Source organism: Sporosarcina sp. NCCP-2716 (assembly GCF_023707985.1).
Classification (GTDB): Bacteria; Bacillota; Bacilli; order Bacillales_A; family Planococcaceae; genus Sporosarcina.
Genome location: NZ_BRCF01000002.1, coordinates 1 through 56,210 on the forward strand (window position 1 = coordinate 1; position 56,210 = coordinate 56,210).

At 55.2% G+C, this 56,210-nt stretch carries 60 protein-coding genes and 6 tRNA genes (1 of these 66 running past the window's edge); 11 read left to right on the forward strand and 55 right to left on the reverse strand.

All coding sequences use genetic code 11. From position 1 onward, the window contains the following. Positions 1-152 precede the first annotated feature (152 nt). The 21 genes from NFU03_RS03715 to acpS form a co-directional block, all read right to left on the reverse strand. A tRNA-Gly gene (locus NFU03_RS03715) sits at positions 153-226 on the reverse strand. Between the two features lie 6 nt (positions 227-232). After that, positions 233-309 (reverse strand) — tRNA-Arg (locus NFU03_RS03720). Between the two features lie 18 nt (positions 310-327). Next, positions 328-414, reverse strand: a tRNA-Leu gene (locus NFU03_RS03725). An 80-nt stretch (positions 415-494) separates the two neighbouring features. Then, positions 495-570: transfer RNA gene (locus NFU03_RS03730), tRNA-Lys, on the reverse strand. A gap of 66 nt (positions 571-636) precedes the next feature. Beyond that, positions 637-711, reverse strand: a tRNA-Gln gene (locus NFU03_RS03735). 27 nt (positions 712-738) lie between these two features. After that, positions 739-813: transfer RNA gene (locus tag NFU03_RS03740), tRNA-Glu, on the reverse strand. Positions 814-974: 161 nt separating this feature from the next. Further along, positions 975-1,442 (reverse strand): SprT family protein, encoded by a 468-nt coding sequence (locus NFU03_RS03745; protein ID WP_251636232.1) that lies wholly within the window; start codon positions 1,440-1,442, stop codon positions 975-977. Then, positions 1,439-3,604, reverse strand: coding sequence for a Tex family protein (locus tag NFU03_RS03750; protein ID WP_251636234.1), 2,166 nt, complete (start codon positions 3,602-3,604; stop codon positions 1,439-1,441). Before NFU03_RS03750 ends, NFU03_RS03745 begins: the two co-directional genes overlap by 4 nt. Before the next feature lie 61 nt (positions 3,605-3,665). Then, positions 3,666-4,262 carry a PP2C family serine/threonine-protein phosphatase gene (locus NFU03_RS03755; protein ID WP_251636236.1) on the reverse strand — a complete coding sequence of 199 codons (597 nt, stop codon included), beginning with the start codon at positions 4,260-4,262 and terminating at the stop codon, positions 3,666-3,668. Next, positions 4,263-5,048 (reverse strand): RNA polymerase sigma factor SigB, encoded by a 786-nt coding sequence (gene sigB, locus NFU03_RS03760; protein WP_251636238.1) that lies wholly within the window; start codon positions 5,046-5,048, stop codon positions 4,263-4,265. It abuts the gene before it with no gap. After that, positions 5,023-5,499, reverse strand: coding sequence for an anti-sigma B factor RsbW (rsbW, locus tag NFU03_RS03765; protein WP_251636239.1), 477 nt, complete (start codon positions 5,497-5,499; stop codon positions 5,023-5,025). The genes sigB and rsbW overlap by 26 nt, the downstream gene beginning before the upstream one ends. Next, positions 5,486-5,824: an STAS domain-containing protein gene (locus NFU03_RS03770; protein ID WP_251636241.1), complete on the reverse strand. Its 339-nt coding sequence runs from the start codon at positions 5,822-5,824 to the stop codon at positions 5,486-5,488. Before NFU03_RS03770 ends, rsbW begins: the two co-directional genes overlap by 14 nt. An 83-nt stretch (positions 5,825-5,907) precedes the next feature. Then, positions 5,908-6,909 carry a PP2C family protein-serine/threonine phosphatase gene (locus NFU03_RS03775; RefSeq protein ID WP_251636243.1) on the reverse strand — a complete coding sequence of 334 codons (1,002 nt, stop codon included), beginning with the start codon at positions 6,907-6,909 and terminating at the stop codon, positions 5,908-5,910. A gap of 12 nt (positions 6,910-6,921) precedes the next feature. Further along, positions 6,922-7,323 (reverse strand): anti-sigma regulatory factor, encoded by a 402-nt coding sequence (locus NFU03_RS03780; RefSeq protein WP_251636245.1) that lies wholly within the window; start codon positions 7,321-7,323, stop codon positions 6,922-6,924. A gap of 2 nt (positions 7,324-7,325) precedes the next feature. After that, the gene (locus NFU03_RS03785; RefSeq protein ID WP_025783173.1) at positions 7,326-7,688 is read right to left on the reverse strand and encodes an STAS domain-containing protein; all 363 of its coding nucleotides are present in this window, start codon (positions 7,686-7,688) and stop codon (positions 7,326-7,328) included. A gap of 1 nt (position 7,689) precedes the next feature. After that, positions 7,690-8,517, reverse strand: coding sequence for an RsbT co-antagonist protein RsbRA (locus tag NFU03_RS03790; protein ID WP_251636247.1), 828 nt, complete (start codon positions 8,515-8,517; stop codon positions 7,690-7,692). A gap of 142 nt (positions 8,518-8,659) precedes the next feature. After that, positions 8,660-9,010: a type II toxin-antitoxin system PemK/MazF family toxin gene (locus tag NFU03_RS03795; RefSeq protein ID WP_251636250.1), complete on the reverse strand. Its 351-nt coding sequence runs from the start codon at positions 9,008-9,010 to the stop codon at positions 8,660-8,662. A 4-nt stretch (positions 9,011-9,014) separates the two neighbouring features. Continuing rightward, positions 9,015-9,293 carry a transcriptional regulator gene (locus tag NFU03_RS03800; RefSeq protein WP_251636253.1) on the reverse strand — a complete coding sequence of 93 codons (279 nt, stop codon included), beginning with the start codon at positions 9,291-9,293 and terminating at the stop codon, positions 9,015-9,017. Positions 9,294-9,450: 157 nt separating this feature from the next. Continuing rightward, positions 9,451-10,575 carry an alanine racemase gene (gene alr / locus NFU03_RS03805; RefSeq protein WP_251636255.1) on the reverse strand — a complete coding sequence of 375 codons (1,125 nt, stop codon included), beginning with the start codon at positions 10,573-10,575 and terminating at the stop codon, positions 9,451-9,453. Between the two features lie 91 nt (positions 10,576-10,666). Next, entirely contained in the window at positions 10,667-11,680 is a 1,014-nt protein-coding gene (locus NFU03_RS03810; RefSeq protein ID WP_251636257.1) for a LolA family protein, read from the reverse strand. Between the two features lie 69 nt (positions 11,681-11,749). Next, complete coding sequence (acpS, locus tag NFU03_RS03815) at positions 11,750-12,118, reverse strand: holo-ACP synthase (protein ID WP_251636259.1); 369 nt, start codon at positions 12,116-12,118, stop codon at positions 11,750-11,752. Positions 12,119-12,183: 65 nt separating this feature from the next. Between acpS and NFU03_RS03820 the strand changes: the two genes are divergently transcribed. Further along, positions 12,184-12,813 (forward strand): rhomboid family intramembrane serine protease, encoded by a 630-nt coding sequence (locus tag NFU03_RS03820; protein ID WP_251636260.1) that lies wholly within the window; start codon positions 12,184-12,186, stop codon positions 12,811-12,813. A 287-nt stretch (positions 12,814-13,100) separates the two neighbouring features. Here NFU03_RS03820 and NFU03_RS03825 read toward each other — a convergent pair whose 3' ends face one another. The 6 genes from NFU03_RS03825 to NFU03_RS03850 all read right to left on the reverse strand — a co-directional run bounded on the left by NFU03_RS03825 (position 13,101) and on the right by NFU03_RS03850 (position 20,207). After that, positions 13,101-14,591 (reverse strand): PH domain-containing protein, encoded by a 1,491-nt coding sequence (locus NFU03_RS03825; protein ID WP_251636262.1) that lies wholly within the window; start codon positions 14,589-14,591, stop codon positions 13,101-13,103. Continuing rightward, positions 14,584-15,063 carry a PH domain-containing protein gene (locus NFU03_RS03830; protein WP_251636264.1) on the reverse strand — a complete coding sequence of 160 codons (480 nt, stop codon included), beginning with the start codon at positions 15,061-15,063 and terminating at the stop codon, positions 14,584-14,586. Before NFU03_RS03830 ends, NFU03_RS03825 begins: the two co-directional genes overlap by 8 nt. A 117-nt stretch (positions 15,064-15,180) precedes the next feature. Beyond that, the gene (gene cshA, locus NFU03_RS03835; RefSeq protein WP_285835407.1) at positions 15,181-16,698 is read right to left on the reverse strand and encodes a degradosome RNA helicase CshA; all 1,518 of its coding nucleotides are present in this window, start codon (positions 16,696-16,698) and stop codon (positions 15,181-15,183) included. 354 nt (positions 16,699-17,052) lie between these two features. Then, positions 17,053-17,745 (reverse strand): alpha/beta hydrolase, encoded by a 693-nt coding sequence (locus tag NFU03_RS03840; RefSeq protein ID WP_251636266.1) that lies wholly within the window; start codon positions 17,743-17,745, stop codon positions 17,053-17,055. A gap of 2 nt (positions 17,746-17,747) precedes the next feature. After that, entirely contained in the window at positions 17,748-19,127 is a 1,380-nt protein-coding gene (locus tag NFU03_RS03845; protein ID WP_251636268.1) for a UDP-N-acetylmuramoyl-tripeptide--D-alanyl-D-alanine ligase, read from the reverse strand. Positions 19,128-19,139: 12 nt separating this feature from the next. Further along, positions 19,140-20,207 (reverse strand): D-alanine--D-alanine ligase, encoded by a 1,068-nt coding sequence (locus NFU03_RS03850; protein WP_251636270.1) that lies wholly within the window; start codon positions 20,205-20,207, stop codon positions 19,140-19,142. Between the two features lie 215 nt (positions 20,208-20,422). On the opposite strand from NFU03_RS03850, the gene NFU03_RS03855 reads away from it, so the two are divergent. Together NFU03_RS03855 and NFU03_RS03860 are read left to right on the forward strand one after the other, a co-directional pair. Then, positions 20,423-21,604, forward strand: a complete 1,182-nt coding sequence (locus NFU03_RS03855; protein WP_251636272.1) for an FtsW/RodA/SpoVE family cell cycle protein — start codon at positions 20,423-20,425, stop codon at positions 21,602-21,604. 123 nt (positions 21,605-21,727) lie between these two features. Further along, positions 21,728-22,909, forward strand: a complete 1,182-nt coding sequence (locus tag NFU03_RS03860; RefSeq protein WP_251636274.1) for an FtsW/RodA/SpoVE family cell cycle protein — start codon at positions 21,728-21,730, stop codon at positions 22,907-22,909. 45 nt (positions 22,910-22,954) lie between these two features. Here NFU03_RS03860 and NFU03_RS03865 read toward each other — a convergent pair whose 3' ends face one another. Continuing rightward, positions 22,955-23,095, reverse strand: coding sequence for an Lmo0850 family protein (locus NFU03_RS03865; RefSeq protein ID WP_172643597.1), 141 nt, complete (start codon positions 23,093-23,095; stop codon positions 22,955-22,957). Positions 23,096-23,363: 268 nt separating this feature from the next. Here NFU03_RS03865 and cls point away from each other — a divergent pair, with 268 nt between their 5' ends. Then, complete coding sequence (gene cls / locus NFU03_RS03870; RefSeq protein WP_251636276.1) at positions 23,364-24,815, forward strand: cardiolipin synthase; 1,452 nt, start codon at positions 23,364-23,366, stop codon at positions 24,813-24,815. Positions 24,816-24,879: 64 nt separating this feature from the next. Here the strand turns inward: cls and NFU03_RS03875 are convergent, their stop codons facing one another. Next, positions 24,880-25,752 carry a M15 family metallopeptidase gene (locus NFU03_RS03875; RefSeq protein WP_251636278.1) on the reverse strand — a complete coding sequence of 291 codons (873 nt, stop codon included), beginning with the start codon at positions 25,750-25,752 and terminating at the stop codon, positions 24,880-24,882. Positions 25,753-25,936: 184 nt separating this feature from the next. Between NFU03_RS03875 and NFU03_RS03880 the strand changes: the two genes are divergently transcribed. After that, the gene (locus NFU03_RS03880; protein WP_251636280.1) at positions 25,937-27,091 is read left to right on the forward strand and encodes an MFS transporter; all 1,155 of its coding nucleotides are present in this window, start codon (positions 25,937-25,939) and stop codon (positions 27,089-27,091) included. Between the two features lie 51 nt (positions 27,092-27,142). On the opposite strand, the gene NFU03_RS03885 is transcribed toward NFU03_RS03880, so the two are convergent. The 3 genes from NFU03_RS03885 to NFU03_RS03895 form a co-directional block, all read right to left on the reverse strand. Next, positions 27,143-27,388, reverse strand: a complete 246-nt coding sequence (locus NFU03_RS03885) for a hypothetical protein (RefSeq protein WP_251636282.1) — start codon at positions 27,386-27,388, stop codon at positions 27,143-27,145. A 90-nt stretch (positions 27,389-27,478) separates the two neighbouring features. Then, the gene (yidC, locus tag NFU03_RS03890) at positions 27,479-28,333 is read right to left on the reverse strand and encodes a membrane protein insertase YidC (protein WP_251636284.1); all 855 of its coding nucleotides are present in this window, start codon (positions 28,331-28,333) and stop codon (positions 27,479-27,481) included. 241 nt (positions 28,334-28,574) lie between these two features. Further along, entirely contained in the window at positions 28,575-28,949 is a 375-nt protein-coding gene (locus NFU03_RS03895) for a hypothetical protein (RefSeq protein WP_251636285.1), read from the reverse strand. A 180-nt stretch (positions 28,950-29,129) separates the two neighbouring features. Here NFU03_RS03895 and NFU03_RS03900 point away from each other — a divergent pair, with 180 nt between their 5' ends. Next, positions 29,130-29,630 (forward strand): GNAT family N-acetyltransferase, encoded by a 501-nt coding sequence (locus tag NFU03_RS03900; RefSeq protein WP_251636286.1) that lies wholly within the window; start codon positions 29,130-29,132, stop codon positions 29,628-29,630. Between the two features lie 49 nt (positions 29,631-29,679). On the opposite strand, the gene NFU03_RS03905 is transcribed toward NFU03_RS03900, so the two are convergent. The 5 genes from NFU03_RS03905 to mntR form a co-directional block, all read right to left on the reverse strand. Beyond that, a complete protein-coding gene (locus tag NFU03_RS03905) occupies positions 29,680-30,165 on the reverse strand; it encodes a DUF4064 domain-containing protein (protein ID WP_251636287.1) in 486 nt (161 codons plus the stop codon). 129 nt (positions 30,166-30,294) lie between these two features. After that, entirely contained in the window at positions 30,295-30,576 is a 282-nt protein-coding gene (locus NFU03_RS03910) for a GNAT family N-acetyltransferase (RefSeq protein WP_251636288.1), read from the reverse strand. A gap of 66 nt (positions 30,577-30,642) precedes the next feature. Continuing rightward, a complete protein-coding gene (locus NFU03_RS03915) occupies positions 30,643-31,527 on the reverse strand; it encodes a DUF1002 domain-containing protein (RefSeq protein ID WP_251636289.1) in 885 nt (294 codons plus the stop codon). Between the two features lie 57 nt (positions 31,528-31,584). Continuing rightward, positions 31,585-32,445: a CvfB family protein gene (locus NFU03_RS03920; RefSeq protein ID WP_251636291.1), complete on the reverse strand. Its 861-nt coding sequence runs from the start codon at positions 32,443-32,445 to the stop codon at positions 31,585-31,587. 37 nt (positions 32,446-32,482) lie between these two features. After that, on the reverse strand, positions 32,483-32,890 hold the full coding sequence (gene mntR, locus NFU03_RS03925; RefSeq protein ID WP_251636293.1) for a transcriptional regulator MntR: 408 nt from the start codon (positions 32,888-32,890) through the stop codon (positions 32,483-32,485). 135 nt (positions 32,891-33,025) lie between these two features. Between mntR and NFU03_RS03930 the strand changes: the two genes are divergently transcribed. Then, positions 33,026-33,181: a lmo0937 family membrane protein gene (locus tag NFU03_RS03930; protein WP_251636295.1), complete on the forward strand. Its 156-nt coding sequence runs from the start codon at positions 33,026-33,028 to the stop codon at positions 33,179-33,181. Positions 33,182-33,225: 44 nt separating this feature from the next. Here the strand turns inward: NFU03_RS03930 and NFU03_RS03935 are convergent, their stop codons facing one another. From NFU03_RS03935 to NFU03_RS03975, 9 genes are all read right to left on the reverse strand, one after another. After that, positions 33,226-34,335, reverse strand: coding sequence for a GNAT family N-acetyltransferase (locus tag NFU03_RS03935; RefSeq protein ID WP_251636297.1), 1,110 nt, complete (start codon positions 34,333-34,335; stop codon positions 33,226-33,228). A gap of 466 nt (positions 34,336-34,801) precedes the next feature. Next, on the reverse strand, positions 34,802-37,189 hold the full coding sequence (locus tag NFU03_RS03940; protein WP_251636299.1) for a penicillin acylase family protein: 2,388 nt from the start codon (positions 37,187-37,189) through the stop codon (positions 34,802-34,804). A 356-nt stretch (positions 37,190-37,545) separates the two neighbouring features. After that, positions 37,546-37,926 (reverse strand): Na+/H+ antiporter subunit G, encoded by a 381-nt coding sequence (locus NFU03_RS03945; protein WP_251636301.1) that lies wholly within the window; start codon positions 37,924-37,926, stop codon positions 37,546-37,548. Beyond that, complete coding sequence (locus tag NFU03_RS03950) at positions 37,904-38,188, reverse strand: Na(+)/H(+) antiporter subunit F1 (RefSeq protein WP_251636303.1); 285 nt, start codon at positions 38,186-38,188, stop codon at positions 37,904-37,906. The genes NFU03_RS03945 and NFU03_RS03950 overlap by 23 nt, the downstream gene beginning before the upstream one ends. Further along, complete coding sequence (locus tag NFU03_RS03955; protein ID WP_251636305.1) at positions 38,188-38,670, reverse strand: Na+/H+ antiporter subunit E; 483 nt, start codon at positions 38,668-38,670, stop codon at positions 38,188-38,190. The genes NFU03_RS03950 and NFU03_RS03955 overlap by 1 nt, the downstream gene beginning before the upstream one ends. A 24-nt stretch (positions 38,671-38,694) precedes the next feature. Then, entirely contained in the window at positions 38,695-40,191 is a 1,497-nt protein-coding gene (locus NFU03_RS03960) for a Na+/H+ antiporter subunit D (protein ID WP_251636307.1), read from the reverse strand. Continuing rightward, on the reverse strand, positions 40,184-40,522 hold the full coding sequence (locus NFU03_RS03965) for a Na(+)/H(+) antiporter subunit C (RefSeq protein WP_251636309.1): 339 nt from the start codon (positions 40,520-40,522) through the stop codon (positions 40,184-40,186). Before NFU03_RS03965 ends, NFU03_RS03960 begins: the two co-directional genes overlap by 8 nt. Continuing rightward, positions 40,523-40,948: a Na(+)/H(+) antiporter subunit B gene (locus tag NFU03_RS03970; protein WP_251636311.1), complete on the reverse strand. Its 426-nt coding sequence runs from the start codon at positions 40,946-40,948 to the stop codon at positions 40,523-40,525. Then, positions 40,938-43,337 (reverse strand): Na+/H+ antiporter subunit A, encoded by a 2,400-nt coding sequence (locus NFU03_RS03975; RefSeq protein WP_251636313.1) that lies wholly within the window; start codon positions 43,335-43,337, stop codon positions 40,938-40,940. Before NFU03_RS03975 ends, NFU03_RS03970 begins: the two co-directional genes overlap by 11 nt. Positions 43,338-43,701: 364 nt before the next feature. On the opposite strand from NFU03_RS03975, the gene NFU03_RS03980 reads away from it, so the two are divergent. Beyond that, positions 43,702-44,376, forward strand: a complete 675-nt coding sequence (locus NFU03_RS03980; RefSeq protein WP_251636315.1) for a universal stress protein — start codon at positions 43,702-43,704, stop codon at positions 44,374-44,376. A 75-nt stretch (positions 44,377-44,451) separates the two neighbouring features. On the opposite strand, the gene murB is transcribed toward NFU03_RS03980, so the two are convergent. Then, positions 44,452-45,369, reverse strand: a complete 918-nt coding sequence (murB, locus tag NFU03_RS03985) for a UDP-N-acetylmuramate dehydrogenase (protein ID WP_251636317.1) — start codon at positions 45,367-45,369, stop codon at positions 44,452-44,454. 287 nt (positions 45,370-45,656) lie between these two features. Here murB and NFU03_RS03990 point away from each other — a divergent pair, with 287 nt between their 5' ends. Further along, complete coding sequence (locus NFU03_RS03990; protein WP_285835414.1) at positions 45,657-46,949, forward strand: FAD-dependent oxidoreductase; 1,293 nt, start codon at positions 45,657-45,659, stop codon at positions 46,947-46,949. 74 nt (positions 46,950-47,023) lie between these two features. Here the strand turns inward: NFU03_RS03990 and NFU03_RS03995 are convergent, their stop codons facing one another. Then, positions 47,024-47,950, reverse strand: a complete 927-nt coding sequence (locus NFU03_RS03995) for a manganese-dependent inorganic pyrophosphatase (protein WP_251636318.1) — start codon at positions 47,948-47,950, stop codon at positions 47,024-47,026. Positions 47,951-48,002: 52 nt separating this feature from the next. Next, on the reverse strand, positions 48,003-48,449 hold the full coding sequence (locus NFU03_RS04000; protein ID WP_251636320.1) for an RrF2 family transcriptional regulator: 447 nt from the start codon (positions 48,447-48,449) through the stop codon (positions 48,003-48,005). Between the two features lie 159 nt (positions 48,450-48,608). Between NFU03_RS04000 and hmpA the strand changes: the two genes are divergently transcribed. Continuing rightward, positions 48,609-49,796, forward strand: a complete 1,188-nt coding sequence (hmpA, locus tag NFU03_RS04005) for an NO-inducible flavohemoprotein (RefSeq protein ID WP_251636323.1) — start codon at positions 48,609-48,611, stop codon at positions 49,794-49,796. A 51-nt stretch (positions 49,797-49,847) separates the two neighbouring features. Here hmpA and NFU03_RS04010 read toward each other — a convergent pair whose 3' ends face one another. The 6 genes from NFU03_RS04010 to NFU03_RS04035 form a co-directional block, all read right to left on the reverse strand. Then, complete coding sequence (locus tag NFU03_RS04010) at positions 49,848-50,894, reverse strand: YkvI family membrane protein (RefSeq protein WP_251636870.1); 1,047 nt, start codon at positions 50,892-50,894, stop codon at positions 49,848-49,850. A 289-nt stretch (positions 50,895-51,183) separates the two neighbouring features. Continuing rightward, positions 51,184-51,699 (reverse strand): type 1 glutamine amidotransferase domain-containing protein, encoded by a 516-nt coding sequence (locus NFU03_RS04015; RefSeq protein WP_251636325.1) that lies wholly within the window; start codon positions 51,697-51,699, stop codon positions 51,184-51,186. 76 nt (positions 51,700-51,775) lie between these two features. Further along, positions 51,776-52,369 carry a DNA-3-methyladenine glycosylase gene (locus NFU03_RS04020; protein ID WP_251636327.1) on the reverse strand — a complete coding sequence of 198 codons (594 nt, stop codon included), beginning with the start codon at positions 52,367-52,369 and terminating at the stop codon, positions 51,776-51,778. A gap of 185 nt (positions 52,370-52,554) precedes the next feature. Next, the gene (locus NFU03_RS04025) at positions 52,555-54,303 is read right to left on the reverse strand and encodes an ABC transporter ATP-binding protein (protein WP_251636329.1); all 1,749 of its coding nucleotides are present in this window, start codon (positions 54,301-54,303) and stop codon (positions 52,555-52,557) included. Continuing rightward, on the reverse strand, positions 54,303-55,004 hold the full coding sequence (locus NFU03_RS04030; RefSeq protein WP_251636331.1) for a uracil-DNA glycosylase: 702 nt from the start codon (positions 55,002-55,004) through the stop codon (positions 54,303-54,305). The genes NFU03_RS04025 and NFU03_RS04030 overlap by 1 nt, the downstream gene beginning before the upstream one ends. An 86-nt stretch (positions 55,005-55,090) precedes the next feature. Then, positions 55,091-55,966, reverse strand: coding sequence for a MerR family transcriptional regulator (locus tag NFU03_RS04035; RefSeq protein ID WP_251636333.1), 876 nt, complete (start codon positions 55,964-55,966; stop codon positions 55,091-55,093). A 222-nt stretch (positions 55,967-56,188) separates the two neighbouring features. Here NFU03_RS04035 and NFU03_RS04040 point away from each other — a divergent pair, with 222 nt between their 5' ends. Next, on the forward strand, positions 56,189-56,210 hold the beginning of the coding sequence (locus NFU03_RS04040; protein ID WP_251636335.1) for a phytoene desaturase family protein. It continues 1,499 nt past the right edge of the window; 22 of the gene's 1,521 nt are visible here — the first part of the coding sequence; it begins with the start codon at positions 56,189-56,191; the stop codon falls past the right edge of the window.

The following is a 56,210-nucleotide window of genomic DNA, read 5'->3' on the forward strand; positions in this document are numbered from 1 at the left end:
TCGATTGCTCAATTCTTGCTGGCATCATTTAAGATGTCTATCAGATCTGTTGATCTGGTTTGTGTCTGTTCCGCCGACGGGGTCGGCGGAACAGACGATAATTCGTTGACATTTTGCTGTTCAGTTTTCAAGGTTCATGTTGTATAAAATAATGGAGCGGGTGAAGGGAATCGAACCCTCATCATCAGCTTGGAAGGCTGAGGTTTTACCACTAAACTACACCCGCATTATATGGCGCGCCCGGCAGAAGTCGAATCCACAACCTTCTGATCCGTAGTCAGACGCTCTATCCAATTGAGCTACGGGCGCTCTTTGAGAGTAAAAATTTGGTGCGGTAGAGAGGACTCGAACCTCCACGGGGTTAACCCCCACTAGGCCCTCAACCTAGCGCGTCTGCCATTCCGCCACTACCGCATTATTATCGTTTTTGCGACATCCTCTATTATACACGATCCGCAAATGATGTCAACACTTTTTTAAAAAAAGTAATTGAATGGTGAGCCATGCAGGATTCGAACCTGCGACCCTCTGATTAAAAGTCAGATGCTCTACCAACTGAGCTAATGGCTCGTACATTCCGCCAGAAACACTTTCGTGTGTTTCCTGCGAAGTTTTCCAAACGGAGTTTGAAAAACTTGGCTGGGGTAGCTGGATTCGAACCAACGAGTGACGGAGTCAAAGTCCGTTGCCTTACCGCTTGGCTATACCCCAATGTTTCTAATGATAAAGGAGAAAACATGGTGACCCCTACGGGATTCGAACCCGTGTTACCGCCGTGAAAGGGCGGTGTCTTAACCGCTTGACCAAGGGGCCATTTGAAAGTGGTGCTTGCTGCTGTTCGCCGTTGTTCCCAATCGACTTTTTCTATTATAGACAGTCTTTCCTGTTTCGTCAACCACTTTTCTCGAATTAATTTCAAAAGCGCTCGAACCCTAGTTGTACCAAGGGTTCGAGCGCTTTCGAAACACTCACGGCTATTGTACTTCCTGCAGCTTCCCACGGCATTTACCGCAGCGGTAGCGGCTCGTGTCGACTCTTCGTCTGCGCTCATACTGCCGCCCGCAATCGGCACATCGGTAATGGCGGACGGTTCTCTGCTGTTCCGCCTGCAGCGGCTTGCAGAAGCGCGGTGAACCGGTTTTTCTGAGAAGCTCCCTGAAGTCGGAATCGCCATGCTTATAACCTCTGCCTTCCAAATGGAGATGGTAATGGCAGAGCTCGTGCTTCAGCACGCCGATCAGCTCCTCTTCCCCGTACATCATTTCAACGGCCGGGTTCACTTGGATCGAATGATCACGGAGCATGTATCTGCCTCCTGTCGTCCGGAGACGCGGGTTGTAGACCGCCTCGTGGATGAAAGGTCTTCCGAACCAGCGCAGGGACAGCTGCTCTGTCAGTTCCTGCAATTCAGGAGGCGTTCGTCTCGCTTCCCTTTCCATCATTTCACCTTGGGCGGCAGCATCGTCAGGGAAATCCGGCTTTTCGCTTTGTCTACCGCTTCCACCCATACCGTCACGATGTCTCCTGAAGCCACAACGTCGAGCGGATGTTTGACATACCCCTTTTTCAGTTTGGATATATGGACGAGGCCGTCTTCGTGCACACCGATGTCGACAAATGCACCGAAGTCGACGACGTTCCGGACGGTTCCCTGCATTTCCATCCCTTCATGGAGATCTTTCATATCGAGGACATCCGCTTTCAATAACGGCTGCGGATACTCGTCCCGGGGATCGCGGTTCGGCCGCTTCAATGTTTCGATGACATCGTTCACCGTTGCGTGTCCGGCATCCAATTTCGCCGCAAGCGTTCGGCTGTCGAAAGATGCAAGGGCAGCTACCGCTTCCTGTGACCCGATCTGCTGTTTCGTCAGCCCGGCCTCTTTCAGCACTGCCTCGGCAAGCGCGTAACTTTCCGGATGGATACCGGTTGCGTCGAAAGGTTCTTTCGCGTTCGGCACCCGGAGGAAGCCGATTGCCTGTTCATAAGTCTTCGCTCCGAGTCTCGGAATCTTCTTCAGCTGCGTGCGCTTTTCGAAACTGCCTTGTTCCTCGCGCTGCCTGACGATGTTTTCCGCGACTGTCTTGGACAGGCCCGCCACGTACTGCAGGAGTGAGGCGGACGCCGTATTGACGTTGACCCCGACGCGGTTCACGGCCGTCTCGACGACGAATGACAGGGACTCCGCCAGTTGCTTCTTCGGAACGTCATGCTGGTACTGGCCGACACCGATCGATTCCGGATCGATCTTGACCAGTTCCGACAGCGGATCCTGGAGCCGGCGCGCAATCGACACGGCGCTCCGCTGTTCCACTTGCAGATCTGGAAACTCGGCCCGGGCGAGCGCAGAGGCCGAGTAGACACTGGCGCCGGCTTCGTTGACAATGACATACGAGACATCGGCGTCGAGTTCACGGATGATGTCTGCGATGAATTTCTCAGTCTCTCTTGAAGCGGTGCCGTTACCGATGGCGATCAGCCGGATGCCATACTTCTTCAGAAGCTGGACAACCGTTTTTTGGGATGCTTCCTTCTGAGGCTTCGGCGGATGGGGATAGATCACCGATATTTCCAGCATTTTACCGGTCTCATCGATGACCGCCAGTTTGCAGCCCGTCCGGAACGCCGGGTCGACGCCAAGCACCATCCGGCCTTTCAGCGGCGGCTGCAGCAGCAGGCTCTTCAGGTTTTCCGAGAACACGTGGATAGCCTGCGTTTCGGCTTTCTCCGATAACGCAGTGCGCACTTCCCGTTCGACGGACGGCGCAATCAGGCGCTTGAACGAGTCTTCCACCGCTTCCTGTACGTGCACAGCCGATGGAGAGGATGCCCGTTTGACGACGTGCCGCTGCATCCCTCCGGTGATCTGTTCAGCGGGAAAGCCCACCGATACCCGCAGGACGTCTTCCTTCTCTCCCCGGTTCAGTGCCAGGATACGGTGTGGCACCACTTTGGACAGCGGTTCCTCGTAGTCGTAATACATCTCATAGATTGCTTTTTCGTCTTCTGCAGCTTTCCGCCTTGCCGATGAGATAGTGCCCTTCGCCCATGTCTGCTTCCGGATCGTCTCGCGCATCGCGGCGTCGTCCGCAAGCCGTTCTGCGATAATATCCCTGGCTCCCGCCAATGCCTCTTCCGTTGTGCCGATCCCTTTTTCACCGTCGATGAAACGGGCGGCGAGCTTGTCCGGTGCTTCGTTCGTGAACGCGAGCAGCTTGTCCGCCAGGCCTTCCAACCCTTTTTCAATCGCGATCATTGCCCGGGTGCGCCGTTTCTGTTTGTAAGGACGGTAAAGGTCCTCGATCCGCTGGAGGACGTCTGCAGAGTGGATCTGCTGTTCAAGCTCAGGTGTCAGCTTCCCCTGTTCGCCGATCAGACGTACGACTTCGTCTTTTCGCTGTTCCAGGCTCTTGCTGTACTGGTACGCGTCTTCGATGTCTTTGATCTGCACTTCATCCAGCGACCCGGTCGCCTCTTTCCGGTACCGCGCGATGAACGGGACCGTGTTCCCCTCGTCCAGCAGGGCCACCACTTGCTTCGTCTGCTTCACGGTAAGACCTGCCCGCTTCGCCGTCAGTTCCATCAGTCTCTCTGTCATTTCCATTCCCCCATTCGTTACTAACAAGTTTACCATGAAAGTGAACACAAAAAATCCCGCTTCTCACTTACAGAAGCAGGGTTCCTGTGATGAATGTTGCGTCATCGCCCGGTTTGACGGTTTCCCGCACCATTTCGGATAAGGCGAGCGGGTCGTCGCTCCGGGAAAGCAGCGCTTTCGGGCTTCTAAGCTCCACGCCGTCTGAATGCATGAAGAAAATATCTCCTTGCTGGTACGTGTATTCCTGGGTCTTCATCTTTTGGGGACGTCCGGAAAGGTACCCCATCACCGGAAGCGGATAGAGCATTCTTCCGTCGTGCTGGCGGATGTACAAACGCACATTGCCGACACAGCTGTGCTGGATCGTCTGTTTAGCATAATCCACTTTCACGATTGCAACTGCCGCACCGCGTTTCTGCACCATGTGCTCGTTGATGCGGCTGAGGAGTTCTTCGATCGTCTCTCCGTGGTGCTCCTGCAGAATCCGCGGCATCACTTCCGCAGACTGGCGGGCCAGTACTCCGCTCCCGAGTCCGTCTGCAATTGCACAGATGAAGTAATCCTCTTCTGAGTGAAGAAAGTACACATCCCCTGAATCACGATTTCCACCTTTGGCCTGTTGAAAGATATACGCCTCGATATGATCGTTAATGAACGTTTCCATTCAGGAGGCTCCGCCTGCTGCCAGTATCGCTTCCTGAAGCTTTTTAATCGCTTTTCGCTGCAGTCTCGATACGTGCATTTGTGAGATGCCTAGAAGTTCTCCGGTCTCTTTTTGGCTCAGCTGTTCTATATATGTATATTGGATAATCTGTCTTTCCCTATCCGACAATACATCTAATGCGTTCGCGACGAGCAGCCGCTGATCCGTCTTTTCGTATCCTTCATCTTGGGTCCCGATGATGTCGAAGAGCGTGACAGTGCCGCCTTCCGAGTCCGCCTCCAGCGTATGATCCATGGAAAGCGCCTGGTAGCTGCGTCCCATTTCCATAGCTTCCAGCACGGATTCTTCGTCGACTTCCAGGTAGTCTGCAATTTCGCTTACGAGCGGCGAGCGCTGCAGTTCGGTGGTGAGCGTCTCGACCGTCGCTTTGATGCGCGGTCCGAGTTCCTTGATGCGCCGCGGCACGTGGACCGCCCACGTCTTGTCGCGAAGGAACCGTTTGATTTCGCCGATGATAGTCGGCACGGCGAATGCCTCGAAACTGCGTCCGAAGTCAGGATCGTACCGCCGGATTGCCCCGAGAAGACCGAGCATGCCGACTTGGGCTATATCCTCGTGGTACGACTTCCCTTTCGAATACTTCCGGGCGATCGACTGGACGAGGCGCTCGTAATGGAGGACGAGATGCGTCTGGGCCTCATCGTCTTCGTTTTCCTGATAACGGCGGATCCATTCCAGCACTTGTTCCTGTACTAACGGATCACGAGTAGGCTGTTTGTTTGACATCCGCTTCGCCCCGCTCTCTGCCCAGGTATTTAGTCATGAAAACAGTGACGCCTTTTTCGTGATGCACTTTCACATCGTCCATCAATGTTTCCATTAAATAGAGTCCAAGTCCTCCTTCTCGCAAAAGTTGCACATCGGACTCGGTTTCGGTGTAAGGGCCGACCTGTTTCTTCGTTTCTTCGAAGTTGAAGCTCTGTCCATGGTCTGCCACCATGATTTCCAGCTTGTCCTCATACAGTGCGCAGCCGACGACGATCTCGCCTTCTTCATCCTCGTCATATGCATGGCGGACCGCGTTCGTGATCGCTTCACTGGACGCGATCTTCAAGTCTTCGATTTCGTCATATGTAAAACCGAGCCGGCTCGCCAGTCCCGAAATTGTCAGCCGCGCCACCCCGACGTATTGGGCCTTGGCAGGAACCTTAATTTCAATATAGTCAAACGGTGCCATTTACGTCCCTACTTTCCATTTCAATCTCTACGATGTCATCGAGCCCCGTGATTTCAAAAAGACGTTTCAGGCGCTTGTTCAGTCCGACAATCTTAACGGAACCATCCACTGCCTTCACTCTTTTGTAGAAAGCGACGAAGACGCCGAGCCCTGTACTGTCCATGTAATCCACTTCCGAGAAATCGAGGACTGCCTGGCATTGCGGCTGGTCAGCCACCTGATCGAGACGTTCTTTCAGTGTCGGCGCGGTGAACGCGTCTATCTCCCCGACAATCCTGAATACGTGTACGCAATCCTTTTCCTGCACATCGACTTGTAAATTCATTTATCTGCACCCCATACTTTCTGTTCTAATTGAATTAGACCTCTAAAATGGTGTGTACCCGCTTTGCGCCCCGACTAAACCTCTTACTCCTTTTTAAACAGGACAAGCGTGAAGTCGTCGTGCAGCATGTAATTCTGCATCTTAAACAGTTCCGTATACAAATAATCGACGATCTGCTGCGCAGGCTGTTCTTTGACCTGCCGCAGCATGTCAAGGATGACTTCCTCGTCGATGAAGCCGTCTGAATTGCGGCCTTCCGTCACGCCGTCCGTCAGCATGACGATGAAGTCGCCTTTTTCCAGCACCACTGATTTCTCCTCGAACCCGACTTCTTTCCGGATGCCGAGCAGCAGACCTTTTGCATCAAGTTCGACAAACCGGTCTTCGGCAGCGCGGTACAGCAGCGCAGGCTCGTGCCCGGCCGAACCGAACGTGAATGTACACGTCGATCCGTCGTATTTTCCGTAATACATCGAGATGAACATCGAATCGTCCATGCTCTTCTCGACGATCTGGTTGATCACCCCGAGGACGTGCTGCGGTTCTGTCGCCTGTGAGCGCAGACTGTCCATGCCGAACTTGATCATCGACATGCACAGCGCAGCCGGCAGCCCTTTGCCCATGACATCTGCCACAGCCACGCAGGCTTCCCTGTTGCCCTGCTCGATGAAATACACATAGTCGCCGCTCATCTTTTTCGCAGGCTTGCTGACGACACCGATATCCAGGCCTTCCACCTGCGGAATGGATGTCTCAAGAAGCATGTCCTGCACTTTGACTGCCACGTCCATCTCGATCTGGAGCGCCTCCTGTTTGCGGATGAGGCTCTGGTGTTCCATGAGGGCTAGTCCGTAGTGGATCATCACTTCGATCAGGAAATCATAGGACGGACCGATGCGCGCAGAAAGATCCGGAAAGATCTCCTCCACCGATGTCTTGTGATAGCTGATCACTTCTTCCGGGGAAATCTTCTTTTCGATGAATTTCCGGCTCACTTGCTGGGCGGCATACAAGTTGGTTTCGTCTTCGTTTTCAACGTACTTCTTCAGCAGCTCTTCATACTGTTTCCCAACGTCTTGCGCCATTTGTCAATCTCCTTATCGCAGCCACTTGGTGGCGGTGATCGTCGTCCCTTTCCCGACTTCAGACTCCACTTTGAAGTCGTCCATCAAGCGCTTGACTCCCGGCATCCCCGCACCGAGTCCACCGGATGTCGAGAAGCCGTCTTCCATGACTTTCCGCAAATCCGGGATCCCCGGACCTTCATCGGATGCGATGATTGTGATGCCATTCATGCCGTTCGTGGAAAGCCGTTCTATTTCAATCTTCCCTTTGCCGGCATACAAATAGATATTACGCGCCAGCTCACTGATCGCTGTCGTGATGCGCGCCTGGTCCACTGTTCCGAACCCGGTGGTTTTCGCTTCATTTCGGCCAAGCTGTCGTGCAGCAACAATATCCCATTCCGTGAAAATCTCTACAGAAGACCGATTGTCCATATTCAGGCCTCCAATTCTCTGCGCAGCTTCGTCAATCCGTTTTCAAGATCCAGGGCAGTCATTACATTCTCCAGGCGGATTCCCAGCTCGATCAGTGTTATCGCTACAGCTGGCTGAATTCCCGTGATGACGACTTTGGCGCCCATTAGACTTGACATACTGATGACGTCGCCGAGTACTTTTGCGATGAATGAATCGATGAAGTCGATCGAGGTCAGGTCGATGACAACACCCCGTGCAGTTGTTTCGTGCATTTTGTTCAGAAGATCCTCCTGGAATTGGATGGCTGTCTGATCATCCAGCTCCCATTGAATCGATACGATCAGCACTTCGTCTAGTTTCAATATCGGTATCCGGACATTCATATTACTCTACCTCCACTATTTCTCGGTTTGTCAGGCTCAATGCTTTGGCCATGCCTCTGCGCAGTGTGCTCGTTGTCGTGAAATCGCTTAAGTTGATGCCAAGTGCGACGATCGTTTGTGCAATTTCCGGACGGATGCCGACGAGCATACATTTCGCTCCGACAAGGCGGACCGCATCGGCAGCCTGGATGATGTGATGGGCTACCATCGTGTCGACGACAGGGACGCCGGTAATATCGAGCAGTACCACTTCGGCGCGCTGTTCGACGACGCCTTCCAGCAGGTTTTCCATGATCAGTCTTGCCCGTTCGGTGTCGATCGTTCCGACGAGGGGCATGATGGACACTTTTTCCACGACAGGGATCAGTGATGCAGACAATTCCTGCAATGCCACTTTCTGAAGGGTATCGGTCTGCTCCCATTTGATGGCGTACGCTTCGATGATGCTCTCACGCAGCGGGTTGATCCAGCTAGTGAAGACGCCCATGAAGATCCGCAAGTTCTGCTCCGTGATCACTTCTTTGTCTTCCAGCAGTTCGAATACGACGGAGGCGAAGTTATCGATCGCTTTGTTGACGAATTTGATGGACCATCCGAAACGGACCACTTTCTCCGTGAAATCGTCCAGGCGTTCGTTGTTGAGCGCGCTCTGGTCTTCGTTTATGTTGGAAGTCATCAGCGTCGTGAATTCGCGGCTTGTCTTTTCAACGAGGTGATGGGGCATGAAATGGAAGAAGCGCTCTCCCTTTTCCTCTTTCATAATGTCGACCCATTTCTCGATGATGGTGTCCATGTGCTCGTTCACAACGGACCTCATTTTGCTGTTCATATACTGTCGTTTCCCCCTTATCGGTAAAATGCGTTCGTCCTTTGTCCTCTAGTATAACGGATAATCGTTCAGCCGGCATCTTTTCCGTACAAAAAAATCCATTCCGCCTCGCAGGCAGAATGAATTTCTTTGTTATGTATACCTAAATGTTCGTTAAACCGAAACTCACTTCGAGCGCCGCGTTCACTTTTTCCATGACGTGCTGGTCTAAGTGTGTGATTTTGTCAGTCAGCCTCGATTTGTCGAGCGTGCGGACCTGCTCGAGCAGGATAACGGAATCCCGCTCGAATCCGTGCCGTTCCGCATCGATCTCCACATGAGTCGGCAACTTGGCTTTTTGAATTTGTGCTGTAATTGCCGCGACAATCACAGTAGGGCTGAACCGGTTCCCGATGTCATTCTGGATGACGAGGACCGGCCGGGTGCCGCCCTGTTCAGATCCGACAACAGGCGACAAATCCGCAAAAAAGACATCTCCGCGTTTAATTGCCAACTTTTCATCCTCCGCTTACGATTCGTTCCACCGTATGCTGAGCCTCGAATTCCGCATGCAGGCATTCCGCTGCGATCCCAAGGTTGATTTGCGACATTTCCACGTATCCGCGCATCATCTCTTCCCTGATTGTATTCAGCTCGCAATCAGTTTTTACGCGTTTAGCCGAGTAATATACGAAATCTCCCTGCTGCTCCTGATGGACGATCGTCTGTTCATTTTGTTTCAGCATGTTGTTGGGGATTTCAATAAGCAGTTCTCTGTTGTTACGGTTAGCATCCAACTCAAGCACCTCCGACAAAAACCCGTTCCTCATTTCTATACAGATTCATCTTACCATTGGAGTTCGACAATGAAAAGACAAAAAAGGAAATATAGCGACAAGGTACGAGATTTGGTGCGATAGTTTGTCGAAAGTGCAGGAGTGATAGAGTGCCAGCTTATTCCCCGACGTACTGTCTTTGCACACGTCCGGCGATCGTCACGGCGATTTCATAAGGAATCGTACCGAGACGTTCCGCCCATTCTTCCATCGTGATTTCTACGCTGCCCTGCGAGCCGATCAGGACGACCGGTTCTCCGTACGGCAGCTGCCCCGGCAGACGGATCATGCATTGGTCCATGCAGATCGTGCCGACGATCGGAGCACGCTGCCCGCGGATGAGCACTTGCTGCCCCCTCAGGCTGCGTTTCAGACCGTCCGCGTAACCGATCGGCAGTGTGGCGATCCACTCGCCTTCCGGAGCTTCGTACGTACTTCCGTAACTGATTGTCTCGTGCCGCCCTGCCTGCTTCACATAGGCCGTCTCGGTTTCGAGCTGCATGGCGCGCCGCAGCGGGAATGGAAGGCGTGATGCGATTGCACTGCTTGGCGGGATGCCGTACATGCTGATGCCGAAACGGACGGCATCCAGCGCGTATTCAGGGAAACGGAGGGCTGCCGCACTGTTCGCGGCGTGGACACAAGGCGGCCGGTCCGGGAACCGTGCGAGGATTTTCAGGAAACGGTTGTATTGCTGTTCCGTCTTGGTCGGGTCCTCTTCATCCGCACAGGCGAAATGAGTGAATGCCCCGTCCACTTGAATGGCCGGACAACTGCCGAGGAGCGAAGCAAGTTCCGCCGCCTCGTCCTCGGTCCGGATTCCTATTCTGCCCATCCCTGTGTCGATTTTTACATGGACATGCAATTTCCCTGCTGAATCTTTCAAGGATTCCACTGTTTGTTCCGCCCAGTCCAGGCCAGGGACCGTCAGTGTGATCTGCCGGCGGATCGCTTCTTCCGCAAATGCGATCGGTGACGGCCCCATGACGAGGATCGGTGACGCGATCCCTGCTTCCCGCAATTCCAGCGCTTCGTCAGGTGTGGCGGTGGATACCATGGACGCTCCCGCCCGCAGCGCAGCCTTTGCAGTTTCAGCCGCGCCGTGTCCGTATCCATCCGCTTTGACCACTGCGATGACAGCTGTCCCGGCAGGCAGATGCTTATTCAAGTTATTAACATTCGTTTCAATGGCCGACACGTCGATGACTGCGCGTGTCGGCCGGTATCCTGCTGATTGTGCCATGTCGGTCATCCTTTCAGAATCGGTATGATTATTATCAACCTGAAAGGGTCATGGCGTCAATTCATAGAGAATCATGCTTCCGGTCTCCCGGTCACTTGACGATATTCGGCTGCATGGAGCCTGCCACTTGGATGAGTTCTCCCTTGCTGAGTGATTCGGATGCCGCATAGAATGCGATTCCGTCCTGCTCCCAGCGGATCGTCTGGCCGGAGAGGGCTGCGACAGTGAAGCCGAGATCGACAGGATCTCCTTCAACGGAAACTTGGATCTGGTTATCGACTGGCAGTGCCGGTTCCTGCACGACGATGAACTCTTTGTCTCCGCCGCCATAGGATAGGAAGAGACGTGTGCCGGATTCCGTTTCCACCGCTTCTTCACTGAGGAGGGTGACGCCTTCGAACTGGGCGGTCGGGTAATACGTTTCAAGTTCGGCTTTCTTGTCTTTGTCTTTGGAATCGCCGTCTTTTTTCTCATGGTCCGCGTTTTCCATCTCGACTGCGTAGTCCTTCGCGTCACGTTTCACACCGAGTGTGATCTTCTTGAATGTCACCCGGATCTTCTCTTCTTTGTTTTCATCCAGAAGGGTGACGTGTGTCGGCAGCAGTGTCTTTTTGTCAATATGGATCTGCTGTGTCGGCAGGACGGCTTTCTGGTTGTTGCGTGTAGCTGTTTCGAACACATACGTTTTGTCTTTCTCGGTCATCGTCGATTTCTTATCAGCCTTGATATCGTCCGACAGGGTGCTGATCAAGTACGCCTGGCTGTTCTGGGCCGGCCAGTCGCTCTGGAATTTGTACGTTTTGCCGAGGGACGGCGTGACAACGAAGACCCCTTCTTCGTTCCGGACGATCAGCTGTGACTCCTCTTTGCCCTGCTGGGAGACATCCACTTTGTAGAAGTCCGGTTTCGTGTGCCAGACAGTGACATCGTACATGCGCGGTTCTTCCCCGGTCTTGATCTCCATAGTGGCTTTCAGGTCGTAGCCTGAGGAATCATTCCATTTACCGCTCAATTTCTTGACGACGTCTTCCTTGGACGGCGCACCGCACGCTGTAAGCAACAACAGCACCAACCCTAACATGACTGCAACTACTCTGCTCCGCATTCCGTTCATCCTCTCCTATTTCAATCGGGTAGGTCATCTTATGAGGAGGGACAGTCGTTTATGCGGAGCTTATCCGTTGTGTTCCGGTTTTTGCAGAATCACTTGCGCAGCGGCTGCCGTTTTCGTGTGTGTGATGGATACCAGGCCGTCGGACGGCTCGCCGCGGAAAAAGAGCACCGGCGCCCCGGATTCGGCCGGCAGGATGGCGATGTCCTGGAAGCTGCAGGCAGCGCCGATCCCGGTGCCGAGTGCCTTGGCGAACGCTTCCTTTGCAGCGAAGCGGCCGGCGAGGAATTCGATTTTTCGTGCACCGGTCAGTGCTTCGTACCGGGTCATTTCTTCGGCGGTCAGCACTCGCTCGCGGAACTTGGAGGATTTCCGGTCGAGCGCTTCGATCCGGCTGAGTTCTGTAATATCCAATCCGATTCCCGTGATCATGGAATCACCTTCTTTCCATATAGTGTTGAAAAATTGTATACTTGAGCAAAGATCGGAGGAGTGTCATGTTTATCCGTACTGAGAGCTTTTCCCAATACATCCGGCAATACCCGGTCGTCTCCACACTGATTGCAGCGAACGTCCTCGTTTACTTGCTGACGCTGCTGCCGGGGATCGGCGACCGGATCTTCCTGTTCGGCGTCGGAGCGAATTTCCTCGTCGAACAAGGTGAGTACTGGCGTCTCGTGACCCCGATATTCCTGCATGCCGGAATTATGCATTTGCTGTTCAATATGTTTTCGCTGTTCATCTTCGGGCCGGAGCTCGAGAAAGTGTCCGGCAAGGCGCGGTTTTTGACTGTCTACTTCCTGTCGGGCATCTTTGGCTGCATCGCGACGTTCTTCGTCTACGATTCTACTTTTTCGCATGTCGGCGCGAGCGGCGCGATCTTCGGGATCTTCGGTGCGTTCGGAGCACTCGTCTACCACACGAAGCATATGCTGCCGCAGCTCCGCCAGATCATCCTGCCGATCATCGGTCTCGGCGTGGTCATGACGTTCATCGGCCCGAACATCAACGCAGCCGCGCACATCGCCGGTCTGATCGTCGGCTTCCTGATCGGCTTGAGCATCTTCCACCCGAAACGGATCGTCAGCTGGCGCAAGCCGAAGGTCCGTATTGTCCGCAAGCCGTAAAGACTGCCGGCCTGTCAGGTTATCTGACAGGCTGGCAGTCTTTTTTTGCTGGGCACGCGCGCGGCTTGCGTGGCGCGTCGGGGGTTTATGAGCGCTTTTTGGGTTTTATGAGCGCTTTTCCAGTTTTATGAGCGCTTTTCGCGATTTATGAGCGTTTTTCCAGTTTTATGAGCGTTTTTCGTGATTTATGAGCGTTTTTCCAGTTTTATGAGCGTTTCCAGCGATTTATGAGCGTTTTCTACGGTTTTATGAGTGCTCCCAGCGATTCATGAGCGCTTCACCAGGTTTTATGAGCGCTCCCCCGGTTCATACCAGGCGAGAAGCTGTTCGGCTTCGCGGCGGTCCATCTGGCGGAGGCTGACGTCGTGTACGCCCATCCCCGATTTGACGTTCAGATGGATCGTCGCGACGTCTTTCCGTTTCTGGAAGATCGTCTGGCGCAGCTCTGCGGACTGGATCCTTTTCTTCATCGTATAGGACGTCTCGAGACCGAACCCGCGCGCCCGGATGGTGACTTGGTTGCCGGTGATCCGGCAGGCGGCGGATCGGTGCTGCCACATTCCGAAGCCGATGACGGCCGGAATGAGCAGGAGCGACCAGAGGCCGTATGGGTAGAAAAACCAACTCAGCAGCCCGATGATGGGTACGAGCCAGAAGAAATCGATGCGATAGTAGAACCTGCGGCCGCGTTTCGGAAGTTTCCCGTCCGGGTCCCGGATATCGAGGTCCGGGAAGATCTCCTGCAGCGGGCCGTACATGTCTTTCTTCATGACTAGTGGAAAGAGCTGGATGCGTGATCCGTCCCCCGCGGCTCCCGCACTGTGGACTACGACACGGCCGTAACCGAACAATTGACGCAGCGGATTCTCCTGCAAACTGACACTCTGGATGCGCCGGAGCGGAACCGTCGTCCGCTTTTTCTCGATCAGCCCGCGGGTGATGATCAGCTCCTCATCGGTGACACTCACCTTGAACCCGTAATAGGAGAAGAACGTCATGGCGACGGACAGAAGCCAGGCTCCGAGGAGCGCCAGGAAGACGAGGATCGCGATGAGCAGCACGCCGAATTTCAGCAGGCTCGTCAGTTCCCTTCCCACTTTCGCGATGGGCAGCAGTTCCCCGAATTGCGAGAGGAAGATTGCCGCACCGGAAAAGATGACGCCGATGCCGCTCGATGTCGTCGCGAGGATGATCAGCTGTTTCGGCGAAAGTGTGAATACGGTCCGCCCTGCGTTCTCCCGGTCCGCAGCGTGCGCAGTTTCTTCGGATGATTCCTCCGTCAGCGGCAGCCCTTCCCCACTCTCTGATTTACGGCGTTTGCCTTCTGCGATCCGCTGTTTGATGCGGTCGGCACCCTCCCGTGTCACGGCTGTCAGTTCCGCTTCCGATTCACCACTTCCTGAGGCAGCTGTTTCGATCTCCACTTTCACGAGCCCGAACGGCCGGTGGAAGATCCCTTCAGTATAGTTCAGGCTCTGGATGCGTTCGAACGGGATATACCGCTTCTTCTTGACGAACAGTCCCGATTCGATCCGCAATTCACCGTCTTCGAACCAGTAGGTGAACCTCCGCCACTTGATGAACCCGCTCGAGATGAGGAACAGCGCCAGCACGACCCCGAAGAGCAGCGACCAGTTGTCGAGGAACCAATTGCCTGTATTGTTATTGCGGCTCCCCGTGAACAGGACGACGGCGAGCGGCAGGATGGCGTCTTTCAGCGCTTTCAGCGTTTCGACCAGCACCGTCACCCAGTGCAGTTTGTAGCGCGGCTCAGACATCGTCTTCCGCCACCTTCGCAAGCGCCGAAATGCGGTTCCGCAATTCATCCGCCTCTTCCGCGGCCAGCATCGGGATGGAATGCACGGTTGCAGCTGTGGAAATCGAAATGGCCGATAAGGCGTAGCGTTTCAGGATCGGGCCTTGCGCCGTATCGACATGCTGGACACGCACCATCGGGATCAGCGTCCGCTTGACGATGAAGATGCCGTGCTGCAGTTCGATTTCCGTCTCGCGCACTTCGTAGCGCCATCGCGCCCAGCGGATCCGCGGGAACACATAGCCGAACAGGGCGCCGTACACGATAGTCACAGCAGCCGCAGCGATGTATACCCAAAATGGCCAGTCGAACAGATAGGCCAGGACACCTGCGCCGACTGCCACAAGCAGCACGAGCAGCGTCTGCAGCATGCCGTACAGCTGCCAGACCGTCAATCCTTTTCCGGATAGTTTGTTAGCTGGTTGTTGTCTCAAACCGTCCCCTCCTTACCTAGTACTAGTGTATACGATTCAGCATGACGTATGTTTCAATTTCAGGCAACAAAAAACCGGGAAACATCACGAGGATGTTTCCCGGGTAGTGTTATCGGATTACCGTTCTGAGCGTCCGCGGTCGCGGCTGCCGCTTTCACGGCGCCCGCCGTCACGACGGCCGTCTTTGCTGCTGCTGCCGCTGCGGCGATTTCCGCCGCCGCCATAGCCGCGGCCTCCGCCGAATGAACGGTTGCCTCCGCCGCTGCGGTTGCCTTTATAACCGCCGCGTCCGCCGCCTGATGAAGAACGGCGTGAAGGCAATGGACGTTCTTCTGTAATCGTAACAGGAGTTGCGTCCGGCTCTTTTGTCAAGTATTTCAATGCTGCCGCTACGAGATCAGTCGCATCATATTTACCGAGCAATTCAGATGCGAATTGCGTATAATCGTTCAATTCGTTCTTCTGAACCGATTCTTCAAGCGTCTCCATCGCTACTTTCTGCTGACCGAGCAATGCTTCGTCAGAAGTCGGCGGCTGAAGTGCCGTCATGCGTTTTTTAGTCGTCTCTTCCACGATGCGAAGGTAACCCATCTCGCGTGGAGTGACGAATGTGATTGCCATACCGCTTTTTCCTGCACGGCCTGTACGTCCGATACGGTGTACATAGCTTTCAGGATCCTGCGGGATGTCGAAGTTGTAGACGTGTGTCACGCCTGAGATATCGAGACCGCGTGCTGCAACGTCCGTTGCGACGAGGACATCGATCTTGTTTTCCTTGAACTGGCGCAGGACGGACATCCGCTTCGCCTGTGTCAAGTCACCGTGGATGCCTTCAGCGAGGTAGCCGCGGATGTTGAGAGCGTGTGCCAGTTCGTCGACACGGCGCTTCGTACGTCCGAAAATGATTGCAAGTTCTGGCTGGTGCACGTTCAGGAGGCGTGTCAGGACGTCGAACTTCTCACGTTCGTGCGCTTTCACGAAGAACTGCTCGATATTTTCGACAGTCATTTCCTTGGACTTGATCTTCACCATTTCCGGATCTTTCATGAACGTTTCCGCAATTTTGCGGATCGGTGCAGGCATTGTCGCCGAGAACAGCAATGTCTGGCGTTCAGACGGTACGTTCTCGAGGATTGCGTTGATGTCTTCGATGAAGCCCATGTTGAGCATTTCGTCCGCTTCGTCCAATACGAGCGTCTGCACGCCGTCAAGCTTCAGTGTTTTCCGCTTGATGTGGTCGAGGATACGGCCCGGTGTCCCGACAACGATCTGTGGGTTGTTGCGCAACGCACGGATCTGGCGTGAGATTTCCTGTCCGCCGAATACGGAAAGGATGCGTGCGCGTTTTCCGTAGCCGATTTTGTAGATCTCTTCAGAGACCTGGATTGCAAGTTCGCGTGTAGGTGCGATGACAAGCGCCTGGACAGCAGGATTGCTCGTATCGATCTTTTCGATGATGGGAATACCGAATGCAGCTGTTTTCCCTGTTCCTGTCTGTGCCTGGCCGATGACGTCCTTGCCTTCCATACCGAACGTGACCGTACCTTCCTGGATCGGTGTCGCTTCTTCAAAGCCCATTCTCTTTAGAGAGTCTTGTGTAGATTTACTGATGTTCAATTCCGAAAAATTCGTCAAACTTCTCAATCTCCTTTTGTTTTCCATTTGACAATTGGTTACATTTGCAAATGAAAGCGCGGCAAATCGGAGCCTTATGCTTTGGGTATGTTTCCGAACGTATACAAATCCAACAGTGCAGACAGCGTGCATCCGCAGCCGGTTAAGATGGAATGGATGAAAGGAAAGCCCGGTCTTTGCCGAGCGGTTCGCTGGTGTATGCCGGTCAGGCATATCATCAAACCGTTTTATTCAAAAAAAATCACTCTTCACAAGAGGAAGAGTTCTGCGTAAATGTATCCAATGCTTCAGCTAGTATATCACACGGATGCCGGCGCCGCAACTCATACACTCAAAGCGCGGCCGGCACGATCCTCATCCGTTTCCCAGGAAGTCCAGAACCGTCTGTGACCAGTCCCCGTAGTCGTCGCTGTAGCAGATGTGGTGTTTTCCGTTATCCGAAACGACCAGCTGCTTATCACGCGAACCGAGCCTGTCATACAGCAGTTCGGCGCTCGCATACGGGACAATGCCGTCCTTCTTCCCCTGCACAATGCAGACCGGCGCCGTGATGCAGCCCAGATACGGCTTCACCTGGCGCACGATCCGGGTGAACTGGTAGGCGGAGCGGAGCGGCGTGTGGCTCAGTTTGTACTGATAGAGATGGTAGAACGTATTCGGAGGAAACTGCCGGATGACCGGCTCCGCGAGCAGGACAGCCGCGTCTTTCATGAGCATGCGGGGGGCGATGTACTTTGCCGCCGCGCTAAGCAGGACGAGGCGTTCGACCGGGTAGCGGAGCGCCAGGTAAAGTGCGATCAGACCGCCCATCGAGAAGCCGATGACGATCAGCCGGTCCGCTTTCTCCAGAAGTCTGCGGCAGCTGATCTCCGCTTCCATGAGCCAGGCTTCCGCAGTCACGTCCGCCAGCCGTCCGCCGATCTCATGGCCGGGAAGCACCGGTACTTCCACAAGCCAGTCCGTCCGTTCACGGAGCGTCCGCAGCAGCGGCCTCACTTCGAATGAGCCGCCTGTGAATCCATGCAGCACGATCACACCCGTCGTCACCGTTACCCCTCCGTCCCCAATACACCTGCCAGGACATGCTCAAGCGCCATACCGCGGGATCCTTTCAGCAGGACGACGGAATCGCTGTCAACGGAATCCGCAAGCAGCCGGATGATCGGTGCATAGTCATCCTCCGACCAGATAAGCTGCGCATCCGTGCCGTTTTGCTGTAATTCCTCGTAAAGCCAGTGCATTCTGGGTCCATACAGGGCGATTCCTTTCAGGTTCAGTGTGCCCAGCTGGTCCGCGACTGATTCGTGGTAGTCCTTCTCATTTGCACCTAGTTCCAGCATGTCGCCGAGAACAACCCATTTGTCTTTTTTCAATGCCGTCTGACCGATGAATGTCAGCGCGGCGCGGAGCGAAGTCGGCGCCGAGTTGTAGGCGTCGTTGATGAACAATGCGCCGTTTTCGGCCTGTATGGGCTGCATGCGCATCGGCGTCAGCTCAGCGCCAAGCAATGCGCTGCGGCTCTCTTCCACAGTGAGACCGAGACGAGCTGCCGCTAGGAGTGCTGCAAGTGAGTTTTTAACTTGGTGCTCCCCGTAGACAGGGATCACAAAGTCACCAGATAGGGTGCCATTTGCTGCAAATGCGCTCCCCCGTTCCGTCACGCGGACATCTGATGCACGCAGATCGCAGCTGCTGCCGTATCCGAATGATTGCGTATTTAGATCCGGATGCGCGTTGACGAGCACTGCCAGCAGAGGCTCATCGCCGTCATAGAAAAAGGCGCCGTCGGCTGCGAGTCCGTCGATGATTTCGAACTTTGCTTTCGCAATCCCTTCCCGACTGCCGAGATCCTGCAGGTGGGCTTCCCCGATGTTCGTAATAATGGCTATGTCTGGTTTCGCCAGCTTGGACAGAAACGAGATTTCCCCGAAGCCGCTCATGCCCATCTCAAGAACAGCCACTTCGGTGTCCTCGTCGAGAGACAGGATGGTCAGCGGCAGACCGAGTTCGTTATTGAAGTTGCCTTCCGTCTTCTGCACGGAGAACTTCGCGCCGAGGACACTCGCAAGCAGGTCCTTCGTGGATGTCTTACCGTTCGAGCCTGTGACGCCAATCACACTGCAAGACAATTTGCTGCGATAAATGCGAGCAAGCTGCTGCAGGGCAAGTTCTGCGTCATCGACGAAGATGAGCGGTACGTCTGCGGGAGGATTCGGTTCGTCCGACAGCCAAAGGGAAGCCGCAGCCCCTTTGCCGAATGCTGAACGGACGTAATGATGTCCATTCGCCTGCTCCCCGCGGAACGGGACGAACAGATCACCAGGCTTTACGGCACGGGAGTCGATGGCGGCCCCGGTCACCAATGTATCGTCAAGCAGCTGTCCGGACACCCCGAGCCAGTCTGCCAGTTCAGTCAGTTGTCGTTTCATGTTGTCCCCCACTTAATCCATTGTGTATTGTATTTGCTGTTTTTCTGCATGGCGGGCGATTGCCAGCTCAATGAGTTTGTCAATCAGCTCCGGATAGCTGACTCCTGTATGCTGCCACAGCAGCGGGAACATGCTCGTCGGTGTGAAGCCCGGCATTGTATTCACTTCGTTGATCAGTACTTCTTCGGTATCTGTCACAAAGAAGTCTGCCCGCACGAGGCCTGAGCAGTCGAGTACTTTGAAAGCACGGTACGCCATATCTTTCATGAGAGCAACGGTGCCATCGGAGACTTCCGCTGGAATGACAAGCTGCGTGCTGCCGTCCTGGTATTTCGCCTCGTAGTCGTAAAACTCAGCAACAGGCTTGATTTCCCCAGGGACGCTGCATGCAGGCTCGTCGTTGCCGAGGACGCCCATTTCAATTTCGCGCGCAGTGACGCCCTGCTCGATAATGATTTTGCGGTCAAATTTAAGTGCGAAGTCAATCGCCTTTTTAAGGCTGCTGCGGGAGTCCGCCCGGCTGATGCCGACGCTTGAGCCAAGGTTGGCCGGTTTGACGAACACCGGATACTGAAGCGTCTGTTCCGCCGCATCGAGCAGTCGGGACTCGTTGTTCGTCCAGTCTGTACGGATGAAGTGGATATATGGAACTTGCGCGAGTCCGGCTTGGGCGAATAGCTGCTTCATCACGACTTTGTCCATGCCTGCGGAAGAAGCGAGAACGCCGTTCCCCGCATAGGGAATATTCATCACTTCAAACAGACCCTGCACCGTGCCGTCTTCGCCGTTTGTTCCGTGCAGTAATGGCAAGACAACGTCCGGTTTGTTGGGGAGGTTCAAAAACTGGGCGATGCTGTCCGATTCGTCCTGTCCGGCACCTTCCAGTCGCAGCTCTTCTATTGTCTGTACAGGTGCGGTAAGCGGCACACCTGGCCGCCATTCTCCAGCAAGTGTTATGTAGATCGGGGTCACTTCGTACGCGTCAAAATCCACCGCTTGTGTCACTGCCCGCGCTGTTGAAAGCGATACTTCGTGTTCCGCTGACTTTCCTCCATAGACCAACCCTAGCTTTTTCTTCATAATGATCCCTCTCGATCCGTTAGTTTTCGTCTCACTAGTTTACCATGAACGGGCGCCGATGCTAGAAAAAACCTTTCTCTTCCCCTGTTCGGTTATTGTATGCTTAACAGAGGGGAGAAACTTCCGATTCACTTCGTGCGTCTTATGAATCACGTAAAGAATGGGCTCTTATACGGTATACTTTAGCAATCATTTCGTCAGGAAGGAGTTCCGCTTTGAAACTTTCAACCAAGTGGACCGATCGGTTCGATTGGACACTTGCCTTTTACCTCGTCTTATTTTTCATCGTCAGTCTGACTGCGATCGCATCCGCCCAAGTGTCGGGACCGCACAACACGAACTTCGCGCTGCTGCAGGTCCGCTGGTACGTCCTCGGTGCGTTCATCATATTCGTCATGGTGCAGCTGGAACCGCAGCAGTATAAGAAACTTGCGTGGCCGCTGTACGGGTTCGGGATATTCCTGCTGCTGTTCCTCATGCTCGCACCGGGCGGCGAAGGGCAGATCGCCGAAGTGCGGCTCGGTGCGAAACGCTGGCTCCATCTGCCCGTCATCGGGACGATCCAGCCGTCGGAATTCATCAAGACCTTCTTCATCCTGGGACTTGCCCGCATGGTGAGCCTCCACAACGAAAAGATTCCGGACAAGTCGCTGAAGACCGATATGCTCCTGCTCGCAAAAGTGGGCGTCATGCTGATCGTGCCGCTCGCGTTCATCATGAAGCAGCCGGATCTCGGGACGTCGCTCGTCTTCATCGCCATCACAGCGGCAGTCATCATCATTTCGGGTATTTCGTGGAAGCTGCTGGCGCCGATCATGGCGGTCGGGGCGTCCGTAGGGGCGACGCTGCTCTGGATGGCAGTGTACGCACAGGATTTCCTCGTGAAGCTCGGTTTCGACCCGTACCAATTCAAACGGGTGTATTCCTGGCTCGATCCGTATTCGTACCCCGGTGAGGAAGGCTACAACCTCATCCAGGCGATGACCGCGATCGGCTCCGGGGAGTTCACGGGAAAAGGATTCAGGGAAAGCGTCGTCTACATACCCGAGAACCATACGGATTTCATCATCAGTGTAATCGGTGAGGAGTGGGGCTTCGTCGGGACGAGCCTGCTCATCACCCTGTTCTTCGTCTTCATCTACCACTTGACGAAAATCGCGCTGACGATGAAAGACCAGTTCAGCGTGTACGTGACCGCGGGCGTCATCGCGATGATCGCTTTCCATGTGCTCGAAAACATCGGCATGAACATCCAGCTGCTGCCGATCACGGGAATCCCCCTTCCTTTCGTCAGTTACGGGGGCAGTTCGCTGTTCAGCAACATGTTCGCCATCGGTCTCGTCTTCAGTATGCGGTTCCACCAGCAGAACTTCCTGTTCGAAACTGAGGAACAGTAGAAAAACAGGAGGATTTTCGCATACTTCCGTGCTTCCTGCTGTTTTATAATGAATTTAGTCCTGGATATGCGTCACACAGGACTTCAGCTGACATCCTAAAGAAACGACATAGGTGAGAACTATATGAAAATCGAACAAAAAGCGGCGGATCGGTTCGACTGGCCGCTCGCTTTCATCCTGCTGCTGTTCGGCGCCATCAGTCTCGTCGCCATCTCCTCGGCCCAGACGACCGGCCAGTACGGCATCAACTTCATCCCTTCGCAGATCCAGTGGTACGTCATCGGGTCGATCATCATCGCGATGACGATGTACATCGAGCCGGAGCAATACAAGAAAGCGGCCTGGGTCATTTACGGGGGCGGCGTGTTCCTGCTCGTCGTCCTGTTCGTATTGCCGGAAAGCCTGGAATTGGTCGCACGGAAAAACGGGGCGAAGAGCTGGTTCCACCTCCCCGGTATCGGCAGTATCCAGCCCGCCGAGTTCATGAAGACATTCTTCATTATTGGTCTGGCACGCGTCATTACGAAGCACCATGAAAAATTTACAGAGAAGACCCTGCAGACCGACTTCATGCTGTTCCTTAAGATCGGCGGCGTCCTGTTCGTTCCGCTCGTGTTCATCCTGCTGCAGCCGGATCTCGGGACAGCACTTGTTTTCCTGGCGATCACTGCAGCGTTAGCGGTCGTCTCCGGCATCACCTGGAAGATCCTGCTTCCGATATTCATCGGCAGCGCATCGATCGGCGGCACCATGCTCATCATGGCGATGTATGCGCAGGACTTCCTGACGTCGCTCGGCTTCAAGCCGTATCAGTTCCAGCGGATCTATTCGTGGCTTGACCCGTATTCGTATTCGTCGAACGAAGGGCTGCATCTGATCACGTCGCTGAACGCCATCGGATCCGGCGAGCTGTTCGGCAAAGGGTTCAAGGCGCGGGAAGTGTACGTGCCGGAAAGCCATACGGACTTCATCTTCAGTGTGATCGGCGAGGAATGGGGATTTTTCGGGGCCAGCGTCGTCATCTGCCTGTACTTTTTCCTGATCTACCATCTGACTAAGATCGCGCTTGAGCTGAAGGATCCGTTCAGTACGTATATTGCAGCCGGTATCATAGCGATGATCACGTTCCACGTGTTCGAGAACATCGGCATGACGATCCAGCTGCTGCCGATCACCGGGATTCCGCTGCCGTTCATCAGCTACGGTGGGAGTTCGCTGATGGGCAACATGCTTGCGATCGGTCTGATCTTCAGCATGAAATTCCACCATCGGACGTATTTGTTCAAGTCGGACGATGAAGAATGAAAAAAAACACGCTCCCGGAATCAGTTCCGGAAGCGTGTTTTTCAGTCATGGTTGGATTTGCGGGTCTTGCTGAGCAGGCGGTGTGAGCGCCTTCAGCATGTCAAGACGGGATTTTGTCATTGTAGCGGAAACACCTAACTTAGCTAAGTTTGTGATGATCTTCTTCAAATCGATTTCTTTCGCCATCTGGTTCCACCTCAACCTTTCTATAGTGCAGGACGCACGGATTGGATGCAAGGTTCTCGTTGAACTGAAAATGTGTCGTTTTCATTTGCTAACTATATCATACCACGATTGTCAAGTTTTTAACCTTTCATTTTCATTACAAAACAAATTTCTTATGTTGTTTTCGCGGGACGGTCCGATCTGATTCCTATGTACCTTTATAAAGAGACATTCGACCTTGTTCATGTATACTATAGGAATACGTACTGAATAAGAAAGGTGGCTGGAAATGACCGGTATAATCGGCGGGCTGACGGTCGCAATCCTGATCCTCAACATTGCCCTCGCTGTCATCCTGATTTTTTTGGAACGCCGGGACGCTGCGGCGACCTGGGCATGGCTGCTCGTCCTGTTCTTCATCCCGCTTTTCGGGTTCATCATCTACCTGCTGCTCGGCAGGCAGCTGCGCAAACGGCATCTGTTCCGCTGGTCCGGACGCGACCGGATCGGGATCGAGAAGCTGATCGACTATCAGATGGAAGCGATCGAAGATGAAACCTTCGACTTCCAGCTCGATGATACGGCGCACTACCATGATATGATCTACCTCCATCTGAAGAACAACCATGCGGTGCTGACACAGGACAATGACGTGGAGATCTTCAATGACGGGGCGGCCAAATTCGAGTCGCTGCTCAAGGATCTGGAGGCAGCGAAAGACCATATCCATTTCCAATATTATATTTTGCGTCTCGACAAACTAGGTTCGAAGATCATGGAGATCCTTGTGAAAAAGGCGAAACAAGGTGTGAAAGTCCGGGTGCTGTTCGACGATATCGGCTCCCGCGGGCTTCACGTGAAGCATCTGAAGGAGCTCACCGACAATGGCGGTGAGGCGGCGGCGTTCTTCCCCGCCCTCCTGCCGCTCATCAACCCGCGGCTGAACTACCGGAACCACCGGAAGATCGTCGTGATCGACGGACGGATCGGCTACGTCGGCGGTTTCAACGTCGGCGATGAGTATCTCGGCATGAGCAAGAAGTTCGGCTACTGGCGCGATACACATCTGCGGATCGAAGGCAGTGCAGTCCATCCGCTGCAGACCCGCTTCCTGCTCGACTGGAACCAGGCGCTGACGTCCAGCGAAGTCCAGTATAATGACCGCTACTTCCCGGCGATCCCCCGTAAAGGCTCCGTCGGGATGCAGATCGTCTCGAGCGGCCCCGACGCGGAATGGGAGCAGATCAAAGACGGATACTTGAAGATGCTCTTCATCGCCAAGGAGTATATTTACATCCAGACCCCGTACTTCATACCGGATGTGAGTTTCCTGGATGCCCTCCGGATCGCGTGCCTGTCGGGCGTCGATGTCCGGATCATGATCCCGAACAAACCGGATCATATGTTCGTATACTGGGCGACGTACTCCAATCTCGGCTCCCTGCTGAAGGCGGGCGCCCGTGTGTACATTTACGAGAACGGGTTCATCCACGCCAAGCAGATCGTCGTCGACGACGAGTTGTCGACGGTCGGGACCGCCAACATCGATGAACGCAGTTTCCGTCTCAATTTCGAAATCAATGCTTTCCTGTATGACCGTGAGAAGTCGCGGGAGCTTGCGGAGCTGTTCGAACAGGATATCCAGCTGTCGACGGAACTGACCTACGACATGTATTTGAACCGCTCGCGGCTCATCAAAGTGAAAGAATCCGTATCCCGGCTGCTGTCTCCTATTCTGTAGGCAGGGTTGTCTTTATGAAAAAAAACTGCACGGAAAAGGGGATAACCCTTTCCGTGCAGTTTTTTCATTCCAATCCAAGATACTCTTCGAGTGTGCTGTTCTCCTTGAAGATTTCGTCGGCCACTTCTTTACCGACGTACCGGAAATGCCAGGCTTCGTGCATATAGCCTGTGATGTTCTCCTTGTTTTTCGGATACCGCAGGATGAACCCGTACCGGTGGGCATTCACCTGAAGCCATTTGCCCGCCTCGGTCTGGCCGAATGATTCGGATGCCCAGTGCTTCTCGTGGTTCACTTCACCAATGTCGAACGCAAGGCCTGTCTGGTGCTCGGAATAACCCGGCCGCGCACTGTAGCGGTCGGCCGCTTCCTGGCCGTCGCGGTCCGCATAGCGGGTGTAGAGCGTCACTTGGTACTCAAATGACCGGAATGTGCTGAATGCCGTCAAGTTGTAGCCGGACAGCTTCGCTTCAGCAGCCATTTCCTCGAAAGCATCACGCGCTTCCTTGTTTTCACCCGGTGCGAATTTTTCAGGCAGCGGATGCTTCTTGTTGGCGATCAGGATCCCGTTTACATAAGTCGGTTCAGTCGGCAATGTCTGTCCCTCCACATATCCTCCGTCGAATGGCTTCGCCGGTTCTTCTGCCTGCTCAGGTTCAGACTGAGGCTGAGGCTCTTCAGGAACCGCAGTATCCGCCGCCTCCGGTGGTTCGTTTTTTCCAGGCTGCGCCGGCATGTCTGCAGGGGTGCCGGTCTCCGGCTGTTCCGCTGAAGAATCCGCCAGCCCCGCCCGCTCCAAAGTTTTCGTGACATCCCAGTCATTGACACCTATCCATATGACAATGGCGGTCAGGGCAGCTGCTATCACTGTCAGGGCTGCTATCCGGCCCTTCGGCTGCTGTTTGCCCGTCCGCCTTCTGGTTCTGCTTCGTTTCATGTGTGTATTGCCTTCTTTCGTCGTCTTTGACACGCTGTATTGTATATTCCGGAATATTACAAGTTCATTACAGAACAGTCCGTTTCATAGTCTACCATCATTTTCGGCCAGCGACTACTATCCCTTCTGAAAAGTATGCTATGATTGCCTTTTCAAGACGACTTTTCAGTGAAGGATGAACCTTATGAACAATCAGCGCTGGCTGTCCGCCAGTTTTTTCGTCTTCTTTTTCACGTGGGGCATCTTCCTGCCGTATTGGACCGGCTGGCTGACCCTCGAGAAAGGGCTTTCCGTCTCCGGGGCAAGTGTCATCATGGGGATCGGCATGACCGCCCGTGCGCTCACGACATTCCTCGTGTTCCCGCTGCTGACGCAAAAAGCGGCGCTCCGGTCCGTGACGCAGCTGCTGGCTGCCGTCTCTCTCGTCCTTGCCGTCCTGTACGTGCCGCAGTCACCGATTTGGGTGCTGGCGCTCATCACGATCCTGTTCAGTGCCATCTATCCGATGAGCCTGCCGGCTGCTGAAAGCGGTGCTACACTGCTCATGCAGTCCGGGCATATCCATTACGGGAAAAGCCGTTCGTTCGGTTCGATCGGGTACACGGCCGCACTCCTCCTCGTAGGGGCGGCGACCACCGCCTGGGGAGAACAGTCCATCCTGTACCTCATGATCGCCGGTCTGGCCGCAGCCTTCCTGTTCTACCTGCGCCCCGCGCCTCCTGTGCTGCATACGCCGCCCCAGTCCGCTGGCGGTTCGGGTGAACAGACGAAATTACGGACGCTTTTCCGGACGAAAGGATTCCTGGTCGTCACGATTCTCGCTGTCCTGCTGCAAGGGGCGCACGCGGCCTACTACAGCTTCGGCTTCATCTACTTGGACGACCTCGGTGTCTCAGGCCTGTGGATCGGGGTCATCCTGAATGTCGCCGTCCTGTTCGAAATCGTATTTTTCCGCGTTTCGGACAGGCTGCTTGCGAACGTCCGGGTATCGACAATGTTCCTGGTCGCCGCATCGGGATCGACGGTGCGCTGGATCCTCGTCTGCCTGTTCCCTGTCACGTCAGTGTTCGTCGCAACTCAGGCGCTTCACGCGATTTCGTTCGGCGTCGCCCATTATGCATTCATCCAATACATATCGACCCGTCTGCCGAAACAGCAGGTCGCTTCTGCACAGGGGATGTACGCCGCCTTCGCCATGAGTTTGAGCACGGCCTTCCTGACGGTTCCGGCCGGTTATCTGTATGACGTGTCACCGGGACTTGCCTTCCTCGGCATGGCCGTCTGTACGGTCCCTGCCATCTTCATCGTCCTGGCGACCCGGAAGAAGCTTGCCTACTGAACAAAAAAACGGAGCAGCTGCACATTGTGCACAGCTGCTCCGTTTTCGTATTCAGATAAGGCGCAATAGCAGGATGACCGCGAACGCAACGCTGAAGAGGACGGACAGCCCCTGCATCCAGCGGGCTTCCCGGACCATCCCCTGGCCGCGGAACTGTTTCGCACGGGCACTGTTGGTGAGAGCGAACAATGCCGTCATGCCGAGCACCGCATTCCGGAAATCCAGTTTGACGATGAAGAACAGCGAAAAGATACCTGCCGCCGCAATTCCGATTCCATATAGCCATCTGCTGTTCATACACGATCCCTCCGATCTGCCCGGATCCGCGCCGGGTTTCCGGTAAAAAAGAAGCCGGAAGAACTGCTCCGGCTCACTTCTCCAACATTCTTACTTACCTTTTTTCTTGTCCTTCTGCTGTTTCTCTTCGACGGGATCGACAATCTCCACATCGACTTTTCCGTCCGGCTCGACTGCAAGTTCCGCAGCCGTGTGCTTATAGTAGAATTTCCGTCCCAAGTACGTCTGGAAGATCATGAACAGACCACCCACTGCCCAGTAGAGCGGAAGGGCTGCCGCCACCCGGTATGAGATGAACATGATCATGATCGGGGAAATATAGATGAACAGTTTCATCTGCTGTTTCTGCTGTTCCGGCATCGTCCATAGAGACACGCGCGCCTGCACAAAGTAGACGGCACCGGCGATCAGCATCATGATCATATCCGGTTTGCCCAGTTCGAACCAGAGAAACTGATGGCTTTTCACGGTTTCATCGGCATACAGGATTGCAAAATACAGTCCCATGATGATTGGCATCTGGATGACAAGCGGCAGGCAGCCCATGTTGAGCGGGTTGACGTTATGCTTGGAATAAAGACCCATCATTTCCTGCTGCAGCTTCATCTGTTCTTCTTTGTTGCCAGCTTCTTTTGCCGTTTTCATGCGCTTCTGGATGTCTTCCATTTCCGGTTTCAGCGCATCCATCTTCACTTTCATCTCTTGCTGGGACTTATAGTTTTTCAGCATGAGCGGCATGAGGATGAGTCGTATACCCATCGTGATCACGATGATCGCGAGTCCATAGCTGCCGTTGAATGCCTCTCCGAGATTATGCAGCAGCCATTCCATCGGTTTAACGAATATGCCGTAAAATGTACCGCGCTGTTCCTGAACACTTGTACAGCCGCTCAAAAGGACGGCAGCCGTCGCCAACATCGTCACGAATCCAATTCTTTTTTTCACGAAATCCACCTTCACTATTTTCAAACTATCAGTAATCCAAGTCCACGGTCGCCCTTGAATACTAACGGGATTTTCCTGTTCCAGACTGTCCGTTGTCTACCAAAAAGTATACCTCAATCGGAATGACAATTACAATCAAACCCTTCACGAAAATGGAGCGGCTGTCCTGTGGCACGACAAAAAGCCCGCTCCGCATACTGCTGGCAGTATACGCGGCGGGCGGCCGGAACATGTACGGATGTCAGGACTTATCGGAATCCGCTTTCGCTTCTTTCGATTCGAGCTTGTCTGTAATGCTCTTGTCCTCTTTCTTATGGTAGAGTCCGTCGTATTCCGACTCTTTGCTCGTGTCTTCAACTTCCTGGTTGTAGTAATGCACGCTCGTCTGCGCGCCTTCACTCACCATTTTGTTATCCTGGAAATCGTACGGATCGGACATCCCCGTCTTCGTGGCATCCGAGAAATCGGCTTTTTTCGATTGGACAAACGAGTCCACTTTCGTCATAAGGTTGTTGACGGCAACCTGTGCTTTATCACGGTTCTCTTTTTTACTGAAATACGCGTATGCACCGGCAGCAAGTGTCGCCAGCAGAAGCCCATTACGTTTTTTCGCCATGTGGATCAATCCTCCAGATTTTTACTTACGTTTTTAGAATCGGTTATATAGGAAGTATACCCCGAATCCGGCGGACAAAACTACGTGCACATTTCATTTTCGTGACAACTCTGACTTCCGCTAGTGTTCGCGTTCCCCGTTTGTTATGATAAAAGAAAGGAATGACGAGGTGAAAGCGCAGTGATCCGACAGATGATTGAAGAAGATATCGCAGCTGTTCAGCACATTGCCCGCGTGACTTGGAAAGATACGTACACGGAAATGCTGCCCGACTCGGTGCAGGAGGCGCATCTGGACAGTGCCTACTCGGCGCCCATGGTCGCGAAGCGGATGGAGAAGACGGAAATGCTCATCGCAGAGGCGGACGGACGCCCTGTCGGCTTTTTGAATATGACGTATGCAGATTATGACGGTGATTCCGAATTGACGGCGCTGTACATTTTACCGGACTACCAGCGCCGCGGATTCGGACTGGAGCTGTTCCAGGGGGCGCTGTCGCTATTGGAGGATGCTTCGCAGCTGTTCGTCTACGTCGACGATTTAAATGATCCGGCAAAGGCGTTCTATGAGCGGCTCGGCTTTGAACTGCTCGAAGTGTTCGAGGAACAATTCGAGGGCATGCCCGTCGAAACAGCGCAATATGTCTATCCGATCCGCCGCCCCGCCGCCGTCTGTGTATAATGGAAAAAAACCGCAGCATCCGTTTTCAGGATGCTGCGGTTTTTAGGTTTTACAACGGACGCATGCCGTCTTCAGATGGCGGTGTGTCCGTGATGACCGGGTCATGGTACGCTCCCGGCGGCAGCGTTTCTTTCCGGGTCAGGCACATGATGCCGGCAATGTAGAGCAGGATCGACGTAAGCGTCAAGATCCCACCAGTCAGTCCGGCAAGGATGAAGAGGATACCTGCGAGCTTCGGATTTTTGTTGTTCCAGATTTTAATAAGAGCAATAATATTCAGCACCAGACTGATGATGCAGAAGACGACCAGAAGCCAGAGGAACCCTCCGAGCCCATCCAGGATATTGAATATCATGTCGATGTCACCCTGTGTCATTGCAGGATCCGAGTAGAAATCCATTTCAAGTTCTTGGCGGAATTCTGCATTCGTATTCATCATCCGGAAGATGACTGCCCCGAAAATGCCGCCTGCTATGCTGATCACTGTAAATACGATACCGATTATGCCTAAAACGCGTTCTGCCGTTCGGCTCAAATTTATCGCCTCTCTTTTTCTTTTGATAGTTACGTATACGCAGCGGGACACAAAACGTTTCATATAATTTTTTCGGCTTTGATAAAAAACGGACTGTCCGGTTGTTCCGGCAGCCCGCTTTCCTGTCCGTTACGCTTTCACGTCGTTGTATTCCTCATATCGGTTGAACGCCGACACGACATACGAGCAAACGGCTTCCATCTTGTACTGTTTCTCCCTCGCATACTCCGCTGCGCGGTCGAGCAGTTTCTTCGCCACGCCGCCGCCCCGCAGATCCTCGGACACGTACGTATGGTCCATCACCATGACATCACCAAGAAGAGTCCATGTAATTTCCGCTTTCGTCTGGCCATCCTGTTCATAACGGAATGCATAGGCATCGCCGCCCAGCTCTTTCAATTCAAACTCCATGTATGCCGCCTCCTTTTTCACTTATGCTATCAGAAAACCGTGCCAGTTCAAACAGGGATGCACCCGTCACTTGAAGATCGACTTCACAGAGTCGGCAAGTCCGCTGAAGAATTCTTTGACTTTTTCCCAGAAGCCCGGGTCGATATCCCCGAATTTGTCTTTCACTTTCGACGCCATGTCGTTCAGCTGGTCGGACAGCTTTGAGAAGTCGATGTCCAGGTTGCGGATGCGGTCCATCAGATCGATGAGCAGCTGGCGGTCTGCGTCGCTCAGTTCGATCTTGTGCTTGTCGAGCTGTTCCTTGACGATCTTCTCGACCTCTTCTTTCGACGCCGGCTTATTATCCGCAATCTGCTTCTTAATATCCGTCAGCAGTCCGGCGACCTGGTCTTTGTCGACCCCTTCACCGGAAAGCTTCGTCGCCACTTCGAGTTCGTCGTTCGCAACGTCCGTCCGTTCCTTGTCGAGCGTTTCCCCGCTCACTTCATACGCCTTATAGATACCGACGAGCGCGGAATGGCCCGATACTTTCTTCGGAGCCGCCACTTCGACTTTCGCGTCTTCGATCCCGGCCGTCAGCATCGCTGTCGCATACATATCGGGCGTCACTTGTGTAATGTTATCCTGCGTGACGATCGTGATGACGAGCCCTTTTCCTGCATCCTGCCGCATGATCTTCGCAGAGGAGTACATGCGCGCGTTCGGATCGCCGTCTTTGATGTAGGTGACGAGATCTTTTCCTGTCACTTCGATCTCTTCCACTTCAGCTTCTTCATCGACGCGCAGGCTTTTCTTCACGCTTGCCCGTTCGTCTTCCGAAAGATTGGCGCCATAGACGACAATCGGCACACCGAGTTTCTCATTGATGGATGAATCCGCCGAAGCTGTGCCCGGCGCGAGAAGCCCGGCTGTCAGCATTACGGCAATGCCTGTTGTCAGTATTCGTTTCATAAGCGTCTGCCCCCTTGTTTCCAATACATACGATTCCGGCAGTGAAAAGGTTCCCCGTCATTCGTTCAAAGATGTCCAGCCGTCCTGCTGCACCACTTTGCGGTCTTTCATCAGCCGGCCGAGCGCCCGCTTGAAGGAGCCTTTGCTCAAACCGAACATTTCCGAGATCTCCTCAGGAGTCGATTTGTCCGTGAACGGCATCTTGCCGCCGGCTTCGTGCAGATAGCCGAGGATCATTTCAGCATCATCATCCAGCCGCTCCTGCTTCCGCGGCATGAGCGAGCCGTTCAGCGTGCCGTCCTTCTGTACGTCGATCACCCGGACGGTCAGTTCTTCCCCGAGACGGGGTTCCGCAAGCATCTCGCTTTCATGGACGAAAATCCGGTAGTTGTCCGGGATGCTGAGCAGGAATGCTCCGACCGGCAGAAGCCGGTACGGACGCGCAGTCAGGTCTTCATTCATGCGCCACGGTTCTGCAAGTCCGATTTCCTCCAATACCCGTTCCTCGGTCGCGAGACGCCCGAAGATGTTGCCGCCGAGGTCGGTACGAAGCGTCATATAGAGCGCATCGTCGGTTTTCGGCCACAGTTTCCGGATGCGCGGCAGATCGGCCCTGTTGACGAGCACTTCGAAGGAAGCGCCGATGTCGACATATGCCCCTTCTTTGTCATCGACACGCAGCACACGCGCCCAGCCGTATGTGCCGACCGTCATGGAAGGGAGCTGCATCGTCGCCGCCAGTTCCCCGCGCCGGTTCATGAATAGGAAGACGTCCACATCTTCACCGGGCTGGAGGGTTTCCGGCGCTTCCGATGCGTTCATGTAAATTTCCTGATCTCCGAGTTTCAGCAGCCATCTGGAGCCGCTCAGCTCCGCCAGCCTGACAGATTGGATGGTGCCTGCGTATAAATTAGTCATAATGATCTCCCATTTCCTTTAATGTGTTTGTTCAAACTCAGCTGTTCCGTTCCTTCAGTGCCGTGACGAAATCCTGGTCTTCCTTCATCGCCTGGACGAGGTCGGTGATCCGGTCCATGGCGTTCCAGCTCAAATGGTGCTCGATCCCCTCCACGTCTCCGTAGATATTCTCTTCTTCCACGCCGATGATCCGCAGGAACTGCTCCAGCAGTTCGTGCCGCTGCACGAGACGCTCCCCAAAATTCCGGCCGCGGCCGGTCAGGGAGATGTCTTTGTAGCGCTCATAGATGACGTACCCTTCCTTATGGAGCCGCTGCGCCATCTTTGTGACGGAGGATGGCAGGACGGAAAGGGATTCCGCGACATCGGACACCCGCGCCTGTCCTTTCGCTTCGATGAGCAAGTAAATCTGTTCGATATAATCTTCCATACTCGGTGTTGCCAATCCAAGCACCTCCAGGGGGCATTTGTATTGCATTTTTTCAAGTTGTCCCAGTTCCGGGGGTTTACATTATTTTAGCCCGGGGTATCTAAACAGCATAACCAATTCAATCACTTGCTGAAAGGAGTGAATCACATTATGGGTAGATTACTTTGGATTATCATTGTAGCACTAATTGTATTCTGGGTGCTCGGCCTGGTTTTCAAAATCGGCGGAGGACTAATTCATATCCTGCTGGTAATCGCGTTGATCGTGTTTATCTTGAACCTGATTACAGGTCGAAGGGGAGTGTAAAGAAAGGGATGCCGGGTAACAGTCCGGCATCCCTTTTTTGCTGTTCAATTACAGGTTATCGCGTAGACCGCCGTGTCACGGAGCCGGGTTCCGTCCGCAGCCCTGCCTTCGTTCTTCAGGATCCCTTCGAGTTCGAACCCTAGACGTTCTGCCACTTTGCGGCTTTTGCTATTCTCCGTATCACATCGGATTTCCACCCGGCAGGCGCCGAGCTCCTCGAATGCAAACGCGCAGATCCGCTCCGCCGCCTCCGTGATGTACCCCTTCCCTTCATGGCCTTCCGCAGCCCAATAGCCGATTTCCACTTTAGGCACCGTCCAGTCGATGCGGTGCAGGCCGGAAGAGCCGACAAACTCCCCTGTCGCTTTTTCGAACAGATGGAAGCGCAGATCCCTCTTGGTGATGAAGTCCGCGATCGCCTGCCGGGTCGTTTTTTCCGTCTCCGCGAGCGTCGGGATATGCTGCGCCCATTCCATCCACTGCTTGAGCCTCGGCAGCGCCTGGACGACCGCATTGTTGACATCGGATACGTCGCTCAGGGACGGCATCCGGATCAGCAGCCGTTCGGACTCGAAACTGTCAGGGAAATCAGGGATGTCCGGAATGCTCGGCACGTCTTCTCCGCTGTCTTCCCAGACGACCGGCGTCTTTTTGCCTGCCATGTAGTCCTCACGGGTGATGCCGTACGTGATGGCGTCGTAATACCGGTCTTCCGCCGGCGAGAACCACGCCTGACGGAGATGACCCTCTTTGACGAACCCCGCCCGCTCGAACGTTTTCCGCATCGCGAGGTTGTCCGAACGCGTATGGCCTTCCAGCCGGATCTTCCCTTCCGGCAGGCCGAACACATAATCCGTAATGAGCCGGAGGGCGATGGCGCCGTATCCCCTGCCGCGGTACCGGTCCGCGATCCGCAAGTCGAACAGCGGGATTTCGTCCTGCAGGTCGTGGATTTTCGCGATGCCGACCTTTTCGCCCTGATCGTTGACGAGCCAGAAGGTCTTGACTTCGTCCGACTCGTAGCCGCCTTCCCTGATCGCTTTTTCGATCAATTCGCGGCCTGCATCCTGCTGCCCGTGAAACGGCCATGTATTCGTCGTCATAAAATGGATGAGCTGTTCCTGCTCGACCATCGTCCATTCGTACAGTTGCATCGCCAAGTCCTCCAAACTATTTTTGTCCTATTGCAAACATAATAGTTTCTGTGCCCGTTCGCAACGTTTTTCGGTTCGGGACGGTGCTTGTGAGTGGAGGGAGTGGGTTTGTTGCTGGGGCGGGCACTAGACGGCGGGCTTTAGTGACCGGTTTTTTGATTTTATTGCAAGTGCGGGCACTTGAGGTCGGCTTTAGTGACCGGTTATCTGATTTCATCGTACGGACGGGCACTAGACGGCGGCCTTTGTGACCGGTCTTCCGGTTTTATCGGCATTCCGGGCAATAAGGGACGGCTCTTGTGACCGCGGGAATGGATTTGTCGCATGGGTGGGCACTAGAAGCCGGCTTTTGTGACCGGTTTTTTGATTTAATAGCAGGCACGGGCACTAGGCTGCGGGCTTTAGTGTCCGGTCTGTCGGATGAACAAAAACCCCGAGGCATTATGCGCCCCGGGGTCCCTTGTCGTCATTTCGCTTTCAGTGTCAGCACATGGCCATTCTGGATGGTTCCATCCGTGACGGTCGCATGGTAATCCCCGTTCACCCAGTCATCCGCCTGGTCGTGGAACCATTCCGACTTCAAATGGCCGCTCTGTCCCGGGCCGACGATATGGTAGGCTTTCGACAGATCATCGAGGTCTGCGACGAAGCGCCAGGAGGCTCCGTGATTGGCACTGCCGTCCGGTTTGAACGAAGCGGCCTGCACGGTGATGCCCGATCCGCCGACAGGCTGCCGCTCAGGATCGAGGAACTTCGCAAGCAGCGGTGACGCGCTGGAGAGCGGATGCGGGAAGACGAGCTGGTGGTAGTCCCCCCACTGCCACTTATCGGCTTTGTCGCCGTATTCCTCTTTCAGTCCGGCGACCGTCTTTTCGAATGCATTGTACACCCATTGGTCGACTCCGCCATAATCCGCCACCCAGGACGGCGGATCGCCTTTATACGAATTGCGCAGGAACTGATCGGTCAGCTGCGGCTTGCCGGGCATGAAGGAATACACATCCGCCGGCATATCCGGGGCAAACATGAGATTCGGCAGTTCGTTCATCCACTTGTGGAAGATGAGCGGCTGCGCGGCATCCAAGGCATCGACCTGGTTCCACTCCTCCATCTGCTTGAGGAGGGAGGAATAATGATTCTTCCTGTCCAGTTTGCGGACGGAGGCGAGCATCTCCCCGAGGAACTCCCCGGCCTGCAGGTTCTTCTGGTCCATCTGCAGCGCCATCATGTCTTCCGCCGTGAAATCATCGCGCTCCCCCAGCACTTCGGCGATCCGCTCATAGCGGTACGGCTGCGCCCAGAACTTCGTGATGTGGTACGGATAGGAGCTGTCGACCACTTCGTTGTTCGCCGTGGCGACGAACCCCTCTTCCGGGTTGACGACTTTCGGCAGTTCATCATAAGGAATATAGCCGTCCCAGCCGTATTCGGATGAATTCCCGGGCACCGGAAGCTGTGCATCCCCTTTTTTGCGGATCGGGATCTTGCCGTTCGCTTTGTAGGCGATCGTGCCGTCTTTCGAAGCGAACACGAAATTCTGCGCAGGTGCGCTGAACGCTTCGAGCGCTTTCTCGAACGACGTCCAGTCCTTCGCCTTGTTCAGGTCCATGACCGCTTCGAGCTCGTTACTCGGCTCGAGTGCAGTCCACTGCATGGAGAACACAGCGCTTGGTTTTTCCTTTTCATAAATGATGTCGGTGATGACCGGTCCGTGGCGGGTGACGAGCACGTTGAACGGCACATCGTCCTCGCCTTTGACACGGATCGTTTCGTCGCGCACTTCGGCCTGTTCCCATTCGCCGTCGTATTCGAACTGCGTCGGATCGTCTGGGTTCGGTGTTTCGATGTACAGGTCCTGTACGTCCGGCCCGACGTTCGTCACGCCCCAGGCAATTTCGTCGTTATGGCCGAGGATGATGCCCGGAATACCGGCGAAGATGACACCGCTGACGTTCTGCTCCGGCGAGGTCAAGTGGATCTGGTGCCAGACGGACGGCGTGCTGAGTCCGAGGTGCGGATCATCCGCCAGAAGCGGAGCGCCTGACTTCGTCTTGTCCCCGGAGACGACCCAGTTGTTACTGCCGTTGAATTCATACGGCTGGGCGTCCGGATCGAACTGTCCCGCCACCGCGACGGGATTCGCCCGGTTCGCTTCCATGATGGACTCGGCATTCTCCGGATAGGTGATGAACAGCTCCTTCGCTTTCTCCTCTGAGTATTCGTTGAGCGCCCAGTGACGCATCGCCTGCGGGGCCCATCTTCCGCCGAGGTCGTACGCCATGTATTTGCCGATCGTCAGTGAATCGGCCGGTGTCCATTCCTCGGGTTCATAGCCGAGCAGTTTGAACTCCGGTGACAATTTGCCATTGCCTTTCACTTCCTTGATGAATGCATTGACGCCTTCCGCGTACCAGTCAAGAACATCCTTCGCCTCGTCACTGTACGTATCATACGATTTCTCAGCGGCGTCGCGGAGGCTGAATGTCCGGAACTGCTTGTCGGTGTCAATCGCCTTCGCGCCGACGACCTCTGCGAGACGCCCGCTTGCCTGCCGGCGTGCCAGATCCATCTGGAACAGCCGATCCTGCGCGTGGACATAGCCCTGCGCGCGGTATAAATCGGCGTCGGATTGCGCCTCGATGTGCGGCACGCCGTTCTGGTCGCGCGTCACGGTGACATCGGCGTCGAGTATGGCGACGGCCGCCGTCCCCTCGATGACCGGCTTCGACTTGCCGATGTAAACGTTTACAAATAGGAGTGCAGCAGCGGCCAGCACGACGAGCGTGCCGAGCGTCCACAGCCCGATTTTCAGCGGGCGGCCCTTCCTTTTTCTATGTCTAGCCTGTTTGCCCATTTCCTTCTCCCCTTTTTTGAAGCTTCTTCCGTATATATTCGCGATGGATGAAGAAAATCCCTTTCTGTGGGAAAGGGATTGGCTGGTGCGTGTTATGAGCGGTTTACCGGGGGTTATGAGCGCTTTCCGCGATTTAAGAGCGTTTTTCCAGTTTTATGAGCGCTTTTTGGGATTTATGAGCGTTTTTCGGAATTTATGAGCGCTTTTCACGTTTTATGAGCGTTTCCCGGGATTTATGAGCGCTTTCTGGAATTTATGAGCGTTTCCAGCGTTTTATGAGCGTTTCCCAGAATTTATGAGCGTTTCCAGCTGTTTATGAGCGTTTCTCACAATTCATGAGCGTTCCCCAACGTCCATCAGTGCTCCTCCGTCCCCCCATCCTCCACATTTCCATGCAGCACGTCGTGCAGTTCGTCCTCCACGGAGATGTCCGCGAGTTTGACGTTTGAGCGGTAGGCGGCGCGGATGATGAGGTGGCCGGCGACAGGGGCGGTCAGGAAGACGAACACGATGCCGAGCAGCACGCGGACGCTGACGAAATGGTCGCGGAACAGGAAGTACAGGAAGACGCCGGTCAATGTCAGCAGGACGGACAGCGTGGAGCTTTTCGTCGCCGCGTGGGAGCGGGTGTAGACGTCCGGCAGCCGGATGAGGCCGAACACGCTGATGACGCTGAAGATGCTGCCGCACAGGATCAGCAGGGCGCCGATGAATTCACCGGTCTCGTTTCCGTTCAACGATAACCCCCCTTTCGATGTATTTGGAGAAGGCGATCGTGCTGATGAACGACAGGATGCCGAGGATCAGGATCACTTCCAGATACGCTTTCGTACCGTACAGGACGGATACCACACCGATCGTCGCGAGCAGGTTGACGCCGATCACGTCCATAGCGATGACCCGGTCCGGCATCGACGGACCGATGATCATGCGCACCAGGGCGATGGCGATCGTGATGGCGAACAGGACGACGGAAACCGTCAGCATTGCAGAAATCATCAGCGGGTCACCTCCATGATGGCCTTCTCGAAATTCTTCAGCTGCTTGATGAGCCCTTCCCGCGACTCCTGGACGTCCATCGCGTGGATATAGAGCGCGTCACTGCCCGGTGTCACTTCCATTACGACGGACCCGGGTGTCAGCGTGAGCAGCATGGACAGCATCGTGATCTCCACATCGCTCCTCAGGACGGTCTCATATTTGAAGATACCCGGCTCGATCTTCAAACGGGGGCTCAGTATCTGGCCGAGGACGACGACGCTCGACTGCACCAATTCGCGGATGAAGATGAAGAGCAGCTTGAATGCGGAGTAGACGCGCCGCAAATAGAAGCGCGTCCCGAAGAAACGGTGCATGAAAAACAGGATCCCGATGCCGACGAAGAAGCCGGCAGCGAACGTGGACGCCCGCAGTTCGTCTTCGTCGATCAGCAGCATCCACAAAAAGGCGATGAATAAGTTCAGCAGCAGTTGTGCAGGCATGGACTTCAGCTCCTCTCTTGAATACTACCGATCCGCCGTGCCGCCTGACCCGAGGACCGCCTCGATATATACGTTCGGGTCCGCGAGCCCTGCAGCCGCGTCATTCACGAACGGCGCAAGCCAGTCGGCGCCGATCCCGATGGCAAGTGTCAGCACTCCGAGTATTGCGACCGGCAGCAGCGTCCGCTTCCTGAGCGGCGTCTGCTCTTCCGGTCCGATGATCGACTCCCCCATGAAACAGTTCAGGAAAATGCGCAGCAGCGAATACAGGACAAACAGGCTCGACGCGAATGCGAGGGTCAGCAGGACATACATTTCTGCGCCGATCAGCCCTTCCCCGAGCAGCACTTTGCCGATGAACCCGCTGAACGGCGGAATGCCGGTCAGCGACAGCATGGCTGCGAAGAACAGCCAGCCGAGTGCCGGGTAATTGCGCAGCAGGCCGCTCATCTCCCCGATTTTCGTCTTTCCGGTCAGAGTGATCATGAGGCCGCCCGCGAGGAACAGCATCGCCTTGACGACCATGTCATGCAGCACGTAATAGATCGAGCCGGACAGCGCGGCTTCGTTCCCCGCGGCAAGCCCGACGAGGATGAAACCGACCGCGATGACGACATTATACGAGATGATCTGCCGGATATCCCGGGACGACAGCGCACCGATGCTGCCGCCGATCAGCGTCAATCCCGCCATGACGGCGATGATCGAACCCGTCAGGCCGGGTGCACCTGTGAAGACCAGCGTGAACAGCCGGATCATCGCGTAGATGCCGACCTTTGTCAGCAGTGCGCCGAACAGCGCGGCTACCGCTGCCGGCGGAGCGCTGTAAGATCCGGGCAGCCAGAAGTAGAGCAGCAGCCCCGCCTTCAGGCTGAAGACGATCAGGAAGATTAGGCTGATGACCGTCAGGATTGGGTCATGGCCGCTGTCAGCAACACGGACAGCCAAATGGGCCATGTTGAGCGTCCCGGCCGCTCCGTACAGATAGGCGATGCCGAGCAGGAAGAACCAGGAGGCGAGGACGTTGATCGTCACGTATGTAAAGGCTTCCTGCAGCTGAACCTTGCGCCCGCCAAGCACGAGCAGTGCGTACGATGCGAGCAGCATCACTTCGAAACAGACGAACAGGTTGAAAATGTCGCCTGTCAGGAACGAGCCGTTCACACCGGCAAGCAAAAACAGCATGAGCGGGTAGACATACATCTTCTCGAACCGTTCTCCGATCGTGGAAAACGCAAAAATCAGGATGAGTGCCGTCACTACGGAGGCTGCCGAAACGAGCAGCAGGGCGAACGAATCGCCGACGAACAGGATGCCGTACGGCGGTTCCCAGCCGCCGAAATCGAGTCTAACGATCCCTTCCGACTGGACACGCAGCAGCAGATAGATGCCCGCCGCAGCGGAACCGGCGGCTGCGAGGACACTCAGCAGGCGCTGGATCACCAGCGATTCGCGGAAGAAGATGAGCACGACAGCCGTCAGCAGCGGCACGAGAAGCGGCAGCACAAGCACGTTAGTCATCGAAATCCCTCCTCATGCTGTCCAGATTGTCCGCGCCGGTATCCCGGTAGATCCGGTACGCGAGCACGAGCAGGAAGGCGGTCACCGCGAAGCTGATGACGATCGCCGTCAGGATGAGCGCCTGCGGGAGCGCGTCGGAATAGACGGATCCTTCCTCCGAGATGAGCGGCGCGTTCCCTTCCTTCAGTCCGCCCATCGCCAGCAGCAGCAGATGGATCGCGTGGGACAGGATGGCCGAGCCTAAAATGATCCGCAGGAAATTGCGGGACAGCAGCAGATAGACGGCCACCATTACGAGAACGCCGACAAGCACGGTAATGATCGTCTCCATCTAGTTCACATCCTCACTGATTGTCAAAAGTATCGTCACGACGACGCCGACGACGGTCAGCGCGACGCCCGCTTCGAACAGTAATTCCATCGACAGCTCCGTCGCCCCGAAGATCGGCAGCTGGAATTCCCCTTTTTTCTGTGTCAGGAACATTTCATTGAACAGCATCGGGACCATACTCCCGGCGATCGCGAGGAACACCCCGAGGCCCGCGATCTTCTTGAAATCGAACGGGATCCCTTTATGGACCGTTTCAATATCGTAGGTCATGTAAAGCAGCAGCAGCGCTGACGCAAGGACAAGGCCGCCGGAGAAACCGCCGCCCGGGTCGTGATGCCCGGAGATGAACAGCTCCACACCGAACGTCAGGATGATGAACACGACGATCTTCGTGACCGTCTGCAGGATGACGTCGTTAATCTTCATAATTACCGCCGCCTTTCCTGCTCTTCAGCTTGATAAGTGCATAGACGCCGAGACCGCCGATGAGCAGCACGACGATTTCGAGCATTGTATCGAACGCCCGGAAGTCGCCGAGAATGGCATTGACGATATTGCCGCCGGACTGCTCCATCACATCCGTGAAATAGGACGAAATCGGATCGAACAGCTGATTCCCCTGCACGATGAGCGCCATCACGATGACGAGCATCCCAGTGGCCGCAGCAATCGATGCATTAATTACTTTCGTCCGCTTAGCTGTCCGTTCCTTCTTCCAATCGGGCAGGAATCGGAATGTCAGAAGGAACAACACGGTCGTGACCGTTTCAACGACGATTTGCGTCAGCGCCAGATCCGGCGCGCGCAGGACGACGAACAGGAAGGCCACCGTGAAGCCGAGCACGCCGTTCAGCAGGATGGCGATGAGCCTGGATTTCGCGAACAGCACGGCAATGGCAGCCGTCATCATGACCGCGATGAGCACGTATTCATTCACCGTGATCGGCGCGTCCCCTGAAAAATTGAACGCCCGTTTCCAGATGAACGAAACACCGGCCGTCATGACGGCGATGAAGAACAGCAGGATGTAGACGAAATACCGGTGAAGGTGCCCCGTCATATACCGTTTCGTCAAGTGACGGGAGTTGCCTTCCAGCTGTACGATCCACAAGTTATACAGCGTATCGATCCTCCAGCTGAACGGCGGAATTGTGTAGATCACCCGCCATTGCCTCAGGAAGATGTAGAGGACAGCACCGACTGCGATGATGCCGAGTGTCATCCAGAGGGCCGGGCTGAACCCGTGCCACGCCCGGATATGCGGCACGAGCTGCGAGGCGTCGCCGTACGCCGGGTAGATCGCGGCCATCGCCGGCTGGAGGACCCAGCGCCCGAGCACGTTCGGGAAGAAGAACAGGCCGACGATGAACAATCCGAGGATCGAAGGTGCGGCGAGCATTCCGAACTGCGGGTCATGCGCACCGCGGTCGACCCAGGCCGGCGTCTGCTGCTGGCGTCCGAAGAATGTCTGGAACACGATGATCATGCAGTAGACGAATGTCAGGACACTCGCTATCCAGGCAGCAGCCGGAATCCACACGCCGATTCCCGGCAGTGACAGTTCCCGGACAGCGACGCTCGCCTCCAGAAACATCTCCTTACTCAGGAATCCATTGAACGGCGGCAGTCCCGCCATGGAGAAACTGCCGGCGAGCGCAATGCTGAACGTGATCGGCATGAACACCGCCAGGCCGCCAAGACGGCGGATGTCTCGCGTCCCAAGCTCATGGTCGACGATCCCGATGATCATGAACAGCGCACCTTTGAACGTCGAGTGGTTGACAAGGTGGAAAAGTCCGGCGAACGCGGCCGCTGTGAAGACAGCCGTGTCGAGTCCCGGGATATCAAGCATGGCGGCAGAGCCCATGCCGAGCAGGCTCATGATGAGCCCAAGCTGGCTGACCGTCGAATACGCGAGAAGCGCCTTCAGATCGTTCTGCCGCACCGCATTGAACGAGCCCCACAGCAAAGTCAGCAGCCCGGTGAATGTCACGAGATAGAACCACAGTTCACTTCCGCCAAATAAAGGGATGAAGCGCGCGACCAGATAGATGCCCGCCTTCACCATCGTCGCTGAATGCAAATACGCGCTGACCGGCGTCGGCGCTTCCATCGCATCCGGCAGCCAGATATGGAACGGGAACTGCGCGGATTTCGTGAAGGCACCGAGCAGGATCAGCAGCATCGCCGGGACGAAGAGTTCATGGGATGGCAGTGTCCCCGCCATGCCGATCATCGCCTGGATACTGAAAGTGCCCGTCATCGCATGCAGCATGAGGAAACCGATCAGCATACCGATCCCGCCCGTGACGGTTATGAGCATCGCTTTCTTCGCCCCGTCCCGCGAGCGTTTCCGCTGATGCCAGAATGCGATGAGCAGGAACGAGGAGACGCTCGTCAATTCCCAGAAGACGTACAGAACAAGGACGTTATCCGAGAAGACGACGCCTAGCATGGAACCCATGAACAGCAGCAGATACATATAGAAGCGGCCAAGCGCTTCCCGTTCGGAGAGATAGTAAGTCGAATAGATGACAACAAGTGTGCCGACCCCTGTGATCAGCAGGCCGAGGATCATACTGAGGCCGTCCAGATGGGTCGTGAAGTGGATGCCCGCGTCATTCAGCCAGCGGATCGTGAACGCTTCCGTCCCGCCCGCCGCAAGTTTAGGGATATGCAGGCAGAGCACTGTGAAGAGAATGAGCGGAATCGGCATGACCACCCATCCGATTTTCTTGCTATGTACGTATGTATACAAGGATGGAACGAAAAGAGACGCCGCAAAAGGCAGCAGGATGAGAAGCGGAATGATCAATACGTCGTACCCCCAATCATGAAAAAAGAACAGATACCATGTCTGCAGGGAGCTCCAGCGGGTCGGTCAGCGGTGAAAAAAGGCGGTTGTACAGCCGGGAATGCTGCGGGGAATGGGCAAAACCATGGGGAAATGCCCCAGACGGCTTGACGCAATTCAAAAAGCCGGCGATAATGAGTCCGACATGAGTGCCGGGCACCGTTTGAAAAAAACTGGATAGGCTCAGTGAAGCAGACTGTCCTGCGCTCACGCTAATTTTTCCGTGTCACTATAAAGTATACACAAAAGATGCAGCAACCGCACATGAATGGGCTGTCTGACCCGCTGTCCGGTTCTGTACTTCGATAGATGGAGGGGATATCCGATGGGAAAAGTGAAAGGCCGTATGGATGAGAGCATCCTGGTCTGTGTCTATTACGGACCGAATGGGGAACGGCTCATCCGGCGGGGGCATCAGATGGCGAGCGCGATGGACTGCCCACTATATGTCCTGACCGTCGATCCACTGCCGGTGGATGAGATGGATGCCGCAAAATCGGAGTATCTCGATAAGTGGCGTGAACTGGCGGAAGAGCTTGAGGTCGATGAATTCATCATAAGGGACAACGAGAGCCGTCCGACCGCCAAAGTGATCAAGCAAGTGGCGCACGACCGCAATGTCACCCAGATCATCATCGGGCAGACCGCCCAGAGCCGCTGGGAAGAGATCACGAAAGGTTCGTTCATGAACGTCCTGCTGCGTGAAATCACGTTTGTCGACTTCCACGTCGTCTCCGTCGCCCGTTCCATCAAACACGACGTCGAGGGGCTGTTCGAAAAGGGCATCCGGGCGTATCTGACCGATGACGCGGACGGCTACCGGGTGACGTTCAACTATACGAAAGACGCCCGGTTCGAAGGCATCTTCTTTAAAGAGACCGGAACCGATTTCAATAACGGCATCTTCAAGTTCATGCATGACGGGAAGATGTGCCAAGTGCGGATCACCGACGACCAGGTCGAAAAGCCCGGGGAAGTCAGCTGTAAAATCGAAGGATGAGCCGCAAAAAAGAGGATTGCCCGAAGGCCAGTATGCTGGCTTCCTGGGCGATCCTCTTTTTCAACGGCAGGCCTGTCATTCGGCAGGCTCGCCGACGATCTTCACTTCGCGTTCCAGGTCGACACCGAACCGCTCTTTCACTTCCGCCTGCACCATTTCGATGGTCCGGATGTAATCGGTCGCTGTCGCGTTGTTTTTGTTGATGATGAATCCTGCGTGTTTCGTGGAAACTTCCGCGCCGCCGACCCCTTTGCCCTGCAGTCCGCTGTCCTGGATGAGCTTACCCGCAAAATAACCGGGCGGCCGTTTGAACACACTGCCGGCAGACGGATACTCAAGCGGCTGTTTCGATTCCCGCTGATGGGTCAGGTCCGCCACTTTCGCATCGATCTCCTGCTGGTCCCCGTACGTCAGCTCGAAGTCGGATGACAATACGAAATAGCCTTCGTCAGCGATGATGCTTTTACGGTATCCGAGTTTCAATTCCTCTTTCGAGAGTACGAAGATGCGCCCCGTCCGGTCCATCAGTGTCGAGCGGACGATGATGTCGTTCACTTCCCCGCCATAAGCCCCGGCGTTCATCGCCATCGCACCGCCGACCGAGCCCGGTATTCCGCAGGCGAATTCGAAACCGGTCAATCCGGCAGCTGCTGCAGCGCGTGAGACATCGATGATATGGGCTCCCGCTTCCGCATGGACATGCGTCCCTTCCACTGAAATTGCATCGAGCCTGACCGGGTGGAGGACGATGCCCCGCACTCCCCCATCGCGGACGACCATATTCGATCCGTTGCCGAGCAGCAGGAGCGGGATGCCGTTATCATGGGCATACCGGACGGTTTCCTGCATTTCATCTGCTGTTTCAGGGATCACGAGCAGGTCTGCGTGACCGCCGAGCTGTGTTTTTGTATACGCGGACAGGGGTTCATCCAGCAAAAGCTGCCCCCCGGTGATTGTTTTCTTTAAGTCTGTCAGCCATTGCTGCTTCGTCATTGCACCCAATCCTTTCGAAAGTTCATGACACTCTCTCAGTATGCTGTGTATCCGTTTTTTTGACAAGAGGGACGGACCGGTTTCGCGTCTTGGTGCCATCGTATGCGGGCGCCCGTATAAATGTCCCGCCCGCCGTTAGATTCCCCTTTTTCCGGGAACAATAGTGTGTAAGTACGACTACAATCAGGGAGGGGTTCCAACTGTTACATTCACTTTGGCTCGATACCGCATACCCGCGTGCCGAGCTTCCAACACTCGCTGAAGATACGTCCTGTGACGTCTGTATCATCGGCGGCGGGCTCAGCGGACTGGCTGCAGCATACCTGCTTGCCAAAACCGGCAAGCATGTCGTCCTGCTTGAGAAGGACCGCATTCTCGAAGGGGCTTCCGGGAACAATACCGGCAAACTGACGACCCAGCACGACATCATCTATGGAGAACTGATCACCAAACTAGGCGCAGATGCGGCACGCCTCTACTATAAGACGAACGACCAGGCAATCCGGTTCGCCGAGTCGATCGCAGCCGGCGATGAACTGCGGCCGAGCCAGTCCGTCCTGTATGCAAGCACGGCCGACGGCATCCAGCAGCTCGAGAAAGAGACTGCTGCCTATAAGGAACTCGGCATCCCGCACAGCAGGACACTGAACAGCGAACTGCCGATCGACGTGACTGAAACCTTAACCATACCGGATCAGGCACAGCTCCATCCCGTCCGTTTCGGCCAGCACTTGAGTGAGCTTGCGCAATCCGAAGGCGCCGAATTGTATGAGAAGGCCGATGTCCGGTCGATGGATCTGAAGGACAAGTCGCTGCAGCTTGCAAACGGCGCGGTCGTCCGGTTTAACGAGCTCGTGCTCTGCACGCACTATCCGATCGAAGCGATCCGCGGACTGAACGTCATGAAGCTCGAAGTGAAGCGTTCATACGTCATCTCCGCGCCGGCTCATATGCCCTTGCGGAACCAGTACTTGTCGGCAGACGAACCGAAGCGGTCGATCCGCACGGTTTTCATCGACGGGCGGCCGCACTTCATGCTGGGCGGTGAAAGCCATATCGCAGGCATTACAGGGGATACAAACGAACGGTACAGCCGTCTCGCCCACGAACTCCAGGAGACGTATAGCCTCGGTGCCCCGACGCACCATTGGTCTGCGCAGGATCCGTCGACGCCGGACTGCGTGCCGTACGCCGGGCCGATCTCCTCCTCGCTGCCGTATGTGCACATATGTACCGGTTTCCGGAAGTGGGGCATGTCAAACTCGCTCGCTTCGGCGCGCATCATCACGGACGTGATCACCGGCGTAAAAAACCCGGCGATCGAGCTGTATGCACCTGACCGGACCGGGTTCGGAACACTGCTGTTCCAGGCTTTGAAGACGACGGGCTATGTAGCAAAAGAATTTACTTCCGGACACGTCCAGCGCACCGACACACCGATCTGCACCCATATGGGCTGCCGGACGCGCTGGAACAAAGCGGACGAGACATGGGACTGTCCGTGCCACGGGTCCCGGTTCCGCAAGGACGGCTCGGTGCTCGAAGGCCCGGCAACACGGCCGCTCGATTTATCCGACTGAACAGAATACAATCCGTTAAAAAAAGCTGCCCGATGAGGAAAGGATCCTCTCATCGGACAGCTTCTTTTCAGTGTTCACTTAAACGCTTCGGTTAATACCGGCACGATCTGTTTTTTACGCGAGACGATTCCTTTCAGCACGGCCATGTCATTCGCCGGTACTACTTGGAAGGCCGTCATGGCGGCAAACGACTTCTCTCCGACAGCGATTGCAATGGAGTCGCTGTTAATGATATCCGTCACGACAAACAGGAATAGATCGAGCTTCTTGACGGACACTACGTCTGTCAGCAGTGCTGTCAGATCTTCTTTCCGGCTGAGCACGTCGTTCAGATCGACGGCATTCACTTGGGCGATCTCCATCGTCACGTCGCCCACTTCGAACGTCTTCGCATCGAGGGTGATCAGCTCTTCCAGTGTCTTCTTGCTCAGATCCGCCCCGGCTTTCAGCATGTTCATGCCGTATTCCGGCGCGTCGACGCCCGCAATTTCAGCCAGTTCGTCCGCCGCCTGCTTGTCCTGTGCGGTGAATGTCGGTGATTTGAACAGCAGCGAATCCGAAATGATGGCCGACAGCATAAGTCCTGCGACGTTTTTCGGGATGTCGACGCCGTTCTCCTTGAACAGTTTGTTCAGGATCGTCGCCGTACAGCCGACCGGCTCCGCCCGGTAGTAGAGCGGATCGCTCGTCTGGAAATTGGCGATGCGGTGATGGTCGATCACTTCAATCACCTGTACGTCGTCGATGTCATCCGCACTCTGCTGTTTTTCGTTATGGTCGACGAGGATGACTTGGGAAGCATCCGCGGACACGCGTTCCGCCAAACGCGGCGCTTCGAAACCGAACGTATCAAGGGCGAATTGCGTTTCTTCCGACACACTGCCCAGTCTTACGGCTTCCGCGTCCATGCCGAGCTGCTGTTTCAAACAGGCGTACGAAATCGCCGAAGCGATGGAATCCGTGTCAGGATTTTTATGGCCGAATACGAGTACTTTGTTCAAAATTACATTCCTCCTAAGTTCTATATGCACTGCTGTCCATCCCATCTTACCATCATGGCAGCGGCTGCGGAAACAGAAGCAGTCCGATTTCGTCGCGATTCACGATGAAATCTGCGATCGTATACCGGTCGAGCACCGCGAGATACGCATCCAGCGCTTCCTGCAGCGCCCCTTTCAGCCTGCAGGCCGGCGTCAGGATGCAGCCGTTCGACTCCCTGTTGAAGCATTCGACGAGCTGGAAATCGTCTTCCGTCTTCCGGACGACCATGCCGATATTGATCTGATCCGGGGGGAGCTTCAGCTGGATGCCGCCGCCCCTGCCGCGGACGGTTTCGATATAGCCGGCCTTCCCGAGTTCGTGCACGACTTTCGTCAAATGGTTTTTCGATATACGAAAAGCGGCTGAGATTTCCTGAACGGTCGACCGTTCGCCGTCAGGTTTCGCCCCTAAGAAGATCAGGACGCGAAGCGAGTAATCCGTATAAAGCGTTAACCGCATGGTATCCACCTTTCTTTCTGTTTCCATCCAAGTTTTTGTCCGATTTTTGAATGGAATGTGACTATCCATTGAACATTTTGTAAAGATGTATTTTTTATATAGCTTTTGAAATCCATCTGCGTTACGATGAATCCATCAACTACGAGAGGTCGTGTCACTATGCTATCCCAAGAAACTATCGATATCGTCAAATCTACTGTACCCGTTCTCGAAGAGCATGGCAAAACAATTACAACTGTATTCTACAAAAACATGTTTGAAGCCCATCCTGAATTGCTGAACATCTTCAACCACGTCAACCAGCAGCAAGGACGCCAGCAGACGGCGCTCGCAAATACGGTGCTCGCAGCAGCGAAGTACATCGATAACTTGGAAGCCATCGTGCCGGCAGTCGTCCAGATTGCGAATAAGCACGTATCACTCGGCATCGTGCCTGAACAATATCCGATCGTCGGGAAATATCTGCTCGGCGCCATCAAAGAAGTGCTCGGCGACGCTGCGACACCTGAAATCCTCGGTGCGTGGGAAGAAGCATACGGTGTGATCGCGGATGCCTTCATCGGCGTGGAAGCCGGCATGTATGACAAGATGGAATCGGAAGAAGGCGGCTGGAAGCTGTTCAAAGGATTCATCCTTTCCGATAAAATCAAAGAAAGCGACGTCATCACGTCGTTCTACTTCAAACCGGTCGATGGCGGTAAAGTCCCGTCTTACAAACCTGGTCAATTCATCAGCATCAAACTCGATATCCCTGGTGAGAAGAATACATTGATCCGCCAGTACAGCCTGTCCCAGGCACCGAACGGCGAAACGTTCCGGATCTCGGTCAAGCGCGAAGCGGATAACGATCCGAACGGCAAAGCGTCCGTCTATCTCCATGACAGCTTGAACGTCGGGGATACTGTCGAACTCAGCGCTCCTGCCGGCGACTTCTACCTCGATGTCGAAAGCAGCACGCCGATCACATTGATCAGCGGCGGTGTCGGCGTGACACCGATGATGGCGATGTATGAAACAGTCGCTACGACAACACCTGAGCGTCCGGTCGCATTCCTGCATTCAGCCCGCACACGCAGCCATCAGGCGTTCGACACAGTTGTCCGCGAGATGAACGAATCATTGTCATCTTCAAGCTATGCGGCCCTTTACTCGGAAGAAGGCGACGGGTTCATCGACCGTGACTTCCTTGAAAAGAATGTTCTGGAAGGCAGCGACGTGTATGTATGCGGTCCGACTCCGTTCATGCAGGCGGTCATCAGCCAGCTGTATGCAATGGGCATCGACAAAGAGAAAGTCCACTTCGAATTCTTCGGCCCTGCTGTCCAGCTCGAACTGGCGCATGCCTGAACAAGTTAAAATCCGCCCCCTCTTACGAGCGGGGGCGGATTTTTTTGCGTTCTATCGTTTACTGCGGGCTGCTTTCGCCGGCATTCTGAACGAGGCCAGCAGCAGAGCGAGCATGAGGAATACGCCGATGTAGCCGATGAACGGATACAGGATGTCGAGCAGCTTGGAGAAACCGACGAAGCTCAGTCCGAAGCCGACGACGAGCACAGCGAGCACGAACCTGCGGAAGCCCTGCGTGCCCCTGTGGAAGAACCGTGCGCCGAATGAGTAGAACATACTGACTGCCGTATTGAAGATCATGCCGTACAGCACGACCGCCATCAGCACAGCCAAGATCGGCGAAATGTCGTTGATAATTGCGAGCATCGGCAAGTCCGTATCTTTCACCGTTTCGATTTTGGAGAAGATCGCCAGGTGGCTCAGCAGGATCATGATCCCGAGTCCGAGACCGCCGACCAGGCCGCCGAGCGCAGCGGCTTTCTCGTCCTTCTCCGCGCCGCCCATCACGAGCGACATGGCTGCCCCTACTGCGAGATTGAAGGACACGTAGTTGATGGCGGAGATCCACCAGTTCGGAAGCGGTGTCTGAATGGATGTCGCCACGCTGTCCAGACTTTCATACGATCCCGTCATCGTCGTCAGGCAATACACGGATACGATGATGACCGCCAAGATCAGGAACGGCGTAATACTCCCGATGACCGCGACGACGCGGTCCACATTGAGCAGCACTGTCAGATAGACGAGCACCACCATCAGCAGGCTGCCGGCAAACGGCGGCAGTCCGAACTGCTGATTCAAGTTGGAACCGGCTCCGGCAATCATGACCACCCCGACCGAAAACAGCGTGATGACGATGACCGCATCCACGATGAGTCCCAAGTACTTGCCGCTGATCGTGTACACCGCATCCTTGTGGGAAATCGTCTGCATCCGGCTCCCGAGCCGCGTCAGCACCATGCCGAAGTAGGCGAAAAGGACTGTCGACAGGATGGCACCGATAATGCCAAGCATTCCAAAACTCGTAAAATACTGCACAATCTCTTTTCCGGAAGCGAACCCGGCCCCGACAATGATGCCGATGAAGGCACTTCCCATTTTCAATACTTTCAAGAAGCTTCCCCCTAATTTTTCCGGCAGCGGACAGCTGCCCTTCTCTTTCCCGTAACGCGTTCCGCTATCCGTCTTTTAACTTTTCAATCAATTTGAGCTATGTATGCGCTTCGTTAAATTTACCACTGTTAGAGGACACTTTCAACCTGAACTGCACCTCACCGCCCGGCTGCTGACGCTGTCCTGCACCTTCCACAAACGAAAAAGCCGCCAGAGGAAGACCGGTTTCCCGGCCTTTCCGGCAGCTTGACTGCAGTATGTTTCCTGCGGATGATCAGGCTTCGAGCAGTTTCAGTGCTTCCCGGTTGAACGCCGGAATGTCATCCGGCTGACGGCTTGTCACGAGCTGATTCTGGCAGACGACGACTTCCTTGTCCGCATAGTCAGCTCCTGCGTATTCCATGTCCACACGGATTGACTTGTAGCCTGTCGCGTCGCGTCCTTCGAGTGCCTTCGCCGTGATGAGCAGCTGAGGGCCGTGACATATCGCAAACACCGGTTTCTTCGCGTCCATGAAAGCTTTGACGAATTCTACGAAACGGTCGTCCGCCCGGAGCTGATCCGGGGAGAAACCGCCAGGGATGAACAGCGCATCGAAATCATCCGGTTTGACGTCATCGATCCCTTTGTCGATCTTAACAGGGGTCTGTTTTTTCATGCCCTTCACTTCTTTGCCTGCTTCTTTTTCAATGGTGACAACTTCGTGGCCAGCGTCCTTGAACGCTTTTGCCGGTTCCGTGTACTCCGAGTCCTCGAACATGTCCGTCAATACAGTAGCGATTTTAGTCATTTCTGCTGAACACTCCTTCATCGATTATAGTGTATCTTCCATTTGTTTGTTTTCCTCTTTCCCGCCAGACCTAAACCTACGGGCGGTACTTCGAGACGAACGCATTATCCTTTTCAAAGAAACGATACGGATAATGTACAGCTTCTCCGGAGTTCGCTATACCGACCCGCGGCCCGCTTTCGATTTCACCCGCAGTGGCCGTCCGGGCGATGAAGAGCGGCCGCTCGAACCAGCGGCGGCCGTAATAGTCCATCGTTACGCCGAGCGCCTTCGACAGCTTGCCCGGTCCGCTCGTCCAGTCCTTCATCGCGAGCTTCTCCCCCCGCCGTTCACGCATATACTCCAGCCCATCGACCGGTTCGCCCGCACGCAGCAATATTGCATGCGGTGTTCCGGGCGGTCCGCAAACGACATTCATGAGCGTATGGGTATGCATCTGATACGTATAGATGCTCCCCGGCTCCCCGAACATGACTTCCGTGCGCTTCGTGCGGCGGTTGCCGAAACTGTGTGCCGCCCTGTCCTCCGCCCCATGATACGCTTCGGTTTCAACGATGCGGACGATGACAGGGCCCGTCGGCAGTTCATGGACAATCAGATGGCCGATCAGTTCCTTCGCCAGTTCCAATACAGGTTTTTCAAAAAACTGCCGATCCACCGGCTCATACATAAGTCCGCCTCCTTTCCAACTGCAGTCCGGCCTGCAGAACGTCTTGCGTCCCACTCGCCGGACATCACCTTTTTCTAAGCTTTACCCACTTTCCGCCCCGGCAATCCCCGTCCGCCGGAAGAAGGCCATGCAAAAAGCGGACCGCTCACGATCGAGGGTCCGCTTCCAGCTTCCAGCCGTCCGTGTCAGGCAAGCCCCTGACCGGCTGCAAATTCTTCATACAGCTTATGTTCTTTCAGCAGTTCTTCATGGGTTCCGGCTCCTGTGACGGCGCCTTTCTCCAGGAAGATGAGCTGGTCCGCATCCACTACGGTCGACAGACGATGCGCGATGATCAGCGTCGTACGTCCCGCCATGAGCCGCTGCAGCGCTTCCTGGACATGGGACTCCGAACCGCTGTCGAGATTCGACGTCGCTTCGTCGAGCAGGAGGATGGATGGGTTATGCAGCAATGCCCGTGCAATCGCGATCCGCTGCCGCTGACCGCCCGACAGTTTCATGCCCCGCTCCCCGACGAGTGTTTCGAAACCGTCTTCCATCTCTTCGATGAACCCGAGGGCGTTGGCAGACGCGGCGGCAGAGCGGATTTCGTCAATCGGCGGACGCACCGCCAATCCATAGGCGATATTGTCGAGAATCGTCCCGCTCAGCAGCGGGCTCTCCTGGGACACATAGCCGATGCGGCCCCTCCAATCACCAAGGTCGATGCCGCCGATAGGATTGCCTCCCAGACGGATCGTGCCCGCACTCGGCTCATAGAACCGTTCGATCAGAGAGAACAGCGTCGTTTTCCCGCCGCCGCTCGGACCTACAAATGCCGTGACCGTGCCCGGCGCAGCTTCAAACGACACATGCCGGAGCACCGGCTTTTCAGGATCGTATGCGAATGACACATCGTCGAACGCGAGGATTGCTTCTTCCGTGCCTGCAGTACCTGCCGTCCGTTCGCTGTCCATGCCGAGGATCTGCTGGATGCGCTCGGTAGCGCCGACCGCTTTCTGGAACACGGTGAAGATCTGGGCCATCTGGGCGAACGGGACGATGATCTGGAACATGAGGAAAATGATCGCGACTAAAGTGCCCGCGGACAGGGCGCCGGCCGCGACCTGTGCACCTCCGTAACCGAGTATCGCGACGAGAATCCCCATCATGATCAGGGTCATGACCGGTGAGATCACCGCTTGGATCTTCGCTTCCCGCAAGCCGTATCCGAAGAGGGACCGGATCGCATCCGTCCCTTTCTGCTGTTCGTGCGATTCGGCGCGGTACGCTTTCACCAGACGGACATCGCCGAGCACCCTTCCAAGGTGGCCGGAGAACTTCGCCATCTCCGCCTGTGTCGCCTTGGCGATTTTATGCATGATGCGCCCGAGCGGGAAGATGACCGCCATGCTGAGCGGGATGCTGATCAGCATGATGAGCGTCATCTTCCAATCCAGGTAGAGCAGGATGGCGACAGCGCCCGCAATCGAAATGAGGCCGGTGATCAGGGACACGAGATGGTCGGACACGAGCTGTTTCAGGATTGTCGTATCCTGCGTGATGCGGCTCATCGTCTCGCCAGTCTCCGTGTCGTCGAAGTACGCAACGGGCAGCCGCAGCACTTTGCCCCATAATTGTGTCCGCAAGTCTGCCACGATCGTCTCGCCGATATACGCGAGCATGTAGTAGGAGATCCCCCCAAGCAGCGCCTGGATGATGAAGACCACGAGAAGGAACAGTGCGGTCTTCCAGTTGAACAGATCGTTCGTCAGCGAATCGACGAGCTGCTTCGTCACGAGCGGCACAGCAAGACTTGCCGCCGTGGAAAACAGCGACAGGATGAGTGCGGCTGCCGTGACCCCTTTCGGCCAGTCAAGCCGTCTCAGCAATCCTGTGAATTCTTTCAAGGAGCCCTTCGTTTTCATCTGTGCTGCCGGTGTGTTGCTGTCCATCAATTCTCCCCCTTTTGCAGCAGACGCTCACGCGCACTGCCGGTTCCCTCTTGCAGCAGACGACCGATTTCGAGCCAGTCCGCCTCCATCGACGGCCTGTGGGACGGCCGGTAGAATACGGATGCCGGGTGGAACGTCGGCAGGATCCTGTAAGACTTGTCGGTCCAGCCGAATGCGGTCGAGTCCAGATCCTGCAAATACCGGACAGGCTGATGCAGCAGCGTTCCGTGCAGCTCCGTCACTTTCGCCTCCTTGCCGATCAGCCGCTGGAGCCCTACGTTGCCGAGCGTCACGATCAGTTCGGGTTCCAGATTGGCAATCTCGAAATCGAGAAGCGGTGCGTGGGCAACAATCTCCCGGGCGGTCGGCGGACGGTTGTATTTCCGTTCCGTCAGCGTCCCGTCCCGTTCCTTCCTGTGGCCATATTTGTACGGGCGGCTGCGGACGGCACTCGTGATGTAGACATCCTCCCGTTCCAGGCCGATGGATGCGAGCGATTTCATGAGCTCCTTGCCGGCTCTGCCTGAAAACGGCACACCGCCGAGGGACTCGGTCTCCCCGGGCGCTTCGCCGATCAGCATGAGTTTCGGCCGGTGCGGGCCTTCCCCATAGACGAAACCGTCAACAGGGAATCCCCCAATGCGCTCTCGCCCCAGATCCGCCACGAACTCCGGAATGCGGAACGGTTCTTTCTTCTCCATGCCGATCACCTCTCCCTTATCCTATCGTGCCCATTCAGCGGGCATCCGTCTATTGTCTGTCATACGTGCTTACAGCAAATTAAGTTTCAACCGATCACGTCACTCAGCCTGCCCGCGATGCGGACGTGGCTCGGTTCCAGGAAAACCGCGTGATCCGCCGCCCCCTGGCCGCCCAAGTAGAATGCGGTCTGCGGATTGCGCGCGGCGATCGCTTCCAGCTCACCGAACAGCCCGGGATCGCGGTCGAAAGGGATCGCCGTCATGGCGGACAGCAGCACCTTTTCCGGTTTGAGCCGCTGCACGAGGAATTCGATCGACGACAGCTTCGGGGAAGGTCCCGCCGCAATCGTCTGCCAGCCGTTCATCATCGCCTGCAGGAGGATGATCTGGATCGGGATTTCGTGAGCTTCGTGGGGCAGGCAGCACCCGAGGATCCTCGGTGCGTCCGCAGGCAGCTCGAAATTCCGCCGTATTTGCATAAGGAAATCGCGGATGACCAGACTGGTGATCGACTCCTGGCTCTCATCCCACTCGCCGGACGACCACTTGTCCCCGATCTCCGTCAGCAGGGGCTGGACCGTCGAGGTGAGGAATTCCTCCAGGCCATATTTGTGATGCGCCTGTTTCAGCAGCAGTGTCACCCCCGCCTCATCATAGGATGCACCTTTTTCGAGCATCGCCTGTACATGGCTGTTCAGCGGTTTCCTGGCCGGGTGCGCTTCCGTCCGATTCTCCAAGTAACTGGTCACAGCGTCTTTCACGGAGAGGCCCTGATCCCGCAGCTTGCGGATCTGTATCAGCGTGCTCACATCCTCTTTCGTATACAGCCGGTAGCCGTTATGATGGCGCTCCGGACAGATGATCCGGTACCGGTCTTCCCACTTCCGGATCACCTGGCGTGATAACCCTGTCAGCCGGGCCACGTCACTGACAAGGAACTGCGGGCCCTGTTCCGTTCTCATATGCTTCTCCCCCTCTCTTTGCCGGCGTGCACAATGCACAGCAATTCCTCTGATTCTTCAAACATTGTACAAGTGTTTACTTTGTACAATGTTTCAAATTATGTATAATGGGAACAAACAAAGTAATCAGCAGGTGCATTTGTCATTTTCATTGTACAATCTTAACACATAACATTGTACAGGTATACAGATTCGCCTTATCGAAGGGTTGGAGATTATCGGATGAAAAAGACTGTTGCAGTGA

Excerpts from the sequence above, each read along its gene's own strand:
- NFU03_RS03755 (WP_251636236.1), bottom strand. The coding sequence starts at position 4,262 with ATGGAAACGTTCATTAACGATCATATCGAGGCGTATATCTTTCAACAG.
- NFU03_RS04015 (WP_251636325.1), bottom strand. The coding sequence starts at position 51,699 with ATGACTAAAATCGCTACTGTATTGACGGACATGTTCGAGGACTCGGAG.
- NFU03_RS04020 (WP_251636327.1), bottom strand. The coding sequence starts at position 52,369 with ATGTATGAGCCGGTGGATCGGCAGTTTTTTGAAAAACCTGTATTGGAA.
- NFU03_RS04035 (WP_251636333.1), bottom strand. The coding sequence starts at position 55,966 with ATGAGAACGGAACAGGGCCCGCAGTTCCTTGTCAGTGACGTGGCCCGG.
- NFU03_RS03885 (WP_251636282.1), bottom strand. The coding sequence starts at position 27,388 with ATGAACAGCAGATGGCTATATGGAATCGGAATTGCGGCGGCAGGTATC.
- NFU03_RS03980 (WP_251636315.1), top strand. The coding sequence starts at position 43,702 with ATGGGAAAAGTGAAAGGCCGTATGGATGAGAGCATCCTGGTCTGTGTC.
- NFU03_RS03895 (WP_251636285.1), bottom strand. The coding sequence starts at position 28,949 with ATGGCGAAAAAACGTAATGGGCTTCTGCTGGCGACACTTGCTGCCGGT.
- cls (WP_251636276.1), top strand. The coding sequence starts at position 23,364 with ATGACCGGTATAATCGGCGGGCTGACGGTCGCAATCCTGATCCTCAAC.
- NFU03_RS03950 (WP_251636303.1), bottom strand. The coding sequence starts at position 38,188 with ATGATTTCTGCAATGCTGACGGTTTCCGTCGTCCTGTTCGCCATCACG.
- NFU03_RS04030 (WP_251636331.1), bottom strand. The coding sequence starts at position 55,004 with ATGGAGAAGAAAGAACCGTTCCGCATTCCGGAGTTCGTGGCGGATCTG.
- NFU03_RS03930 (WP_251636295.1), top strand. The coding sequence starts at position 33,026 with ATGGGTAGATTACTTTGGATTATCATTGTAGCACTAATTGTATTCTGG.
- NFU03_RS03790 (WP_251636247.1), bottom strand. The coding sequence starts at position 8,517 with ATGAACAGCAAAATGAGGTCCGTTGTGAACGAGCACATGGACACCATC.
- NFU03_RS03850 (WP_251636270.1), bottom strand. The coding sequence starts at position 20,207 with ATGAAGAAAAAGCTAGGGTTGGTCTATGGAGGAAAGTCAGCGGAACAC.
- murB (WP_251636317.1), bottom strand. The coding sequence starts at position 45,369 with ATGACGAAGCAGCAATGGCTGACAGACTTAAAGAAAACAATCACCGGG.
- NFU03_RS03915 (WP_251636289.1), bottom strand. The coding sequence starts at position 31,527 with ATGAAACGAATACTGACAACAGGCATTGCCGTAATGCTGACAGCCGGG.
- NFU03_RS03770 (WP_251636241.1), bottom strand. The coding sequence starts at position 5,824 with ATGAATTTACAAGTCGATGTGCAGGAAAAGGATTGCGTACACGTATTC.
- NFU03_RS03825 (WP_251636262.1), bottom strand. The coding sequence starts at position 14,591 with ATGTCTGAGCCGCGCTACAAACTGCACTGGGTGACGGTGCTGGTCGAA.
- NFU03_RS04010 (WP_251636870.1), bottom strand. The coding sequence starts at position 50,894 with ATGGGAAGTGCCTTCATCGGCATCATTGTCGGGGCCGGGTTCGCTTCC.
- NFU03_RS03875 (WP_251636278.1), bottom strand. The coding sequence starts at position 25,752 with ATGAAACGAAGCAGAACCAGAAGGCGGACGGGCAAACAGCAGCCGAAG.
- NFU03_RS04025 (WP_251636329.1), bottom strand. The coding sequence starts at position 54,303 with ATGGACAGCAACACACCGGCAGCACAGATGAAAACGAAGGGCTCCTTG.
- NFU03_RS03785 (WP_025783173.1), bottom strand. The coding sequence starts at position 7,688 with ATGAATGTCCGGATACCGATATTGAAACTAGACGAAGTGCTGATCGTA.
- NFU03_RS03920 (WP_251636291.1), bottom strand. The coding sequence starts at position 32,445 with ATGACTAATTTATACGCAGGCACCATCCAATCTGTCAGGCTGGCGGAG.
- NFU03_RS03880 (WP_251636280.1), top strand. The coding sequence starts at position 25,937 with ATGAACAATCAGCGCTGGCTGTCCGCCAGTTTTTTCGTCTTCTTTTTC.
- acpS (WP_251636259.1), bottom strand. The coding sequence starts at position 12,118 with ATGATCACGGGAATCGGATTGGATATTACAGAACTCAGCCGGATCGAA.
- NFU03_RS03860 (WP_251636274.1), top strand. The coding sequence starts at position 21,728 with ATGAAAATCGAACAAAAAGCGGCGGATCGGTTCGACTGGCCGCTCGCT.
- alr (WP_251636255.1), bottom strand. The coding sequence starts at position 10,575 with ATGGCACAATCAGCAGGATACCGGCCGACACGCGCAGTCATCGACGTG.
- NFU03_RS03865 (WP_172643597.1), bottom strand. The coding sequence starts at position 23,095 with ATGGCGAAAGAAATCGATTTGAAGAAGATCATCACAAACTTAGCTAAG.
- NFU03_RS03775 (WP_251636243.1), bottom strand. The coding sequence starts at position 6,909 with ATGGCGCAAGACGTTGGGAAACAGTATGAAGAGCTGCTGAAGAAGTAC.
- NFU03_RS03965 (WP_251636309.1), bottom strand. The coding sequence starts at position 40,522 with ATGGAGACGATCATTACCGTGCTTGTCGGCGTTCTCGTAATGGTGGCC.
- NFU03_RS03745 (WP_251636232.1), bottom strand. The coding sequence starts at position 1,442 with ATGATGGAAAGGGAAGCGAGACGAACGCCTCCTGAATTGCAGGAACTG.
- NFU03_RS03845 (WP_251636268.1), bottom strand. The coding sequence starts at position 19,127 with ATGAAACGACAACTGACTGAACTGGCAGACTGGCTCGGGGTGTCCGGA.
- NFU03_RS03820 (WP_251636260.1), top strand. The coding sequence starts at position 12,184 with ATGTTTATCCGTACTGAGAGCTTTTCCCAATACATCCGGCAATACCCG.
- sigB (WP_251636238.1), bottom strand. The coding sequence starts at position 5,048 with ATGTCAAACAAACAGCCTACTCGTGATCCGTTAGTACAGGAACAAGTG.
- NFU03_RS03955 (WP_251636305.1), bottom strand. The coding sequence starts at position 38,670 with ATGCCTGCACAACTGCTGCTGAACTTATTCATCGCCTTTTTGTGGATG.
- NFU03_RS03935 (WP_251636297.1), bottom strand. The coding sequence starts at position 34,335 with ATGCAACTGTACGAATGGACGATGGTCGAGCAGGAACAGCTCATCCAT.
- NFU03_RS03780 (WP_251636245.1), bottom strand. The coding sequence starts at position 7,323 with ATGGACAATCGGTCTTCTGTAGAGATTTTCACGGAATGGGATATTGTT.
- NFU03_RS03960 (WP_251636307.1), bottom strand. The coding sequence starts at position 40,191 with ATGACTAACGTGCTTGTGCTGCCGCTTCTCGTGCCGCTGCTGACGGCT.
- NFU03_RS03750 (WP_251636234.1), bottom strand. The coding sequence starts at position 3,604 with ATGGAAATGACAGAGAGACTGATGGAACTGACGGCGAAGCGGGCAGGT.
- NFU03_RS04000 (WP_251636320.1), bottom strand. The coding sequence starts at position 48,449 with ATGCGGTTAACGCTTTATACGGATTACTCGCTTCGCGTCCTGATCTTC.
- rsbW (WP_251636239.1), bottom strand. The coding sequence starts at position 5,499 with ATGGCACCGTTTGACTATATTGAAATTAAGGTTCCTGCCAAGGCCCAA.
- NFU03_RS03910 (WP_251636288.1), bottom strand. The coding sequence starts at position 30,576 with ATGGAGTTTGAATTGAAAGAGCTGGGCGGCGATGCCTATGCATTCCGT.
- NFU03_RS03940 (WP_251636299.1), bottom strand. The coding sequence starts at position 37,189 with ATGGGCAAACAGGCTAGACATAGAAAAAGGAAGGGCCGCCCGCTGAAA.
- NFU03_RS03970 (WP_251636311.1), bottom strand. The coding sequence starts at position 40,948 with ATGAAGATTAACGACGTCATCCTGCAGACGGTCACGAAGATCGTCGTG.
- hmpA (WP_251636323.1), top strand. The coding sequence starts at position 48,609 with ATGCTATCCCAAGAAACTATCGATATCGTCAAATCTACTGTACCCGTT.
- NFU03_RS03810 (WP_251636257.1), bottom strand. The coding sequence starts at position 11,680 with ATGCGGAGCAGAGTAGTTGCAGTCATGTTAGGGTTGGTGCTGTTGTTG.